This window comes from Lachnoclostridium sp. An118, assembly GCF_002160985.1.
Taxonomy (GTDB): domain Bacteria; phylum Bacillota; class Clostridia; order Lachnospirales; family Lachnospiraceae; genus Claveliimonas; species Claveliimonas stercoravium.
On the sequence record NZ_NFLQ01000001.1, the window covers coordinates 115,343 to 171,882 of the forward strand.

A 56,540-nucleotide genomic window follows, 5' to 3' on the forward strand; every position below is an offset into this window, starting at 1 on the left:
GGCAGGGTGACGGGATTTACTATCTTGAGGGAGACGCCCTTGCGATGCAGCTCCTGGTGACAAGGGAGCTGTCGGAGAGAGACAATTACTGGCTGCAGCACCTGAGGGGGAACCTGAAGGAGGGCCGCGAGCTGCAGGACCTGATGGAGAGATATGAGCGGCACAGACATTCAAAGTGGTACCAGGCGGCCATGGATCTGATCGTGCGAGCCAACTGGGACAGGATGAAGGAGGAGAAGGAAATGTGCGAGGCATTGAGAGAGCTGTTTGCAGACGAGCTGCAGGAGTCGAAGGAGCAGGGAGAGGAGACAAAGCTTATCTCCTGGATCTGTGCGAAACTAAAAAAGGATAAGCCCATTTCTGCTATCATAGAAGATTTCGGGGAACTGGGAGAGCCGGAGGAGAAGGTAAGCCTCATCTGCGAGACAGCCCGCCGGTTTGCCCCGGACTATGATGTGGACGAAATCTATGCTGCCCTCGCAGAGAGAGGGAGGAGAGGGACCGGGGAAAAGCAGGTAAACGAACCGTCGGGCTGTGTATCCGGAAAATAGATCATACACAGGCTGACAAAGCCATTCTCTTAGAATATACTCTCTTTAGAAGGAGGGGATGAAATGGACGTAAAAAGGACAGGAAGCTTTATCGCGGAAATGCGGAAGGGGAAAAATATGACCCAGGCGGAGCTGGCAGCAAAGCTCCAGGTGACGGACAAGGCTGTCAGCCGCTGGGAGCGGGGCGTGGGCTACCCGGACATCACGCTTCTTGAGCCGCTGGCCGGGCAGCTTGGGGTCACAGTCCTGGACATTCTGAGAGGAGAGAAGACCTTCCCGGACAAAATGACGGGAGAGGAGACAGAACAGACAGTGGCGGAGACAGTCAGGCTGGCGGCCGTGCAGAGACGCCAGGCAGTCCGGCGCGTTATCCTGCTGGCCATCGTGATGCTGATCGGCGCTGCCATGCTCATTTGGGGTATCCTCTGGTGGACTTCCCAGCAGAGCGCCCTGAAGATCATTGCAGGGGCGGACGGGCCCTCGGCAGTCTTTGTGGCCTGGAGGGTGGAGCCGATGCTGCCGGTTGCTGTCTCGGCGGCGGGGGCTGTGCTGATCCTTGCTTCCCTGCTTATTTACAGATGGAGGAAATAGAGCATGTCAATAGAACACACGGAACCTATCCGCCTTCGCACTGCCTGTGAGGAGGACGCGGAGGCACTGCTGGATATCTACGCGCCCTATGTGGAGCACACAGCTGTCAGTTTTGAGTATGAGGTGCCCTCTGTGGAAGAGTTCAGAGAGCGTATCCGCCGCATAAGGGAGCAGTATCCGTACCTGCTTGCAGAGTCAGAAGGAGAAATCCTGGGCTATGCCTACGCCTCTCCCTTTCACGAGAGGCGGGCCTACGACTGGGCGGCGGAGACGTCCATTTATCTGCGGAGGGACAGAAGGAGACAGGGGCTTGGGAGGAAGCTGTACGAGGCCCTGGAGGAAATCCTGCGGGTGCAGGGCATTACGGATCTCTACGCCTGCATCGCCTGCCCGGAGGGGGAAGACCCGTACCTGAACGGGGACAGTATCCTGTTCCATCAGCGCATGGGATTTCGGACTGTGGGGCGGTTCCCGAGCTGCGGTTACAAATTCCACAGGTGGTACCACATGGTGTGGATGGCAAAAAATATAGGAGAGCATCGGGAAGAGCAGCCTGAGGTAAAGCCTTTTTCATCCATACGGCAAGGAGAGTGATAAGATGGATCAGACACAAGAGAAAAGACACAGGATCAAGCTCCTGGCTGTGGACATGGACGGCACCTGCCTGGATGGAAGGAGCCGCATGTCCCGGGAGACAGTGGAAGCCTTGCGGGAAGCGGCCCGGGCGGGTATCACTGTGGTGCCCACGACAGGCAGGAACCTTCACTGCCTCCCTCACCGGCTGGCGGGGGAGAGAGACATTTACCGGTATGTCATCAGCTCCAACGGGGCCGTAGTGACAGACTGCCGGACCGGAAAGGACCTGTTCCGGTCTATGATTCCAAAGGAGACGTCCCTGGGACTTCTCCGGGACTGCCGGAGGACAGGAGCCGGCATCACGGCCCACCTCCACCATGAATACCTGATACAGGGGCGGCTTCTTGTCCTTCTGGGCAGGCTGATATACGGGAAGGACGCCAGGGGCGTGTACCGTGTAAAGAGCATGGAGAGGACCATTGCAAGATCCAGGTACGGGGTGGAGGAGATCCAGTTTTATTTTCTGCGTCCCGGTGTGCGGGAACGGCTTGAAAAGCTGCTTAAGAGGACCCGGGGCCTGACCTGGGCCAGCACGTCCATATACGTGGAGGTGTTCTCCGAGAAGACGTCCAAGGGGATGGCTTTGGCCGCCCTGGCGGAAAGGCTGGGGATAAAGAAAGAAGAGACGGCCTGCATAGGCGACGGGGAGAACGACCTGCCCATGTTCCGGGCGGCAGGCCTTAAGATGGCCATGGGGAACGCCGTGCCGGAGCTGAGGGAGAAGGCGGATATCATCCTTCCATCCAACAGACGCGGCGGAGCGGCGAAGGGGATACGGCTGTGTCTTCCCCGCTGAGTCAAGCCCGGACAAGGGCAGGAAAACAGATATATAAAAGGAAGAGGACAGATGAGGATCGTAAACCTGATAGAGAACACAGAAGGCCAGCCCGGCTGCCGCTGTGAGCACGGACTGAGCTTTTACATAGAGACGGAGAGACATAAGGTGCTCATGGACACAGGGGCAAGTGATGGATTTCTTGCAAATGCCGACCTTCTGGGAATTGACCTGGGAGGGGTGGACGCGGTGATCTTAAGTCACGGCCACTATGACCACGGCGGCGGGATCCCCGCTTTCGCAAAGAAATATCCGGGGACAAGGATTTATATGCAGCAAAGCGCGGGAGGGAGCTTTTACCACCTGAAGCCGGAGGGTGAAAAGTACATCGGGCTGGAGCCCTGCATCCTGGGGCTGCCCCAGTGCGTGCTCCTCCAGGGAGACCACCGGATCGACAGGGAGCTGTTCCTCTTTTCCGGCATAGAGGGACACAGGATGTGGCCGGAGGGCAACCGGGCGCTGAAGCGGAAGGCCGGGGCGGAGTATATCCAGGACGATTTTTGCCATGAACAGTGTCTTGTGGTAAGTGAGGGAGATTTTCACGTGCTGCTCTCGGGCTGCGCCCACAACGGGGTGCTGAACATACTGGACAGATACCGGGAGATTTTTGGAGACTGGCCGGATGTGCTGGTCAGCGGTTTCCACATGAAGAAGGACAGGTATGAGGAGGCGGACCTGGAACATATCAGGGAGACGGGCCGGCTTCTTAAGGAGACGGGTATTCTCTGCTTCACAGGCCACTGCACAGGACAGAGGGCCTTTGACATGATGAAGGATATCATGGGGGACCAGCTGCGGGCCATCCGCAGCGGGGAAACGGTCCTTGATACGGAGGGGGAAAAAGATGCGGATAGCAGTATGTGACGACGAGCCTCTTTTCCTGGAGATGCTCCGGGAAAAGCTGGAGAGATACTACCGCAGCCTGGACCTGCGGATCGACGCCTTTTCCTCCGGGGAGGCCCTTGTGCGGGCTGTGGAGAGAGAGCCCTTCTGCTGGTCCCTGGTCTTCCTGGATATCGAGATGCCGGGGATGGACGGGCTGGAGGCGGCCCGGGCGGTGAGAGACGTAAATGACGCCATCCCTGTCATCCTCCTCACCAGCCACACAGAGTACGCCATGAAAGGGTACGAGGTGGAGGCCTTCCGTTTTCTTGCCAAGCCAGTGGAGGAATCGTTCCTCTTTGGGGCGCTGCGGGCTGTGGAGGAGAGGGAAAGGCGGAACAGGAGGATACAGGTGAAGGCGGACGGGAGAGAGCTTTTTATCCCTCTTGTAGAAATCCTGTATTTCCGAAGTGAGAACGTGTATCTCACCCTGTACATGACAGGCGGGAGACACTGCCTGCTCCGGAAGAAGCTTAAGGAACAGGCGGAAGGACTGCCGCCCCTGGATTTTTTCCAGATCCACAGGAGCTACCTGGTGGGACTACGGCATGTGTCCGCCTTTGACGGGCGGGAGGTGACCCTGTCAGATGGGACCCGGCTGCCGGTGAGCCGGGGGAAGCGGGCTGCTTTTGTCCAGGCTCTCTCCCGGTATATATCTGAAAAGGAGTAGGAAGATGGCGGCAGAAACAGGAAAAATCTTATACAGCCTGGCGGGAGCGGCGGAGATCCTCATAGTTCTCATCCTGATTTCCCGCTATATTTATCTGGAGCCGGTCTTTGACACCAGGAGAAAATGGGCTCTCTTCTGGGGCATTTTCCTTTTCGGCCAGACAGCGCTCTTCCTGACAGTGGGGACAGACGGGGATCTGGCGGTCTTCTGGCCCCTCGCTGTCTTCGGGGGCTACACATCGGCGGTGAGGGACAGGCACAGGGCCAGGGGGTTCTTTCTATTCCTCCCGGTGACGGGATTTCTCATCGCGCCGGCCTCCCTTCTTTTCGGTATCCCCTACGTGCTGACCGGGGTCAGGGTGAGCGATATGGGAAATTCGGAGCTGCTTTTAGACCTTCTCATCTGGGGGCTCCTGCTTCTGGCTCTCTGGAAGAGCAGAGAAGCCCGGCGCCGCTTTCGGGCGGAGGCAGCCCACAGAAGGCTGGGAAGGTGGGAGCGGAACCTCCTCCACGGCACGGGCCTTTTTCTCCTGGCCATTGGAGTGATGATCGCGGGGGGAGAGGAGCTGCCAGTCTCAGAGGAGGCGGCCAGGGGCTTTACCCTCCTTGCCAGCGTGGCTGCCGTGCTCCTGGAGGTGTCTGTGACCGCGCTCGTACAGCAGGGAAACAGGCGGTCCTACTACCAGTACATGGCAGACCTGAACCGGTCCTACCTGAGGGCGGAGCTGAAGCATTTCCAGGCGCGCAGGGAGAGCGACACAAGGCTCCGCATGTTCCGCCACGATATCCGCAATCACCTGCTGTGCATCCGGGAGCTGGCCGACAGGGGGAACTACAGCGGTCTCTCCGGCTATATCGGGGAGCTGGAGGGGCGCCTGGAGATGGCGGACACCTCCCTCCACTGCGGAAACGATATCGGGGATGCCATCCTGAATGAAAAAAATATGCTGGCAGTCCAAAGAGGCATAGAGATACGGCTGGACGGCCGGCTGCCGTCCCCCTTGCCGGTAGACGCCGCGGACATCTGCGCCCTCTTTGCCAATGCCCTGGACAACGCCCTGGAGGCCCAGCCTCACGGCGGGTGGGTCCGGGTCCGCATCCGGCAGCAGGGGCAGATGCTCAGCCTTGTGTTTGAAAATCCGGCAGGAAATGCCAGGGCGGACATACCCCTGGGGCATACGGAAAAAGAAGACGGGGAGGAGCACGGCTTCGGCCTTCTCAATATGGAGTGGACGGCAAGGAAATACCAGGGCACTCTCCGGAGGGAAATCCTGGAGCCGCCGGATGGCGGGCAGGGGGAGCGGATCTACCGCCTGGAAATCCTCCTCTTCCTTCCGGCGGAAAACAGGGCGTAAAAGGTTGCTGCCTCCGAATGTCCCGGGTGCCTCTCTCATATATATGAAGAAAAGCCCCAGGGGGAGAGGAAAGATGAAGCTTCCAGGGAAGAGGGCCGTGTTCCTTCTGTATGCCTGCGCCCTGCTCCTGCCGGTCCTGGCCGGCTCCTTCAGAGAGCAGGCCGGGGCCGGCAAAGTGACAGCGAAGACAGAGGCGCCGGTCCGGGAGACCGGCACAGGCGGCGGGACAGTGGAGACCGGTGCAGGAGGCAGGACGGCGGAGACCGATGCGGGCAGCAAGGCTGAGGCGCAGGAGGACGAAAAGTCCCGGCAGGTGGCGCTCACCTTTGACGACGGCCCCAGCCCCGACTGGACGCCAAAGCTGCTGGACGGGTTGAAGGAGCGGAATGTGCGGGCCACCTTTTTCCTCATCGGCATGTACGCGGTGCAGTACCCGGAAATCGTGGAGCGGATGGACCGGGAGGGACATCTCATCGGGAACCACACCTATCACCACGTCCAGCTGGATCTGGAGGATGAGGAGCATCTGCGCCGGGAAATAGGGGATACAGACAAAGTCATCTACCTTATCACGGGAAAGCACACAGACTATGTGCGTCCGCCCTTTGGCGTCTGGGACGAGAGACTGGAGGAGGAGCTGCAGGTAATGCCGGTCCTGTGGACGGTGGATCCGCTGGACTGGACTACGGAAAATACGGACCAGATCGTAGAAAAGGTAGTGACGGAGGCGGAGGATGGTGATATCATTTTACTGCACGACTGCTACGAGTCCTCCGTGGAGGCGGCGCTGCGCATCGTGGATATCCTCCGGGACGAAGGATTTGCGTTCGTGACGGCAGATGAGCTGGTGCTGCCCTGAGGGGCGCGCCGCTGCAGGGCGTGAGGCATGGACCGCAGGAATGCGCGGCGATATGAAAATCGGCGTTTCAGTGAAGGCAGCGCTGAAAAGCAGGGAAAAAAGCAGAAAGAAAAGGCAAAGAGGATGACAGAATTGAGAGAACAGGAATATACAGCAGATGAATTTGCAAGGACAGCGCTCCTCATAGGGGAGGAGAAGCTGCAGAAAATACGAAGCTCCTCGGTCATGGTGCTGGGGGTGGGAGGCGTGGGCTCCCACTGCATCGAGGCTCTGGCAAGGGCCGGGGTGGGGCGCCTCATCCTGGTGGACAATGACAGGGTGTCCATGACCAACATCAACCGCCAGTCCATCGCCTGCCACAGCACGGTGGGCCGGTACAAGACGGAGGTGATGCGGGAGCGGATACAGGATATCTGCCCTGAGACGGAGGTACAGACCTTTGAGACCTTTGTCCTGGCGGACAATACAGACCCGCTTTTTGCGGAGAGGCCGGACTACATCGTGGACGCCATTGACACGGTGACGGCAAAGCTGGCGGTGATCGAGAGGGCGGACAGGGAGCGGATCCCCGTCATCAGCTGCATGGGGACAGGAAACAAGCTCCACCCGGAGCTCTTTGAGATTGAAGATATAAGCCGGACCTCCGTGTGCCCCCTCTGCAAGGTGATGCGAAGAGAGCTGAAAAAGCGGGGGATCGAGCATGTGAAGGTGCTCTACTCCAAAGAAAAGCCTGTGGACGTATCAGGACGGGACACGGGGGAGGACAAGGGACAAAGGAGGAGCCTGCCGGGAAGCATCTCCTTTACGCCCCCTGTGGCAGGCCTTCTCATCGCGGGGGAAGTGGTGCGGGATATAGCAGGACTTTAGGCTGGAAAGGTGGCAGAACAGATATGGATCTATTTGAGTACGCAAGAGAACAGAATATGGACAGGGAGTCTCCCCTGGCCTCCAGGCTGCGGCCGGAGACGCTGGAGGAGGTGGTGGGCCAGCAGCACATCATCGGGAAGGACAAGCTCCTCTACCGAGCCATCAAGGCGGACAAGCTGAGCTCCCTCATTTTCTACGGCCCGCCGGGAACCGGGAAGACTACCCTTGCCAAGGTCATCGCCCACACCACGAAGGCGGAGTTCACTCAGATCAACGCCACAGTGGCGGGAAAGAAAGACATGGAGGAGGTGGTCCGCCAGGCGAAGGAGCGCCGCGGAATGTACGGCCGCCGGACCATCCTCTTTGTGGATGAGATACACAGGTTCAACAAGGGGCAGCAGGACTATCTCCTTCCTTTTGTGGAGGACGGAACCATCACCCTCATCGGGGCCACCACGGAGAACCCCTATTTCGAGGTAAACGGGGCTCTCATCTCCAGGTCCAGCATCTTTGAACTCTATCCCCTGAGTAAGGAGGATGTGAAGACCCTCATCAACCGGGCGGTCTACGACAAAGAGAAGGGGATGGGCAGCTATGACGCGGTGATCGATGAGGACGCTCTGGAATTCCTGGCGGACGTGGCGGGCGGGGACGCAAGGAACGCCCTGAACGCGGTGGAGCTGGGCGTGCTGACCACAGAGCGGTCCGCTGACGGAAAGATCCACCTGACTTTGGAGGTGGCCTCCGAGTGCATCCAGAAGCGGGTGGTCCGCTACGACAAGACCGGGGACAATCACTACGACACCATCTCCGCCTTTATCAAGAGCATGAGAGGGTCGGACCCGGATGCGGCCGTGTACTATCTGGCCAAAATGCTCTACGCGGGGGAGGATATCAAGTTTATCGCCCGCAGGATCATGATATGCGCTTCGGAGGATGTGGGAAATGCGGACCCTATGGCTCTCACCGTGGCGGTCTCCGCCGCCCAGGCGGTGGAGCGGGTGGGGATGCCGGAGGCCCAGATCATCCTGTCCCAGGCAGCGCTCTACGTGGCCACGGCCCCCAAGAGCAACTCGGCGGTGAACGGCATTTTTGCCGCCATGGAGAATGTGGGGCGCTACAAGACCACCGTGCCTGCGCATCTTCAGGACGCCCACTACAGGGGTGCGAAGGACCTGGGCCGCGGCACAGGCTACAAGTACGCCCACGATTACCCGAACCACTATGTGGAGCAGCAGTACCTGCCTGACGAGATACAGGGCACCCGGTTCTATGAGCCCGGGGACATGGGATATGAGAGGCAGATCAAGGAGCATATGAGAAAGATAAAAGGACAGAAGGACTGACAGAGGGACTGACGGGCCCGCTGCTCCTTTACACCTTTCACAACAAAAAGAGCACCATTCGCAACAGAGGATGTGTGCTCTTTTTGTCTGGGGGCTATAGTAGGGGTACAAGGAGGTAACAAAGAGAGATGAAAAAACAGGTACGGAAAATGACAAACCGCACAGCGGGCTATATTTTTTTCTACAATCTGATCATGGTAGCCGTCATGTTCGGAGCTGTCGCTATCAGGACCATCGCCATCATGGCCGGAGCCGGGTCAGAGCAGGCGGCAGACCGGGCGGTGGGGGCCTTTGGGCAGAACATGGGCTCTTTCCTGGGGATACTGAGCATCGCGGGCGTGTGCGGAGGACTTCTCTTCCTGGCCATAGCCAGCCGCAGGACAGGTCTTGTGAGGGAGGCATTCCGGAGCAGCCGAAAGATGGAGGCAGGAAATTTTATCCGGATATTCTGCGTTTTTATGGCCTGCCAGACAATCTTTACTGTGGCAGCTCTCCTGGCAGAACTGGTCCTCAATCCCTTTGGACTGACTCTTAAGAACGCGGCTGAGAGTGCCTCGGCAGTGAGCGGCGACCTGCCCATGTTCCTCTACGCCTCCCTGATAGGGCCTGTGGCGGAGGAGCTTGTATTCAGGGGATTTGTATTGAGAAGGCTGCTGGGAGGGGGCAAAGGGTTTGCGATCGTCCTGTCCGCTGTCCTCTTTGGCGCCATGCACGGGAATTTCCTGCAGGGCACCTTCGCGGTGGGAGCGGGGCTGGTCTTCGGATATGTGGCGGTGGAGTACTCCATAGGGTGGTCCATCCTGATCCATGTTCTCAACAATCTGGTGTTCAGCGACCTTCTGGGGCGGCTGGCGGGGGCTCTCCCGAAGACGGCCGGGGCGGTGCTGGAGTACGGCGTGCCGGGATTTTTCTTCCTGGCGGCCTGCGTCATCCTTGTGAAGGAGAGAGAGAAGGTCGTCTCCTGGTGGCGGCGGAACCGCCCGCCCAGGAGGTACTGGCTGTGGGCTTTCACCACCTTCTGGATGCTCCTCTTCCTCATCATGGAGACAGTGGTGGCTCTGGAGGGAGTGAGCCGGCTTTAGGGAGACAGCCGCTGTGTGACAAAAATGTAAGGTACAGACCCGGAAATGTAATATGAAAAAATGGATAGCCTGCCTTTCCTTCGGTATAATGTCTACAGAACATACGAAGAGAAAGGCAGGTTATTTTCATGGCATTACTGGAAGTGAAAAATGTAAAGAAAATATATACGACCCGGTTTGGCGGCAGCCAGGTGGAGGCGTTGCGAAATGTGAGCTTCTCTGTTGAACCCGGCGAGTATGTGGCGATCATGGGTGAGTCCGGCTCAGGCAAGACTACCCTCCTCAACATCCTGGCGGCGCTGGACCAGCCGACCGCCGGGAGAGTCTATCTGAAGGGAAATGATATCGGAAAGGTGAAGGAAAAGGAGATGGCGGCCTTCCGCAGGCAGAACCTGGGTTTTGTCTTTCAGGACTTCAATCTGCTGGATACTTTTTCCCTGAGGGACAACATTTTCCTGCCCCTTGTCCTGTCGGGAAAGAAGTATGAGGAGATGGACCGCCGCCTCCAGCCCATAGCGCAAAAGCTGGGTATCCGGGAAATCCTTGGCAAATTTCCCTACGAGGTGTCGGGAGGACAGAAGCAGAGGGCCGCGGTGGCAAGAGCACTCATCACAAAGCCCCAGCTTATCCTGGCAGATGAGCCCACGGGCGCCCTGGACTCCCGGTCTGCAGACGAGCTGCTGGGAATGTTCATGCAGATCAACAGAGACGGCCAGACTATCCTCATGGTGACCCACAGTGTGAAGGCGGCCAGCACGGCGGGGCGGGTCCTGTTCATCAAGGACGGGGAAGTGTTCCACCAGCTCTACAGAGGCAGCCTGACAAACGAGCAGCTCTACCAGAAGATTTCGGACACACTGACCGTTCTGGCTACGGGAGGTGAGAAGAGGTGAGCAGCAGGATCTACGCAAAGCTGGCGGTTACCAATATAAAGAACAACGGGAAGACCTATGTTCCCTTCATGCTGACGGCCGTGCTCACGGTCATGATGTACTACATGATGGATACTCTGGCCAGGAATGACAGCATCGGAAACAGGAATGTGACCACAGTCCTCTTCCTCACCATACCGGTGATGACCCTTTTTTCCCTCATCTTCCTGTTTTACACAAACAGCTTTCTCATCAGGAGGAGGAAGAAGGAGATCGCGGTCTACAATATCCTGGGCATGGGGAAGGGACACATCGGCAGGATGCTTACCGTAGAGACGCTGATCATATGGGCTGTCAGCCTGGTGCTGGGGATACTGGGAGGCATGGTCTTCGGGAAGCTGATGCATCTTCTCCTCCTGCGCATCCTGCAGTATGATGTGGGCATACGCTTCCATATCTCCCTGCCCTCCATCCTCTACACGGCGGTCCTCTTTACCTTTATCTTTTTCCTGACATGGCTCTACAACCTTTTTCAGGTAAAGCTGGCCAATCCGGTGGAACTCCTGCGGGGCGGCAATGTGGGGGAGAGGGAGCCGAGGACAAAGTGGCTCCTTGCTCTTGTCGGCGTGCTGGCAATGGGAGTGGGATACTATCTGGCGATCACTACGGAGCGGCCCATTGACGCCATCGACACCTTTATCGTGGCAGTCGTCCTTGTTATCATAGGCACCTACTGTCTCTTCATCGCGGGCAGCATCGCTGTCCTGAAGGCGCTCAGGAAAAAGAAAAATTTCTACTACAAGGCAAATCATTTCACAGCGGTGTCGGGCATGATCTACCGGATGAAGCAGAACGCGGCGGGGCTTGCCAATATCTGCATCCTGAGCACCATCGTGCTGGTGCTCATCTCCAGCACGGTGAGCCTTTACGCGGGGATGGAGGACATACTGGACCAGCGGTTCCCCTACGATTACTGCATCACCACGGCGGACGCCTCCGATCCGGCGACCATTTCGTCCATAGACCGGATCGTGGAGGAGGAGCTCTCTGCCCGCCATGTGGAGAAGGAGGACGGCATGTCCTACAGGTACGGCGCCACCGCCGTGCTCCGGCAGAGCGACACAGCCTTTACCAACAGCCAGACTGTGGACTACACGGTGGAGGATATACAGGAGATGTATTTTATCCCTCTGGAGGACTACCAGAAGGTCCAGGGAGACCCCACGGAGCTCGCCCCGGACGAGGTCATCCTCTTCGTCACCGACGAGGGCAGCTACGGCCGGGACACCATCACAGTCAACGGAAAAGAGCTGAAGGTGGTGAAGGAGCTGAAGGATTTCCGGCTGGAGGACAAGAGCGTGGCCCGGGTGGTCACCGGCTGGTATCTGATCATGCCGGATGTGCAGTCCATACTGGATATGGGCGTGGTGAACGGCGCTCTCCAGTACTCCACCTACTTTGATATGGGAGGCAGCCGGGAGGACTGTCTGGCGGCGGTGCAGAGCATTGCGGACCGTGTGGGCCGGGAGGTGCCCGGGGCTGTGTGCGAGAACAGGGAACTGAGCCGGGAGAACTTCTTCTCCCTGTATGGAAGTCTCTTCTTCATCGGCCTCTACCTGGGTTCCATGTTCCTCATAGCTACCGTGCTCATCATCTACTACAAGCAGATTTCAGAGGGCTACGATGACAGGGAGCGGTACCAGATCATGCAGAAGGTGGGCATGGGAAAGCGGGAGGTCAGGCGGTCTATACGGAGCCAGGTGCTTCTGGTGTTCTTCCTGCCCCTTGTGGTGGCGGTGATCCACATTGCGGTAGCCTTCAATGTCATCGACAAGCTGCTGGCCATGCTGGGACTTGTCAACACGCCTTTGTTCCTGGCCTGCACGGCGGCCACGGTGCTGGTGTTCGCCGTCTTCTATGTGATGGTCTTTGCCGTCACGGCGAGAGAGTATTATAAGATTGTCAATGAGTGAGACAGTGTGATAAAATAGTGGCAGATCAGTTCAAAGGAGGAATGTCACTATGACAAAAGCATCAGAGAGAGAGACTGTCAAGGCAGAGCATGTCAACGGCGGCGCGGGATTTATCATGAAGGAGGCCCTCATCACAGGCGAGGAGCTGGGAGAGCACTGCAAGATGTTCAGCCGCGTGACCATAAAGCCGGGCTGTGAGCTGGGCCATCACGAGCACCACGGGGAGACAGAGACCTACTACGTGCTCAGCGGCAGCGGCATGTACGACGACAATGGGAAGGCAGTTCCCATCGAGGCGGGGGATGTGACCTTCTGCAAGGACGGGGACGGCCACGGGGTGAAGAACACAGGGACAGAGGACCTGGTCTTTGTGGCCCTCATCCTGAAAAAATAACAGGAAGGACAAGATGAAAGAGGGCGGACCTGCGCCCGGGAGCTTCTCCCGGATGCGGTCCGCCCTTTGCGGTGCACACGATCATTCTTCTGTGCTGTTTCCTATGCCAAGCAGGTTGTTCAGCACATCGCTGCTCACCAGGTAAACCAGGTCGGAGTCCTGCACCTGCACGTACCTGGTGCCGTCCCCCGAGTCGCTGCCCAGGTAGAGGGTGTAGGTCAGACTGCCGCTGTCCTCCTCTTCGCTGTCCCCGGAGTCAGAGTCGGAGCTGTCGGAGGATGATTCCTGGTAGGTCAGGGTGACCGTGGTCCGGGACGCTTCGTCCAGTCCGAAGGTCGTCAGCTCCTCCGCGGTGGCGTGATAGCTGGCCAGGTCAGTGAGGGTCATGGCCCCATATCCGCCGGCGATGGTGGCGATGGTCTCGCTCTGCTCCTCATCGTCGGAGGAGTAGGTGGTTGTCTGCCCGTTCTCTGTAAATTCCGCTGTCAGAAGATTACCGCTCCCAATGGCGGGCATGGCGTCCTTCTCTACCAGCGTGTCCAGATCGTACTGGAGGACAGATACAGCCGAGCTGGTGACTGTGTAGACAGGCGCCTGGGCGCTGTCCACAGTGAGATAGTAGTCCTCATCCGCCGCGTCCCCGACGGAGAAGGTGGTGGTGTTCCCATCGGCGTCTGTGGCCTGGACTGTGTAGGCCGGACTGTCAAGCCCGTAGTCGGACAGAGCGTCCGGCTCGTCGATCTGTCTGGTGGCAGTCAGGGAGGCGTAGGTGTTTTCCATGGCGTCAATGTAGGTCTGGTCCAGGGGGATTTCCCGGTCATCTGCCATATACCAGGTGCCGTCCTCCTTCACAAAACTCATGCCTGTGCCGGTGGACTGGTCCGTGAACTGGAAGGAGGAAAGCTCGCCCAGGTCCGTGACCTGTATCTGGGAGTCCTCCCCGGAGTCTGCCTCACCCGCATCCCACTGGTAAGAGGAGAGGGCCAGGTAGATGAGGACCAGCACGATGAAAATGCCCCCCAGCAGAAACAGTGTACGGTGTTTTCTTATATCCATATCCAGATTTCCTCCTTACGCTTTTCTACGCTTCATCCATCGGCGCAGGCCGTACAGCAGGAAGACGACGGGGATGCCGACGATGGCTGCCAGACCGATGAGACCGGTGTACTGCATGGTGTTGTACTCGATCTGCAGGCTCTTGGGCTCGATGGAAAGGTTCTCTATGTCGTCAAAATTGGCAGTCACAGCGTTCATGAACAGAGTCAGGTTCTCGATATTGGTAAACTGGCTCGTGATAGTCTCGTCGATCATGGACTCTGAGCTGATGACCGTGAGCCGGCTGTCGTTCTCCGTGGCCGTGGCTCCCAGCACATAGGTCCCTTGAGTTGACTGGCCGTCCTCTGTCACAGCGTAGCCGCTGGAGGAGGTGGTCATGAAGGGGGTCAGAGTGATGGTGTCCCGGGAGGGAGTTCCCTCCACCAGCCCGTTGGCATTGACCAGGAGGACCATATCTGACTGGAGCTCGTTTGCCATGTCGCCGGACACGGAGAGCTCGGGAAAGATGTAGTAGTAGTTTCCCTGGTAGCTCCTCTGCATATCTGCAATATAGCCGCCGGCAGAGGTCAGCCCGTATGTCTCCAGGAAGGAGGCCAGGTTGGGAGTCTGGCTGACATCGCTGCCCAGGATGACAAAGAGGTGGCCGCCTCCGTCCATATAGTCCGTGAGCATGGAAACCTCGTCCTCCGACAGGTCGTTGGCCGGGGCGTCCATGAGGAGCAGGTCACAGTCCTCCGGGATGGAGGAGGCCATCATCAGGTTCAGCTCGGTCAGTGTCAGGGAGGACTTGCCCAGCAGGTCCGTGACAGAGGAGGACAGAGAGCTCTCCCCGTGGCCGGAGGTGTAGTACACATTCCTGGTTACGTCTGTGGTCACATAGTTGACGGCGCTGGACAGCTGCCCCTCTCCGTCAAACTCCGATTCAGTGGCGCTCCCGGTGGTGTAGTAGGACATCTCGTCGTAGGTGATGATATCGCTGAAGGCGACCGTCGTGCTTCGATCCGTGTCATCGCAGGATACCACGATGGTGTCGGAGTCAGCGCTGTAGGTTGTGAGAGCCGAGGGGTGCAGCACCGGGTCGATCCACTCCACGTTGATGTGGCTGGAAAGAGCGCTGTACCTGTCTATAAAGTTGCTGATGCGCTCGTCCGTGCTGCTTTTGTCAGCCAGCACCGTAAAAGTCACATCCCTGTCCAGACCGTCCAGCAGCTCCCGGCTCGTGTCCGTGATCTCGTAGATGTTGTTGGTGCTGATGTCGATCTGCCGGATCTGGCTGGGAAGCTGCCCCACAATGAGGTTGATGAGCACCACAATGGCGATAACGAGGGCGGTCAGTCCCACGCTGTAGCTGCCCTGCTTTGATGCAATACTGTTAAATGAATGTTTGATCTTATCCATGATTTTGCGTTCCTCCTAACTCCAGCGTCTTTTCTGTATGGACTGCATTGTCAGGAAGATGAAGAGCCCGATGACAGAAAGGTACAAGATGATACTGCCTGTATCCAGCAGGCTGCCGGCCACTACGTCCGTCAGAGGCGCTGTCAGATCCAGCTTTCCCAACACATCTGGCAGCAGGTTCTCATAGAGGCTGGAATCTACTGCGTAGACGATAATACCTGCGGCCAGGAAGAAGAGTTCCAGGACGCCTGCGATAACCAGATTCCCTGTTATGTGCCAGACAAGGACACTGACCAGACTTAAAAGCACCAGGAGAATGATCAGGTTCAGAAGGGCGGAAGAGGGCAGGAAGCCTAAAATTCCGTCCCACAGATAGAGGACCAGAAGCACGCCGAAAGAAGAGATGGCCGCAATGATCTGACTCTCTGTCAGGGAGGAGAGAAACATGCCGATGGATATGAACACACACCCCATCAGGAAGAACATAAGGATGCCGCAGTAGTCAGTCAGCAGATAGGCATTTCCCTGCATCTTGATTACAAGTGGATAGAGACAGAATACCAGGCTGGGGATCAGGTAGACTGTCACCATGGCCAGATATTTTCCCATAACGATCTGTCCCAGGGAAACCGGGGCTGTCAGAAGAAGCTGGTCTGTCCTGCTTTTCCTGTCTTCCGAGAAGCTCTTCATGGTGAGTACAGGGATGGCGATCAGCAGAATGAACACAAGGGAACTGAGCACATAGGAAAATATGGGATATCCGTAATTCAGGTTGTACGCCATGAAATATACTCCTGTAAAAGCAAGGAAAAAGGCGATAAATACGTAACCGATCATAGAGTGGAAATAGGAGTCCAGCTCTCTTTTATAAATTGCTCTCATCTGTTGGATCCTCCTTTGTGCTGTCATTGTTCCGGGAGGACTCTGAAGAGGTGAGCTCCAGGAAAATATCCTCCAGAGTGGTCCGGGTGTTGGCCAGGCGGAGCAGAGGAAGCTCGTTTTTGCAGAATGTCCAGAAAATATCCTCGCGGATGTCGTTTTGTTCTTTCACAGTGAGAAGAGCCTTTGTGCAGCCTGCCTCACCGGAGTCTTCGATCTGTGAGGAGAGGATGGAGGGGAGCTGCCTGATGACAGAGCCCGTCTGTTCCGGGCTGCCTTTGACGAGCAGCTCTATCGTCTCGTTCCCCTGCATCTTCTGCTCCAGGTTTTCTGGCGTGTCGCTGGCCACCAGCTTTCCCTGGTAGATGATCATGATGTGGTCGCAGACCTCCCGCACCTCGGACAGGATGTGCGAGCTTAAGATGACCGTGTGGTCCTTTGCCAGGCCCCGGATGAGCTGTCTTATCTCGATGATCTGCTGGGGGTCCAGCCCCACGGTGGGCTCATCCAGGATGATGATCTCCGGAAAGCCGATGAGGGCGCCGGCCAGCCCCACCCTCTGCCGGTAGCCCTTGGAGAGGTTCTTGATGAGCCTGTTCTTGACAGGCCCCAGGCGCACCAGGCTGATGACCTGGTCAAGCTGGGCGCTCTTGATACTCTTGTCTATGAGCTTTAGGGCAGCGACAAACTTCAGATATTCCAGGACAGTCATATCCATATAGAGGGGCGGCTGCTCCGGCAGATAGCCGATATCCTTTTTAGCCTTGTAGGGCTCAGACAGGATATCGTGACCGTTGATGAATACCTGGCCCTGGGTCGCTCCGAGATAGCCTGTCATGATGTTCATCGTGGTGGATTTCCCGGCGCCGTTAGGCCCCAGAAACCCGTATATCTGTCCTTTTTTGATGGTGAAATTCAGGTGGTCCACGGCCATGTGCGTGCCGTAGTACTTCACCAGATTCCTGACTTCGATCAAAGCGATACCTCCTTTGGATTGCGATTTTGTCCCCATTGTAGAGAGAGAATGTGTAGGAAATGTGACCAAAGTCTGAAAAATGTTTGGGCTTGTCCCTTGACAGGATGGCGTTTTTTGGCGTATAATGCACCCATGCACGAAAGAGCGCAGGCAAAGAAGTCTAACATGTCTTTGTTTGTGCTCTTTTTTTGGTAAACAGCGTGTGTAAAAGCCGAAGAATATATATTATTCCTATAAGTGCAACAATTTATTCGTTACATTTATAACAGGTATTGCAATTATCAGAAAATTCTGATAGACTGTTATCAACGAACATGAGAACGACAGATGTTCTTTGTGTAATGTTATGCAACTGTTTACTAAAGGAAAATCGCAGAGAAAAGAAGAAAAGGGGGCATTTTATGTTTGAATCAATCAGTAATGCAATCTATGCGATTGACGATGTGATCTGGGGATGGTGGATCATCATCCTCCTCTTTGGAACCCATGTATTCATGACATTCCGCACCGGCTTCATCCAGTGGAAGTCTATCAGCAAGGGAATCAAGCTTTCCGTCACGAGAGATCCTGAAGCGGAAGGTGAAGTATCCAACTTTGGAGCCCTGACTACAGCCCTGGCGGCTACTATCGGAACCGGCAACATCGTCGGCGTGGGAACAGCCATTGCTCTTGGAGGCCCCGGAGCGGTGCTCTGGTGCTGGCTCTCCGGTGTGTTCGGGATCGCCACAAAGTATTCCGAGTCCCTGATCGCCGTGAAGTACCGCGTGAAGACTAAGGACGGGCGCATGCAGGGCGGCGCTATGTACGCTCTCTCCAGAGGACTGAAATGGCAGCCCTTCGGCAAGATACTGGGACTTATCTTCGCCATCTTCGCTGGCTTTGCATCCTTTGGTATCGGATGTGCCACGCAGGTGAACGCTATCGCCAACATCGTGGAGGAGAACGTGGGGATTCCCGGCTGGATCATCGGTATCGTGATCGCAGTGCTGACAGCCATCGTTATCTTCGGCGGTATCAAGTCCATCGCAAACGTGTGTGAGAAACTGGTGCCCTTCATGGCTATCTTCTATGTGCTGGGATGTCTCATCATCCTCGGCATCAACTACGATTATATCATCCCGGCCATCAAGACCATCTGCACCCTGGCCTTCACACCCGGCGCCGCGGCAGGAGGACTTGTGGGAACAGGTATCATGGCAGCCATGAGATTCGGTGTTGCCAGAGGTCTTTTCTCCAATGAGTCAGGTATGGGCTCCGCTCCCATCGCGGCTGCAGCAGCACAGACAAGGAACCCGGTGCGTCAGGCGCTTGTATCCTCCACAGGTACATTCTGGGATACAGTTGTTGTTTGTCTCATGTCCGGTCTTGTTATCGTGACATCTGTCATGAAGAACCCGAATATCAACGCGGATGAGATCGAGGACGGCGGTGTCCTGACAACACTCGCCTTCCAGCAGATCCCCTACCTTGGGCCTATCATCCTGACACTCGGCATCATCTGCTTCGCATACTCTACTGTCCTTGGATGGGCATATTACGGAGAGCGCGCGGTTGAGTACTTTGCCGGAAAGAAAGTTATTTACGTGTACCGTACTCTTTACATCGTTGTGGCAGCGATCGCACCTATCGTAGCCCTGGATGTTGTGTGGGCTCTGGCAGATATCCTGAACGCGCTGATGGCCGTGCCTAACCTGATAGCTGTGCTCCTTCTGTCCAATGTCATAGCAAAGGAGACAAAGAAGTACATAAACAATCTGGATGCATGGTCTGAAGAGCCGGTACCGGTCATCGATGACTGATAAAGAAAAAGAAAAAAGCTCTTGACAAATCTGCTTTGTCAGAGTAAAGTAATGAACATGAAATAAATATTTTATAAACCGATGAGAAAGAGGAGTAGATCATCAAGGCGATGTCAAAGAGAGTGACAGACGGTGGGATTGTCATACAGAGCGGATGGTTGAATGGACTTTCGAGGGCGGCTTGAAAACCGGAGACGGCGAGTATGGTTTGTCGGGAACCGAACCCGTTATCAATCAGGAGTGTATGTTAGTACATGAGAAAGTGGACATTTGTCAATTTGAGTGGTACCGCGATAATAAAGATTTTATTACCGTCTCAAGCCTTTGGGTTTGGGACGGTTTTTTATTTGATAGGAGTTCCGCTCTCTATCAGGTGAAAACGCTTTGCGGAATGGGCACTCCACAGATTTTCTCTCCTGTACGGCAGCAAACAGAACAAGAGTAAAGGAGAACAGAACAATGATGAAAAGAAAAGTGATGGCAGTATTATTGACAGCGGCAATGACGACAGCGATGGCGGCAGGGTGCTCCGGCCCCTCCGACTCCTCAGGGTCAGGCGAGGACAGCTACACCATCGGTATCTCCCAGTTTGCGGAGCACGGCTCCCTGGACAACTGCAGGGAAGGGTTCCTCCAGGGGCTGGAGAATGAAGGCATTGTGGAGGGGGAGAATCTGACGGTGGAGTACCAGAACGCGGCGGCTGATATGGGGACGGCAAGCCAGATCTCAGACGCCTTTGTCTCTGACAAGGTGGACCTGATCTGCGCCATCGCCACACCTACCGCCCAGAGCGCCTACAATGCGGCCATGGACTCGGATATCCCGGTGGTCTACACGGCGGTGACGGACCCGGTGGCGGCAGAGCTGGCGGACGAGGACGGCAATCCGGTGGGAAATGTGACCGGGACCTCTGACGAGCTTCCCATCAAGGAGCAGCTTGAGATGATACGTCAGATGCTCCCTGACGCGGAGAAGGTGGGCATCATGTACACTACCAGCGAGGCCAATTCCATCTCTGCCCTTGAGACATACAAGGAGCTGGCAGGCGATTACGGGTTCGAGATCGTGGAGAGCGGCATCAGCACCACGGCGGATATCTCCCTGGCGGCTGATGACCTCATCAGCCAGGTGGACTGCATCACCAATCTGACGGACAACACAGTAGTGGCCTCCCTGCCCACTATCCTGGAGAAGGCAAATGAGAAGGGCATCCCTGTGTTTGGAAGTGAGATCGAGCAGGTGCGCATCGGATGCCTGGCGGCGGAGGGACTGGACTATGTGGCCCTCGGAGAGCAGACAGGGGAGATGGCGGCAAAGATACTCAAGGGCGAGGCTGAGGCCTCCGAGATGCCCTATGAGACCATCACGGAACCCGGTTTCTATGTAAATATGAAGGTGGCGGAAAATCTCGGCATCACAGTGCCGGATGAGCTGTCACAGAGCGCGGTGGAGAGCTTCGATGAGATTTCGGAGTCATCCGCTGAATAGAGGATCAAATCAGAAGGCGAGGCAGTTTTCATGGACTTTATCGTAACAATACTGGAGCAGGGGCTCATCTACGGGATACTGGCCCTGGGCGTATATATCACATACAAAATCCTGGATTTCCCGGATCTGACAGTGGACGGCAGCTTCCCCCTGGGAGGGGCGGTGACAGCCCTCCTCATCACAAACGGCGTCAACCCCTACCTGAGCCTTGCAGCGTCCTTTGCGGCAGGGGCTCTGGCGGGGATCTGCACGGGACTGATCCACGTGAAGGGAAAGGTGAGGGATCTGCTGTCGGGCATCATCATGATGACCGCTCTGTGGACCATCAATCTCTATATTGCGGGCACATCCAACGTGCCCCTCTTTTCTCAGGAGAGCATCTTTAAAAATGACTGGCTCGAGCGGGTTGTGCCGGAGGCCCTCACAGGCTACACGACCCTCCTTATCATCCTCATCCTGACGGTCATTGCCAAGGTGCTGCTGGACCTTTACTTAAAGACAAAATCCGGCTATCTCCTGCGGGCGGTGGGGGACAATCCGGTGCTGGTCACCTCCCTTGCCAAGGACCAGGGCAATGTGAAGATCGTGGGCCTTGCTATCGCCAATGGACTTGTGTCCCTGGCGGGCAGCGCCTTCTGCCAGGAGGAGAGAGTGTTTGAGATATCCATGGGGACCGGCGCCATTGTCATCGGCCTTGCCAGCGTGATCATCGGCACAAGCCTTTTCAGGAAGGTCACCATCATGCAGGCCACCACAGCGGTGCTCATCGGCTCCGTCATCTATAAGGCCTGTGTGGCTGTGGCCATCCGCAATTTCCAGCCCCAGGCCATGAAACTGATCACGGCGGTGCTGTTCCTGGTCATCCTGATCATCAGCATGGAGAGAAGAAAGAAGGTGAAGACAGATGCTGGAACTGAAAGGAATTCATAAGTATTACAACCCCGGCACTGTCAATGAGATGTGCCTGTTTCAGAATTTTGATCTGAAAGTGGAGGACGGGGAGTTTGTGTCCGTGGTGGGCAGCAACGGCTCTGGAAAGACGTCCATGCTGAACATCATCTGCGGCAGTATCCCGGTGGAGGCCGGGAGGATATATATCAACGGCACGGACATTACAAAGGAGAAAGAGTTCCGGCGTAACCGCCGGATCGGCCGGGTCTATCAGAACCCGGCCATGGGGACCTGCCCCTCCATGACCATCCTGGAAAACATGTCACTGGCGGACAACAAGGGCAGGGTGTACGGCTTCGGAAGGGGGACCAGCAAAGCCCGGATATCCTACTACCGGGAGCTCCTCTCTCAGCTGGGGCTGGGGCTTGAGGATAAGCTGGACATCAAGGTGGGGTCCCTCTCAGGAGGGCAGCGTCAGGCCATGGCTCTTCTCATGTCCACCATGACACCTATAGAATTCCTGATCCTGGACGAGCACACGGCGGCTCTGGACCCTAAGACGGCGGAGCTTATCATGGAGCTGACAGATAAGGTGGTGAAGGAGAAAAAGCTGACCACCATCATGGTCACCCATAATCTGCGGTATGCAACGGAGTACGGCGACAGGCTCCTCATGATGCACCAGGGCGGGATCGTCCTGGATATGAAGGGGGAGGAGAAGAGGAGGGTATCTGTGGACGAGATACTGAAGCTCTTCAATGAGATCAGCATTGAGTGCGGAAACTGAAAAACAGTCTCATATAAGTGTACAAAAATGAGAGCCCGTCAGGGCTCTTTTTTTGTGAAATATTTTCGGCGGGTGCTGATTGACGCGGGCAGATGGGGGATGGTAATATAGATAATGCATTTTGCACAGGATATAGTGAGTGGAATAAAAACAGAACACTAAATATAGACGTACAAGGAGAGGCATACTATGAGAAGACACAACGTGAAGGTAGTGAAAAAGGACGGTACAAAGGAGTCCTTCAATGTACAGAAGGTGGTCGTGGCTGTCAACAAGTCCGCGTACCGTGCGCTGATCAGATTTACGGACGAGGAGCTGCGGTTCATCTGCCGCTTTGTGGAGGAGAAGGTGGACGACCTGGACGTGGCCGAGGTGCCCATCGCCCAGATGCACAATGTGGTGGAGGGGGCCCTCGAGAAGGTGAACCCGGTGGTGGCAAAGAGCTACCGGGACTACCGGAACTACAAGCAGGATTTTGTCCAGATGCTGGACGACGTGTACAAGAAGAGCCAGTCCATCATGTACATCGGGGACAAGGAGAACAGCAACACGGACAGCGCCCTTGTGTCCACCAAGAGAAGCCTTATCTTCAACGAGCTGAACAAGGAGCTGTACAAGAAGTTCTTCCTCACCGTGGAGGAGATACAGGCCATACGGGACGGCTACATCTACATCCACGACATGTCTGCCAGAAGGGACACCATGAACTGCTGCCTTTTTGACGTGAAGTCCGTGCTCACAGGGGGATTTGAGATGGGGAACCTGTGGTACAATGAGCCGAAGACGCTGGACACAGCCTTTGATGTCATCGGGGACATTGTCTTAAGCGCGGCCAGCCAGCAGTATGGCGGATTCACTGTCCCCAGCGTGGACGACATACTGGAGCCCTTTGCCAGGAAATCCCACGAGAGACTTATCAAGAAATACAGAGAGCTGGGACTGGACGAGGAGACCGTGCAGAAGGTGGCCTGGGCGGACCTGGAAAAAGAGATGGAGCAGGGCTTCCAGGGATGGGAGTACAAGTTCAACTCTGTCTCCTCCAGCCGTGGCGACTATCCTTTTATCACCGTGACAGCGGGGACAGTCCCCAGTAAATACGGAAAGCTTGTGACTATGAAGATGCTGGAGGTGCGGAAAAAGGGACAGGGAAAGGAAGGACACAGAAAGCCTGTGCTCTTCCCCAAGATCGTGTTCCTCTACGACGAAAAACTCCACGGTCCCGGCGGGGAGATGGAGGATGTGTTCGAGGCAGGCATCGACTGTTCCGCAAAGACCATGTACCCGGACTGGCTTAGCCTTACCGGGGAGGGCTACGTGGCCAGCATGTACAAAAAGTATGGAAAAATTATCAGCCCCATGGGATGCCGGGCCTTTCTGTCACCCTGGTATGAGCGGGGCGGCATGGAGCCGGCGGACGAGAAGGACGAACCGGTCTTTGTGGGAAGGTTCAACATCGGTGCCATCAGCCTTCATCTGCCGATGATCTACGCAAAGGCGAAGCAGGAGAGCCGGGATTTCCATGAGGTGCTGGACTACTATCTGAACCTGATCCGCCAGCTCCACCTGCGGACCTACGATTACCTGGGAGAGATGAAGGCCTCCACCAACCCCCTGGCCTACTGTGAGGGCGGTTTCTACGGCGGCCACCTGGGACTGTACGACAAGATTAAGCCGCTCCTTAAGTCGGCCACAGCCTCTTTTGGCATCACGGCACTGAATGAGCTGCAGCAGCTCCACAACAAGAAATCTCTTGTGGAGGACGGGCAGTTTGCCCTGGAGACACTCCGGTATATCAATGACAGGGTGAATGAGTTCAAGAAAGAGGACGGACGTCTCTACGCCATTTACGGGACACCGGCGGAGAACCTTTGCGGCGTACAGGTGCAGCAGTTCCGGAAAAAATATGGTATCATAGAGAATGTATCGGACCGGGAGTACGTGAGCAACAGCTTCCACTGTCATGTCACCGAGGACATCACGCCTATCCAGAAGCAGGACCTGGAAGGAAGGTTCTGGGATTTAAGCAACGGCGGAAAGATCCAGTATGTGAAATACCCGGTCAATTATAATAAGGAGGCCATCCGGTCCCTGGTGCGCCGGGCCATGGCCAAGGGCTACTACGAGGGCGTCAACCTTTCCCTGGCCTACTGCGATGACTGCGGACACGAGGAGCTGTCCATGGATGTGTGCCCGGTGTGCGGAAGTACAAATCTGACAAAGATCGACCGCATGAACGGGTATCTGTCCTACTCCAGAGTCAAAGGGGATACAAGGCTCAATGAAGCCAAGATGGCGGAGATCGCGGAAAGGAAGAGCATGTAGGACAATGAGATACCACAATATTACGAAAGACGATATGCTCAACGGGGACGGACTGCGGGTGGTCCTGTGGGTGGCCGGGTGCGCCCACGCCTGCCCCGGGTGCCACAACCCGGTGACCTGGGACCCGGAAGGGGGGCTCCCCTTTGACGAGGCGGCCCGCCGGGAAATCTATGAGGAGCTGGAGAAGGACTATGTGAGCGGCATCACCTTCTCCGGGGGCGATCCGCTCCACCCCGCCAACATCCGGGGTGTTACGGAGCTGGCCCGCCAGATAAGGAGCGATTTCCCGGATAAGACCATCTGGCTCTACACAGGGAGCACATGGAACGGGGTGCGGGACCTGGAGGTGGCCCGGTATGTGGACGTGCTGGTGGACGGCACCTTCCAGGAGGCAAAGAAGGATAACACGCTGCGCTGGAAGGGAAGCTCCAACCAGCAGGTGATCGATGTACAGAAGACATTAAAGACAGGAGAGGTTGTATTACATGGCTAAGAGGATCGCAAAATTTGAGAAGGTAAGCTTTACACAGTTTAAGGAGGGGTGGACGGACACCTTCGGGGAGGCGTCAGAGGAGAAGCTCCGGGAAATCTACGGGGGCATCCGCCTGCCCCGCAGGGCCACAAAGGGCTCTGCCGGGTATGATTTCTTCGCCCCCGCTGACTTTACGCTCCGGCCGGGGGAGACGGTGAAGATCCCCACCGGCATCCGGGCGAAGATGGAGGAGGAGTGGGTGCTCAAGTGCTATCCGAGGAGCGGACTTGGCTTCAAGTATCGACTCCAGCTCAACAACACGGTGGGCATCATTGACAGTGACTATTACTACTCTGACAATGAGGGACACATTTTCGCCAAGCTCACCAACGATACCAACGAGGGAAAGACGGTGGAGATCTCCACGGGGACAGGCTTTATGCAGGGTATCTTTGTGGAGTACGGCATCACGGTGGACGACGAGGCGGAGGGTATCCGCAACGGCGGCTTTGGAAGCACCAGCTAGTTTAGCCTGATGTTCAGATAGCTCCGCCCGGAGAGGGTCCTGTTGAAGCAGATGCTGCAGATGACGATGACGCAGCCTGCCGCAAAGCCTGCCCAGTTGAAGAGCGCGGTCAGCATCAGGAGGAGGAGGCGCATGAATTTCAGCGCGTAGCCCAGCTCAAAATTGGGCTGGGTGTAATTGGCCACAGCCACAAAGGCCATGTACAGCATGACCTCCGAGTTAAACCACCCTGACTGGACGGAGAACTCACCCATGACGATGCCGGCGATGACACTTAAGGGCGTGCTCAGCATGCTGGGCGTGTTCAGGGCTGCCAGACGGAGCCCGTCAATGGCCAGCTCCAGCATGAGGAGCTGGAACACAAGAGGGATGTTTACTGTGTCCCGGATAGCCACAAAACGAAAGACCTCCGGCAGCCAGTCCAGGTTCTGCATGAACAGGAGAAAGACCGGTGTAAGGAAGACCGTCAGGAAGGTGATGAGCCCTCTGGAGAATTTCAGGTAGACCTGAGTCAGGGTGGGGAAGTAGTAGTCGTTGGCCTCCTCGATGATATCCAGGATGGAGGTGGGCAGTATCATGGCGGAGGGGGAGTTGTCCACCAGGATCACCACTTTCCCCTCCAGAAGGCAGGCGGCCGCTGTGTCCGGCCGCTCTGTGAACTTGAATTTTGGGAATGGATTGAACCATTTCCGCCGGAAGAGCTCCTCCGCCAGGCTCTGCTGGTTCATGCGCAGGTCATCCGTGTGGATGGCCTGCAGCTTTTTTGTGATGTTTTTTAAGAGAGCCTCATCCGCGCGGTCAGACATATAGCAGAGCGCCACGTCTGTCCGCGAGCTGGTGCCGATCTCCAGCATCTGCATGACGAGATGAGGGTCGCGGATCCTGCGGCGTATGAGGGCTGTGTTGAAGACGATGGTCTCCACAAAGCCGTCCCGGGAGCCCCGCAGGGATTTGTCCTTTTCCGGTTCTCCCACATTTCTGGCGGGGTAGGTCCTGCAGTCGATGACGATGCAGGACTCGTAGCCGTCTATGAAAAGGCAGGTGGTGCCGGAGAGGAGGTTCCGGAGGACCTGGTCAAAGTCACTGACAGTGTCCACCTCCACGTAGGGGAGGCACTGCCTGGCAAAGCCTGTGGCACTCCCCGGCATGTCCCCTTTTGTGACGCTGAGAAAGGAATCCATGATCTTCAGCATGACCTCATCCTTCATAAAGCCGTCGATAAAGAAAAAGGATGCCTCCCGCTCCCCGATGACCAGGTCTCGCTGTACCAGGTCAAAGCTGTCCTTCACGGGCAGTATCTGGTTCATGTATGCCACATTTTCTTTTACAGATGCGGTCACGATTCTTGTATCCGGCATAAGCTTATCCCTCCATATCCGTACGGATGCACTTTTTTGATAGGATTAATCTGCCCAGAACAGAGGGAAATATGCATGAGCCGTCAAAAGGCTTTGCCTTACCGTATAAAAAATGGTATGATTAGTGCAACAGGACCAATGGATAGGAGGTATAGAAGAATGAGGGACTATGTGATCACTGTGAACAGTACGGTGGATCTGCCGAAGGAATGGCTGGAGGAGAGAAATGTTCCGGTCGTTCCTCTGAGATATACAATGGACGGACAGACCTATGAGGATATGAACGGTCTGACTGCAAAGGAATTTTTTGATAAGCTCAGGGAGGGGAAAATGTCCGTTACCTCCCAGGTTAACCCGGAGGAGGCGAAGGAGGCTCTGGAGCCTTTCCTGAAGGAGGGGAAGGACATCCTGCATCTGGCTTTCTCATCCGGCCTTTCCGGGACATGCAACAGCATGAAGATCGCGGGAGAGGAGCTGAAGGAGGAGTATCCGGAGGCAAAGGTCATTGTCATTGATACGCTGTGCGCCTGCCTGGGGGAGGGACTTCTCCTCTACAAGGCGCTCCAGCAGAAGGCGGCAGGAAAGACGATCCAGGAGACGGCGGACTGGGTGGAGGAGAACAAGCTCCACATCTGTCACGATGTGACGGTGGATGACCTGAACCATCTCCACAGAGGCGGGCGTATCTCAAAGGCCACAGCTGTGGTGGGCACCATGGTGAAGATCAAGCCTATCATCCACATGGATGACAACGGCAAACTGCAGGTCATTGGTAAGGAAAGGGGAAGAAAGAAATCCCTGAACAAGATCGTGGACATGGCGGTGGAGCAGTCTAAGGGCTGGGACAATGACATCATCATGATCACCCACGGGGACTGCATAGAGGACGCCGAGTACGTGGCCGGCCTTGTGCGGGAGAAGATGGGCATTGACAACATCCTGATCAACAATATCGGCACAGTCATCGGAAGCCATACCGGCCCCGGCGTTGTGGCCGTGTTCTGTATGGGAAACAAGCGCTAGGCATATGACAGGCCTTGCGGACAGAGGCCGGGGACCCAGGAGAAGGCGGACCCCGGCCTCTTGTCTGTACGGCGGGCCCGAACAGGGAAAGGAGACAAAGCGATATGAGAAAGCATCTGGCGATCGATGAGGAGATGAAGGCCAAGTGGCCGGACACGAGAGTGGGCTGCCTGCAGTACAGGGTGAAGGTGGGCGAGAAAAGCGAGGAGCTGTGGTCCTATCTCAAAAAAGATATTTTTAAAAAGACAAAGGACGATATCTTTGACTATGGGGTGACGGATATCCCCAATATCAAGGAGTCCCGGGCCGCCTACCGTGCCTTCGGGAAGGACCCCAGCCGCTACCGGGTGTCCTCCGAGGCTCTGATACGGAGGATCGGGCAGGGGAAAGGGCTCTACCAGGTCAACACGGTGGTGGATGTGAATAACCTGATATCCATCCGGTCCGGGTTTTCCGTGGGCTCCTACGATGCCGCCCGCATCGGAGAGGAGCTGACCTTCCGCATCGGGCGGGAGGGGGAGACCTACAAGGGCATCGGGAAGGACCAGGTCAATATCGAACATCTGCCGGTGCTGGCAGATGAGGCCGGAGCTGTCGGAAGCTCCACAAGTGACTCGGAGCGCGCCATGATAACGGAGGAGGCGCAGGAGGTGCTGACCCTGATCTACTCCTTCTCCCCAGGGGATGAGCTGGAGAGGGCGCTGGAATACGGGAAGGAATACCTGGAGAAATACGCGGGCGCTTCGGACGTGGAGAGCTGGATAGCCGGATAGGAGAGTCAGACAGAAAAGACAGATAGGAAGGACAGACAGGGAAACCGGACAGAGCAAAGAGAAGAGAAAGATACTTATGTACAGAAGAGCACAGATCGCGGCAGTGGTGGCGGCGTCCTGCATGCTGACCGCCGGGGCGGGCCGGACCTCACAGAGCTATACGGAGAGCGGCGCCATGACGGACCCTCTGCAGGAGGCCGGGGCATGGATGGAGGAGCTGTCTGCCGCAGACTATCATACAGCCTATATGGAAGATAAAATGGACGGACTCCGGGAGGAAATCCTGGAAATGACCAGCGCGGCAGCGGGGAGCTGGAGCGTCTACGTGAAGGACCTGGGCACGGACCTGTCCTTTGTCATCAACGACCAGCCCATGTACGCGGCCAGCCTCATCAAGCTCTTCGTCATGGAGAGCTGCTACGGGCACATGGACCTTCTGGTGGAGAATGACTGCATTTACTCCGGGTCCGAGGAGGAGAGCCGGAGTAAGACAGAACAGCTTCTGCATGATATGATCACCGTGTCTGACAATAATTCCTGCAATGAGCTGGTCCGCATGCACAGCGCAGACAGAAGCTTTGCGGAGGGGTGTGAGGTGATAGGGACCTGGCTGTCCGGGACCGCCTGCGAGGACACAGGTATCTTTCACTCCCTGAGTCCTTCGGACACAGAGCGGGAGTCCATATCGGATGAAAGGAACCGTACAAGCGCGGCGGACTGCGGCAGGCTCCTGGAGGAGATCTACGAGGGGACCTGCGTGTCGGAGGGCGCGTCGGAGGAAATGCTGGGACTGCTCCTGGACCAGCAGAGGACGGGAAAGATACCATCCGGCGTCCCGGAGGGCGTGGTGACTGCCAACAAGACCGGGGAGACGGATGAGGTGCAGCACGACGCGGCCATCGTGTTCGGGCCTCAGACCGACTATATCCTCTGCGTCATGTCGGCGGATATTGCCAGCTCCGAAGCTGCGGTCAGCACGATACAGGAGATATCGGCAATGGTGTATGACTGCCTGAATCCCCTTGGGTAAGGGGATGCGCGCTCTCATCTTCCGGGAGTGGAGTGGCGGTATTTCTGCTGGAATTCTATGGGCGTTAAGCCGGTATGCTTTTTGAGTATCCGGTTGCCTCCCTGAATCTTTTGGACAGGGAGCCGGGAGTACTGAAAAATTTCTTCGCAATGTCCTCCAGAGAGAGGCGCTTTCTGTAGTTCTCATTTATATAGCTGACAACCTTTTCTATGTTCTCGGGATATAGCCTGCTGCCGCAGGCTTCTTCCTGCTCTGAGATAAGAAGAGAGACGAGGGAGAGGAGAGCGCACAGCATGTTCCGGGCTGTCTCTTTTCGCAGATATTCCGTTTCCCTGTAATGCTCCAGCAGGAACAGGACCTGCTCTTTGAGGAGTGGAAATGTCCTGCCGGTCCGGATGACAGGGGAGGCTCCGCGGGAGAGCAGATGATTGAGGGGACGCCCCTCTGCCTGTACGCCGGACAGAGAAAAACACACCTGCTCGAGGGGGTCTGCGCAGTCTGAATATTCGGCGTGGAGTACGCCGGCATTTTTTACGATCAGATACCCCTGTCTTATCATGAGGATCTGACCGGAGCAGTAGAGTGTTCCGCTGCCCGCCAGGACCAGGGAAAGCTCCAACTGGTCATTGTGGGAGTGGAGAGGAAATTTCCAGCAGGGCTCATCCCCGGCAGCTATATGTATCATCTTTTCAATCTTTGGAGAAAAACATTCGTCCTGGCCGACTCTGCTCTGCCGAACAAGGCAAAGGAGAGAAGGTTCTGCGATATCCGCAGATGCATCGGGTGCAATGACGGATGTGTGGGCGTCCTGTTCACGGACCATCCCATCACCTGTGTCCTGAACCCCATGCTCGGACATGAGTATGAGGGAGAAATAGAGACCGCTCCGGTCAAAAAGAAGGTCGCGGTGGTAGGCGCCGGACCGGCCGGTCTGTATGCCGCCATCGCCGCGGCAAAGCGGGGACATGAGGTCACCGTCTATGAGAAGGGGAAACACGCGGGCGGCAATTTCTACACAGCCTCCATTCCGCCCTGTAAAGGCGAGATCACGGACTTTATCGTATGGCAGACGACCCAGTGCAGACAGCTCGGCGTGGAGATAAAGTATGAGACGGAGGCGACGGCAAAGCTCCTGAAGGAGGAAAAGGCGGACACAGTCATACTGGCCACCGGCTCCAACCCGGTCGTGCCGCCAATCCCGGGGCTTGCAGAAAGCTCCAGGGTGTGTCTTGCCAAGGATCTGCTGGAGGGACGCGTGAAGCCGGGGGCGGAATGCGTGGTCATCGGAGGCGGACAGGTGGGAGCGGAAACCGCTCACTTCCTCGCCCAGATGCTCCGGAAGGTGACTGTCCTGGAGATGGCCGGCGCCATTGCGGCAGACGCGGCCCTTGCGGTCAACTGGCATCTTATCAGCTCTCTGGAAAAGAGGAAGGTGCAGCTGCTGACGCATGCCACCGTCTCAGAGGTCACTGAGGAGGGGGTTGTGTATAAGGACCAGAGCGGAGAATTACATACCATTGCGGCAGACACAGTTGTGGTCGCGGCCGGGTACAGGGCCAACAATCCGCTGGAGGAGGAGCTGAAGGACTCCGGCATGGATGTGAAGGTGGTTGGAGACGGTGTGCGGGCCAGAAAGGTCATGCATGCCACGAGAGAAGGCTTTGACGCCGGAAGGTCCATCTGATTTGGGAAAAGGAGGGAAAGAAAATGAAAGGTTTTGCAATGCTCAGACCGGGAGAAGTGGGATGGGTGGAAAAGGAAGAAGCGCAGATCGGACCAATAGACGCGCTGTATCTTATGCGCGACAAGCCGGAGGAGCTGATCAAACCTGTTGTGAACATTCGGTGGGATTAAATTAAAGATACAACGGACAAAAAGCAGCCCCGCCACGAGTTCTCGCGGCAGGGCTGCTCCCTTTGCTCCGGTATCTTTATTCTGCTGTTTTTATTCCGGTATCTTGCACACGTCCACCCACTCCTCAAAGCGGGAGTATATCTCCAGCTCCGGAATGGTCAGCTCGATGGCGCTGTTGGCGCTCCCGCAGGCCGGGAAGACGCTGGGGAACCGCCTGAGCGACTGGTCCAGATAGACCCTCACGCCCTCTTTGATCCCGAAGGGGCAAACACCGCCCACGGGATGTCCGATCAGTTCTGTCAGCTCATCCACCTTCAGCATGGTAGCCTTTTTGTGGAAGGTGGCTTTGAACTTCTTGTTGTCGATCTTGGCGTCCCCGGCTGCCACAACCAGGATGGGACCGTCATCCAGCATAAAGGACAGTGTCTTGGCGATCCGCCTCTCCTCGGTCCCCACCGCTTTGGCAGCCTCAGCCACAGTGGCGCTGGAGACGGGAAATTCCAGGATCTTTTCCTCCATGCCGGGCCACTGGCGGAAGTAGGATCTGACTTTTTCGATAGACATGTTTATCTTCGACCTTTCTTAATTTACATTTACAGTTTGAACCAGCCCATGGAGTTGGCCACGGAACTTCCAAGGATCAGCAGGAGAAATACCGGTGTGATCCATTTGATCATAACAGTGAAAAGCTTTTCTCCCACAAACTTTCCATTGGTCACTTTCACTTCGTCTGAGATCGCCTTTGGTCCGATGAAGAATCCTACGAAGATACAGGTGAAGAAAGCGACGATTGGCATCAGTACGCTGTTGCTTACAAAGTCCATGATATCCAGGATGGTCATGTTTGCCCAGGTGATGAAGCCTAACGGGCCGAATCCAAGGGAGGACGGAATGCCAAGTACCAGTGACAGGACTGTCACGAAGATACATGCATTCTTCCTGCTCCAGTGGAATTTATCCCGGAAGATGGATACAATGGTTTCCATCAGCGAGATGGAAGAGGTCAGGGCCGCGAAGATAACCAGCAGGAAGAAGGCAGCTCCGATGGCGCCGCCCATGGGCATGCTGCTGAACACCTTCGGGAGGATGACGAACATAAGGCTCGGGCCGCTCTGAAGGATCTTCGGATCACCGCCGGAGAATACAAACACGGCGGGGATGATCATAAGACCTGCCAGGAAAGCGATGACTGTGTCAAATATCTCGATCTGGCGCACAGAGCTCTCCAGGTTCGTGTCTTTTCGCATGTAGGAACCATATGTGACCATGATGCCCATAGCCAGGGACATGGAGTAGAAGAGCTGCCCCATGGCGGAAAGCACGGTCTTCACGGAGAAGTCTTCCATATGGGGCTGCACGTAATAGGCCAGTCCGTCCATGGCGCCGTCCAGCGTCAGACAGTAGATGGAGATGACAATGGCCAGCAGGACAAGGATAGGCATGGCGAATTTACTCACCTTCTCAATTCCTTTTTCCACGCCTAAAAGAACAATGATGGCTGTTGCACCGAGGAAGAGAAGGAACCAGCCCAGAGGCTCGAAGGTACTTCCCACGAAACCGGTAAAATAATCGTCAGCGGCTGCCGCAGAGCCACCGCCTGTCAGGAAGACGGTAAAATATTTGATGACCCATCCTCCGATGACGGAATAATATGGAAGAATGATAATGGGTACGGCGGACGCCAGGATTCCCAGGAACCCGAAGCGGGAGTCCAGAGCCTTGAACGCACCGATGGCCGACAGGCCTGTCTTTCTTCCGATGGCAATCTCTGCAACCATAAGGGAAAATCCGAATGTCACTGCAATGATCAGATAGATAAGAAGGAACGTGCCTCCTCCGTACTGTGCTGCAAGATAGGGGAAACGCCAGATGTTTCCAAGACCTACCGCAGAACCGGCAGCGGCCAGCACAAAGCCCAGTTTGCCGGAAAAACTGCTTCGCTTATTCATTTGTAAAAACCTCCTCAAATTTTATCTCAGTATTCCACATACCTGTCTCAGACATATGTAAGGACTATTATAATGAAAGAAAGCAGTTTTAGCAAGGAAAACATGAAGCGGAAAAAAGAAAAGTGTTGACAGGGGACGGAATGTGTGATAGATTAGTTGATGCGTAAGGTGTAAAACAAAGCAGAGTATCCGCTCTCACCATAGCACGATCGGGTGACTATTGGTTGATATTGAAACATTGTATACCATGTCAGGTGTATTGTGCAATAGGTTAAGTGGGTAGTCTGGACTATTCACTTATTTTTTTATGATGGAGGTGCACTACAATTAGCGATTTAATGATTAACGAACAGATCAGAGACAGGGAAGTACGTGTGATCAGCGAGGCTGGAGAACAGCTCGGCATTATGTCTGCCCGGGAAGCTATGAAGCTGGCGGAAGAGGCGCAGCTGGATCTGGTCAAAATTGCTCCCAAAGCTCAGCCGCCGGTATGCAAGATCATTGACTACGGCAAGTACAAATATGAGCTGGCAAGAAAAGAAAAGGAAGCCAGAAAAAAACAGAAAACGGTTGAAGTGAAGGAAGTGCGTCTTTCACCAAATATTGACACCAACGACCTGAACACCAAGGTGAACAATGCCAAGAAGTTCCTCACCAAGGGAAATAAAGTGAAGGTTACGCTCCGTTTCCGCGGAAGAGAGATGGCCCACGTGCAGCAGAGCAAGCACATCCTGGACGATGTGGCTCAGATGCTTGCTGACGTTGCGGTTGTGGAAAAGCCGGCCAAACTCGAAGGAAGAAATATGAGCATGGTTTTAACTGAAAAACGTTAAAAATACTATTTATCTTTAAGGAGGAAAACATCATGCCAAAAATTAAAACAAATAGAGCTGCTGCAAAGCGCTTCAAAAAGACAGGTACAGGAAAGCTGAAGAGAAACAAAGCTTACAAGAGCCATATCTTAACCAAGAAGTCTACAAAGAGAAAAAGAAATCTCAGACAGGCTACCATCACAGATGCAACCAATGTAAAGAATATGAAGAAAGTATTACCATATCTGTAAGATTGGGAAAAGATTGAAGGAGGAATTAGGACATGGCAAGAATTAAAGGCGGATTAAACGCTAAGAAGAAACATAACAGAACATTAAAGCTGGCGAAGGGATACAGAGGAGCCCGCTCCAAGCAGTACAGAGTTGCAAAGCAGTCTGTCATGAGAGCCCTCACATCTGCATACGCAGGAAGAAAGCAGCGCAAGCGCCAGATGCGTCAGCTCTGGATCGCGCGTATCAACGCTGCTGCAAGAATGAACGGACTTTCCTACAGCAGGTTCATGTACGGCCTGAAGGCTGCCAACATTGACATTAACAGAAAGATGCTCGCCGAGATGGCAGTAAACGACAAGGAAGGCTTCGCTTCCCTGGCAGAGACTGCAAAGCAGAGCATTGCGTAACAGCACTCAGTGAGTGTATATGTGAAATCCGAAGATTTCCGCCCCGCAGAAAGGGCGGGAATTTTCAAAGGATTTCTGAAAATATATATATTACAAAAAATACAAAAAATTTAAAAATAACTGTTGACATTCAGGCTGGCCTGTAGTATTATACTTTTCGGACAGCGAAATAAAGCAGTCATGCGGAAGTGTCGGAACTGGCAGACGAGCAAGACTAAGGATCTTGTGGCATTCGTGCCGTGTGGGTTCAAGTCCCATCTTCCGCATTCAGTGAGAAGCCTTGAGTTTTCAAGGCTTTTTTCATTTCCAGAGAGGAGTTCCCGATATGGGCGGGAGCTCCTTTTTTCATTTTTGACATCAACGCTGACATCAACGGGGGTGATTTCCAAAAAATGAGAGAATGCTTTATCTGATCCAGCGCCACCACTATATGGCAGTCTGCGGAGCGGATGCCTGGTATATCGCAGCCCTCATACTTGGCCGGGGATTTACCGTGAAAGCGGCATAAGTGCTGTAAATTAACATGTGAATTTGCATTGTTATTTTGAAAAGAAGGTGATATGCTATAGAAAAAATAACAGACAGAAAGGATGTACTTGCTATGCCCAATATAAAACCAATCTCTGATCTGAGAAACTATACAGAAGTTTTGAAGGAGGCGGAGGAAGGCTCTCCGATATTCCTGACCAAAAATGGCCGTGGAGAATATGTCATTCTGGACATGAAGGAATACGACAAAATGCGGGCCACGATCGCACTGTTATCCAAACTGGAGGAAGGGGAACAGTCTGCCAGAAAGGGAGGCAGGATTTCTGCTGATGAAGTGGAAAAAGCCCTTGGTATTTAGATATGGAGCTCTACTATTCGCCGGAAGCGGAAAGAGACCTGCAGAATATCCGTAATTCTATTATAGAGAATTTTGACAGAGAAGATATCGCAAAGAAGGTGCTGAAAAAGATTACGGGGGCAGCGAGAGGTCTTCTTGCGTTTCCCTGTATGGGAGAGGAACTGGCCCGTATGACAGGCATATCTACAGAATACAGATATCTTTGCTGTGAAAGGAATTACGTATTTTATCGATTGGAGAAAGACAGGGTTTATATCGTCCGTATTTTACATGAATGGCAGGACTTTATGAGGATATTATTTGGTATCACGGAAGAGTCAGATACAGAGGACACAGCGTAGAAGGGACAGGGACACTCCTGTCTCTTCTTGTATATGGAAACAAGATAAAATTCAGGCGACGGCTGAGGCCTGCTTCTTAGCACAACCTGGCATTGAAAATTGGAGCCGCCTGAATAAGAGAAAAGTGCTGTCAAAAGAGGGATTATAGGGTATAATAAATATAATCCTACCAACGGCAGCATGAATGAAGGAGGAATTTTATGCCAGCGGCAATGAGAGAACGGCTGAAGAAATACACAGAAGCTTTGCAGAAAATATATGGTCCGCATCTGAAATCTGTAATTTTATATGGTTCCTATGCCCGGGGAGATTTCAAAAAGGACTCGGATATTGACATTATGATACTTCTGGATCTGTCAGACATGGATATAAAAGCATATAGACACAATTTGTCTGGCATGACATTTGACTTTAACATGGATCATGATATGGATATTAAACCAATAGCTAAAAGTGAAGAGCAGTTTGAAAAATGGTCAGATGCTTATCCCTTCTATGCGAATGTAAAGCGGGAGGGGGTGAAGTTGTTTGGGGCGGAATAATGAAAAGGGCACAAAAGAAGATCTGTGCCGGTATAGGCTGGAAATATCTAAAGCGGATCTGCGATCTGCCATGCTCCTTTTGGAAGCAGGAGAGCTTAGAGGAGCAAACAACAGGGCTTATTACAGTATTTATCATGCCATATCTTCTGTACATGCATTGGATGGGAACGCATACAAAAGACATAAGGATGCTCTTGCAAATTTTAATAAGGCATATGTGAAAACAGAAATTTTTTCAAGAGAACTAGGAAGAAAAATTTCTGAGGCAGTGGAAATACGGCATGCAAGTGATTATGATGATTTTTATATCGCAACGAGAGAAGAAGCAGAAGAGCAGATTGAGACAGCTAAGGAGTTGCTGCGTCAAATAGAAACATATGTACAGGGACGGCTTTAAAGCCGTCTTTTTTAATGTAAAGAGAAGCAAATGGTGACGGGAAAGTCTAAAAAGGGCTGTACAAAGCACACGTTTCCGCTATAATGAAAGCTGGTCTATCAATATCGGTTTTATTTATATAATATAAGGAAGGAAAGTGAGAGCATGTTTTTTATCATAGGCCTTACCACCGGGCGGAAGGATCTCAAATTCAACCAGATGGTCATCTGCAGCAGGTGCGGCAGATACGGGAGATACATGGTGTATATGACATACACGGCCCTGTCCCTCTTCTTTATCCCCTGCTTTAAGTGGAATAAACAGTACTTTGTACAGACAAGCTGTTGCGGCATGATGTACAGGCTGGACCCGGAAGTGGGCAAGCGGGTCGCCAGGGGTGAAGAGCTGGAGATCCGGCAGGAGGATCTGGAGCCGGTTTCCGGAGGATGGCCGGGCGGACAGATGAAACGGTGTCCGAACTGCGGCTATACGACAGATGAAGATTTTACATTCTGCCCGAAATGCGGTGGAAGATTTTAAGGTTTACCGGGAAGGCTAACCATGATATAATAGTGTCTAATTTTGAAAATGTTTGTTGAAATCCAACAATATAACGGATAGAGGGCTTATGAAGATCAATACAAAGAGATTGTGGGATCACATTATGGAGTTGGGAAAGATCGGAAGCGGGGCGGACGGCAGCGTCACCCGCTTCCCGTTCACCCCTGAGGACAAAAGCGCAGAGAAGCTGATCTGCCGCTATATGGAAGAGGCGGGGCTGGACGTGGAAAGAGACGGAGCGGGCAATCTGATCGGAAAGTGGACGCCTGCCGGAGGTGGGGCAGCGGGACAGCCACCGGTGATGACCGGCTCCCACTATGATACGGTCCTGCAGGGAGGGAAATTTGACGGATGCCTGGGGGTTCTGGGAGCCATTGAGGCAGTGCAGACTCTGCGTGAGGAAGGCTATGAACCGAAAGTGCCTGTGTGGGTGATCGGCTTTAAGGATGAGGAGGGCAACCGGTTTGGATACGGAATGATCGGGAGCAAAGCCATCTGTGGGAGAGCCCTGCCGGAGGGATTGATATCTGCGGACGCGGACGGCATTTCCCTTGGCGACGCCATGAGAGCATACGGGCTTTCTCCCGACAGTCTGGACACCTGCAGGGTGGACAGGATAAAGGCTATGCTGGAGCTTCACATTGAACAGGGACAGGTCCTGGAAAAGAACGGCAGCCAGATTGGGATCGTGGAAGGCATTGCAGGACTGGAACGGTACACAGTGACCATCACAGGGAGCAGCGCCCACGCCGGAGCCACTCCCATGAGCGAACGGTCTGACCCGGTTCCTGCCATGAGCAGATGGATACTGAAGGCGACAGAACTTGCAAAGGAGCGGAAAGACTGTGTGGCTACGGTGGGACGCATCAAAGTGCTGCCCGGAACCTGCAATATCATCTGCGGGGAGACGGAGTTTTCACTAGATATCCGCAGCGTCCGAGATGAAGATATACGGGATATCATGGAAGAGATGAGCCGATATGAAAAGCTGCTGGAAGAGCAGGAGCGGGTCAGCATAAAAAGAGCACTGGATCAGTCTCTTCCCGGCGTGCCTTGTGACAGCGGGCTGAAGGAGAGAATGGAGCAGATCTGCGACCAGTATGGATACGCCCACAGACGCTTGATGAGCGGTGCAGGGCATGACAGCATGAATTTCGGTGGGCTGTGTCCTGTCAGTATGATCTTTGTGCCGTCCCAGGGAGGATATTCTCACCGGAAAGAAGAGTTCACTTCTATGGAAGACTGTGAGGCCGGAACCCAGGTGCTCATGGAGATGATCCGGGAGATCACGTCCCGGTAAAAAAGGAATGGTTTTAACTTCCGGACAGGGCCTGTATGGACGGCCCTGCCGGGGGATAAAATAAAACTACAGAAAAGAAGAGTAAGAGGAGGTAACAAATGAAACAAAAAATCAGCCGTTTCTTCTGCTTTCAGGAGAGAGCAACCAGTTTTAAAGTGGAAACAATAGCTGGTATCACTACGTTTATGACTATGGCGTACATTCTGGTCGTACAGCCCAGCCTTATGGTGGGGGACGCCGACTATGTCATTGACACCAACGGAGTCATGATCACAAAGGAGGCGATCCTTGTCACCTGTGCCCTTGTCAGCGCTGTCATCACACTGTTCATGGCGCTGTACGCCAACATGCCATTTGCCCTTTCCACAGGAATGGGAAACAATGCCATGTTTGGCGCCATGCTGATAGCGGGGGCTATTTCCTTTGGCGGTATCATGTCCCTTATCCTTATCTCAGGAGCGATCTTTGTACTGCTCACTGTGTTCGGCGTGCGGGACCTCATTGTAAAAACAATCCCCAAGAACCTGAAGATCGCCATCAGCACGGCCATAGGCTTCTACATCGCCTACCTTGGGTTTGACAACAGCGGCATCGGTACCTTTACCGACGGTATCAGCCAGGGTGATTTCACTCAGCCGTCTGTCTACCTGGCCATCTTCGGCCTTGTACTGATCGCGGTACTGACAGCCCGCAAGGTAACAGGAGCTATCCTCATCGGTATCGTGGCTGTCACCCTCCTGGGGATCCCTCTCGGTGTGACGACTGTGCCTGAGACGCTGGCCAAGGTGCCGGATTTCAACGGCCTGGGCAATCTGATGTTTGCCTTTGATTTTAAGGAAGTGCTTTCCTTCTCGGCTGTCCCGCTGATCTTTGTCTCCTTCTGCGGAGATTTCTTCTCCACGCTCGGAACAGTCCTCGGCGTGGGAGCCAAGGCGGGCATGCTGGATGAGAACGGGAATCTGCCCGATATCCAGAAGCCTTTCCTCGTAGACGCCATCGGTACCTGCGTGGGAGCCTGTACAGGTAACACGGTGGTGACCACCTTTGTAGAGTCAAGCGCCGGCGTGGAGGCTGGCGGACGCACCGGCTTTGCCAGCGTGATCACAGCAGTTATCTTCGGACTGATGGTGTTCCTGTCGCCCCTTGTGCTGATGATCCCCAACGCTGCCACAGGACCGGCGCTCATCTTTGTTGGTTTCCTCATGATCCAGGGGATCCAGAATATTGACTTTTCTGACTTTACAGAGGCCTTTGGTCCTTTTGTCATGATCATGTTCACGATCTTTACAGGGTCCATCGCAGGCGGTATTTCCGCAGGCATCATTGCCCACGGAGCGATCAAGTTGCTGACAGGCAGATGGAAGGACGTGCATCCCTTCCTCTATGTCCTTTGCATCCCTCTGATCCTGTATTTCCTCTCATAAAGCGGAGAGCGGCAGACCTGTTTGTCTGCAGAAAGGCGGTATACGATGAAAATACAACCGAAAAATAAAAAGGAGCTGCTCAGGGCAGCTCTCGGCGAGATCGACAGCGATCTGGCCATCACAAATGTGCGGCTTGTCAATGTGATCACCGGAGAGATCTACCCGGCGGACGTGTTTGTCTATGACGGGATGATCGCCCATGTGGAATACAAGGATCCCGGCTCAGAGCTGGACAAGGCAAAAGAGGTAGTAGACGGGGGAGGCAGGTATCTGATCCCCGGCTTTATCGATGCCCATGAACACATTGAGAGCTCTATGATGACCCCGAGAAATTTTGCCAAGGGAGTCATCCCCCACGGCACGACGACCGTTGTCACAGACCCCCACGAGATTGCCAATGTGTGCGGTATGGAGGGGGTGCGCTATATGCACGAGGCCGGGGACGGCCTGCCCATGAGACAGCTCATCGATATACCCAGCTGTGTGCCGGCAGTGCCGGGGCTGGAAAACGCGGGAGCAGAATTTTTCGCAAAGGAAGTGGAAGAGCTCTCCTCCATGGAAAGGGTCATTGGTCTGGCCGAGGTGATGGATTTCCTGGCAGTGATACACGGTGAGGACCGGATGATGGACATCATTGACGTGATGGACAAAAAGGGCCTGTACCTGCAGGGGCATGCTCCCTCCGTGTCGGGGCGGATGCTGTCTGCTTATCTGTGCGGCGGCCCCAATACGTGCCATGAGTCCAGGGAGAGAAACGAGGCGCTGGAGAAGCTCCGCAGCGGCATGTATGTGGATGCAAGAGAGTCCTCCATCACGAAAAATGTGGAGGAGATCTGCGAGGGAGTGAAGGGCGTCCGGTTCTTTGACCATTTCTGCCTCTGCACAGACGACAGGGAGGCGGATGACATCCTTCATGCAGGACATATGAACGACGTGGTCCGGACAGCTATCCGAAGCGGGATGGACCCGGTGACAGCCATCAAGAGCGCTACTCTTAACACGGCAAAGGAGATCCATATAGAAAATCTGGGGGCCATTGCCCCGGGATATGTGGCGGACATGCTCCTTGTAAGCGACCTGGAGGAGCTGAAACCGGACCTGGTATTCTTCGGCGGCAGGCTGGTGGCAGAAAAAGGCCATATGACTGTACCCATAGAAGCAAGAGAGTATCCGCTGGAAAAGGTCAATACCATGTACGTTAAGGACCTGAAGACAGAGGATTTCCGGATCAAGGCACCGGTGGAAAACGGCACGGTCACGGTCCATGTGATGGAGTACCCGGACCTTCTCCTCTCCTCGACAGAGCTGACAACCGCCCGGGTCCCGGTGAAGGACGGGTATGTATGCCTGGAGGGAGAGGACCTGAAATTCGTGGCAGTCGTGAACAGGCACAAGGGACATGACACCATCGGACTTGGCATTGTAAAGGGCTTTGGAACGACATGTGGAGCCCTGGCGTCAACCGTGTCCCACGACAGCCACAACCTGACTGTTGTCTACGACAGCGCCGAGAATGCGCTTATGGCTGCGAACGCCCTGATACAGTGCGGCGGCGGCATGAGCGCGGTCAAGGACGGACGTCTGCTCCATGTGCTGGAGCTTCCCCTGGCAGGACTCATTTCCCTGAAGAACGCCACGGAGCTGGCAAAGGACAGTCAGGTCATGAAGGATGCCAACAGGGAGCTGGGGCTTACCGGACTTGAAAATCCGCTCCTTCGCATTGTGACGCTGGCGCTCCCCGTCATTCCCAAGGTGAAGATGTCAGATCTCGGGATGGTGGATGTGCTTAGGAAAGAGCTGATTCCCCTGTTTGTGTGATGGATCCTCACATAGTTTAGGAAATTCTGGTTATTGGAGGAATGAAAGATTATGAAACAGAACAAATCCGGAAACGGAGAATTTAAAAAGGAGATCGGCCTGTTCGGCGGCATGAGCGTCATCTGTGGCATCATGATAGGATCCGGTATCTTCTACCTGGGCTCCTACGTGCTCCAGAGGTCTGGCTACAGCCTGGGACTGGCGCTGATCTGCTGGCTCCTGGGAGGGCTCGTGTCCCTCCTGGGCGGCCTGTGCTTTGCAGAGCTGGGTGCCTCTGACCCGAAGGCGGGCGGACAGCTCGTGTATCTGAGCAAGGCCTACCATCCCGTTCTGGGCTTTATGTACGGGTTTACACAGTGGATACTGGCCAGCTCCGGCTCTATCGCGGCCATCGCGGTCGCCATCCCTACGGCCCTTGTGGACTTTATCCCGGGACTTACACAGTTCCATATAAAGGCGATCGCCATTGCACTGATCGTGCTCCTGACCCTCTTTAACCTGCGAGGTGTAAAGGGAGCGTCCAATCTGCAGACCTTCTTTATGGTGGCCAAGCTGCTCCCCATTTTCATCATCATGATAGGGGCGCTTGTGCTGGGCAGCCAGACACCGGACTTAAATCCGGTCCCGGCCTCTGCCCCTGACGGATCGCCTCTGACGGCAGGCTCGGTCTTCGGCATGATCGCCTTTGCCACAGTGGCCTCTCTCTGGGCCTATGAGGGCTGGACCAACCTGAATGCGGTGGCGGAGGAGATCAAGAACGTAAAGAGGAACCTGCCCCTTGCCATCATCCTGGGAATCGGCGGCGTCGCCATCTTCTATGCCCTGTTCAACTATTCCCTGCTGCGGGTGATCCCTCTGGACGAGGCGAAGAGCATGATCGAGAGCGGAAGCCTGTATCTGGGGACCACAGTGGCGGAGAGACTCTTCGGCGTGGCCGGTAAGGTCATCGTGCTGGCCGGCATGCTGCTGGCCATGTTTAACTGTCTGAACGGTATGGTACTGGCATTTTCCAGGATATACTACGCCATGTCCGCTGAGAAGATCTTCTTCAAAAAGCTGGGAACACTGAACAAGAATGGAGTTCCGGCGGCCAGCCTCATCTCCCAGATGATCATTTCCATCATCCTTGTATGCCTGCGTAATCTGGACCAGCTCACATCCCTCGTGGTGTTCTGCGGCATGCTGTTCAACTGCCTGGCTGTGACGGCGGTATTTGTCTACAGGCGGAAGTATCCGGACCTGGAGAGACCGTACAAGGTGTGGCTCTATCCAGTGTCCGTTGTCATCACGGTCATCCTCTTTGTGGGGCTGATGGTGAACAATCTGATGGAGGACCCGGTGACCGCTCTTACAGGACTGATCGTCCCGGTAGTCGGCATCTTCTTCTATCTCTACTTTAAAAAGAAATACGGCGGGGAGGAGAAGGAACATGCGTAGACCGGTGATCGGAATATCGGGGAACCTGACTCCCATCGAAAATGACGGAGTCTTTACAGGAAATCTGCGGCAGTACATCCACACGGACTACACCTCCAGCGTGGAGCGGGCGGGAGGGATCCCGCTGCTCCTGCCGGTGAGCAGTGACCCGGAGGTGATCCGCTCACACGCGCGGCTCTGTGACGGGATCATCCTGTCAGGAGGGGCGGACGTAGATCCCTTCCTGTACGGGGAGGAGGGGATACTGGGCCAGGGTTACTCCATGCGGGAGATCGATGTCTATGACATGGAGCTCTTTAAGGCCGCCCTGGAGGAGAAAAAGCCAGTCCTTGGCATCTGCAAGGGACTGCAGATCATCAATATCTGCTTTGGCGGTACACTCTACCAGGACATTCCCTCCCAGAGAGAGCGCTGCATCAAGCATACACAGAACACAGAGCGCTACCAGGGCACGCACAGGATCCGGATCAAGGAGGACAGCGTCCTTGCCGGCATCCTGCCGGATGGGACGTTTGTCAACTCCTGGCACCACCAGGCCGTAAAGGATGTCTCGCCACGGCTGACAGTGACAGCCGTGGCCTCCGACGGGATCGTGGAGGCTGCGGAGTACATGGAGGAGGACCAGTATGTCATGGGCGTGCAGTGGCACCCCGAGATGATGGCCTCCTGCGGAAGCGAGGAGCAGCTGGGCATTTTTAAGAAGCTGATCGAACAATGTGTCTCTTTGGAAGGGAAGCGGTAAAGGATGACAGAGATATTTACGAACGCGACTGTAACGACCATGGACGAGGAGAGGCCAGAGGCGGAGGCCTTTGCTGTCAGTGAGGGCGTGTTCACCTTTGTGGGAACAGGGGAGGAAGCCCGGGAATATGCCCGGAGGCTGGAGTCGGAGGGGAAGAGCGTGATCCTCACAGACCTTGCAGGGAAGAGCGTGCTCCCCGCCTTCCAGGACTCCCACATGCACTTTGTGGGATTTGCCAAGCATTTTATCAATGTGGACCTGAACGGCTGTGCCAGTATACAGGAGGTACAGCAGCGGCTGCGGGACAGACTTGAACGGTCTGGGACAGACGGCCCCGAGGAGGACGCCTGGATGGAGGCTACGGGCTGGAATCAGGACTACTTCACGGAGGGGGAGAGACGTTTCCCCACGGCGAAGGACCTGGATGAGGCTGTGGGTGACCGGCCGGTCATCGCCCTGCGGGTGTGTGAGCATGTGGGGGTCGTGAGCTCTGCCGGCATGCGCCTCCTCGGACTGACAAGGGAGAAGGTGCGGGAGCTGGGAGAGTTTGCCCTCACAGACGAGGCAGGCGAGCCGCTGGGTATTTTCCGGGAGAAGGTGCTGGACCAGATCAGGAGCCGGGTCCACATCCTGAACCGGGAAATCCTGGAGGACATCATCCTGAAGGCCCAGGAGGAGGCCCTGTCCTACGGGCTTGCCACCATACACACGGACGATATCGGTTTTATGCCTGATGAGGATTACCATCTGCTGTTTTCTGTCTACCGGGACCTGCTGGAGAGGGGAGAGCTGAAGATACGCATCTGTCAGCAGAGTCTGCGCCAGAGGCCGGAGCTGATACGGAAATACTATGAGGACGGATTCCGGTATGGTGGGAATGACCACCATCTCCGCGTGACCGGGATCAAGCTGCTTGGGGATGGCTCCCTTGGAGCAAGGTCGGCAGGGCTCCGCCGCCCCTATGCGGATGACCCGTCCACCTGTGGGCTTACTATCTTTACAGAGGACCAGCTGGATGAGCTGGTGGAGACAGCCCATGACCTGGGTTACCCGGTGCTTGTCCACGCCATTGGTGACCGGACTATCGAGATGGTGCTGGATGCCCTGGAGCGGGATAAGAGGAACAGGAAGCCGGAAGAGTCGTTCCGGGACGGGGTCGTGCATGTGCAGATCACGGATGAGGCGCTCCTGGAGCGGTTCAGGGAGCAGGACGTCATGGCACTTGTGCAGCCTATTTTCATAGATTACGACATGCACATCGTGCGGGAGAGGACAGGGGATATGGCAGACACCTCCTACGCCTGGAAGACACTGGCGGACAAGGGGGTCCATGTCTCCTTCGGCACGGACTGCCCTGTGGAGTCCTGTGAGCCCCTTCCCAATATCTACACGGCCGTGACCCGCCATTGCCTGACAGGGGATGAACAGCTGACCTACCGTCCGGAGGAGGGGATGTCTGTCTACGAGGCTGTGCGTGCCTGCACCGTGGAGGGAGCTTACGCTTCCGGGGAGGAGGATGTCAAGGGCATGATACGGGAAGGCATGCTGGCGGATTTCATCATCCCGGACCGGGACCTTTTCTCCCTTGCGGACCCGGAGGAGCTGCGTAAGATCAGGATACTGGCCACCTACATTGACGGCGAGAAGGTGTATGAGCGGGCCTGAGATGAGTGAAGATCCACTCGATTTGAATTATATATCTGAAACTAAGTTTTTGCCCATGCAGATGAGAGTCTGGATGGGCTTTTTTATTTGTATTTTGCAATCTTTTTGCGTTTTATCTGTAAAATACAAGAGAATGATGTATAATAAAAGAAAATATTCTGAAAAAAGGAGGGAGGCACATTATGTTAGAAAAACTGGATCTCACAAAGAAGATGGGAAAGGAAGAGTATAAAGAGAAAATGGAGCATCTGGAGAGGAGCCTCGGAAAGCTGCAGCGCAGATGCCAGGAGCTGGACATCCCGGTGATGATCGCCTTTGAGGGCTTCGGAGCCGCCGGCAAGGGACTGCAGATCGGGAAGCTGATACAGGCTCTGGACCCCCGGGGCTTCCGGGTGTATGCGGTGAAGAGCGAGACGGAGGAGGAGAAGATGCATCCCTTCCTCTGGCGGTTCTGGACCAAGCTGCCGGAAAAAGGCCGCATCGCCATCTACGATACGAGCTGGTACAGGCGCGTGCTGACAGACCGTTTTGACAAAAAGGTAAAGAAGTCCGAGCTGGCAGATGCCTATGAGTCTATCCTCTCCTTTGAAGACCAGCTCGCCGATGACGGGATGGTGATCATAAAGATTTTCCTTGCCATTGACAAAAAAGAGCAGAAAAAGAGATTTGAAAAGCTTCTCTCCTCAAAGGACACGGCCTGGCGTGTGACCAGGGGGGACTTGAAAAGGAATGTAAAATTTGAAAAGTACCAGGAGATGAACGAGGAGATGCTGGCCCGCACGGACACAGAGAAGGCTCCCTGGCATATCGTGGAGGCAGTGGACCGGCGCTTTGCCACTGTGAAGATCTATTCTATCGTGGAGGAAATGCTCAGAAGGCAGGTCGATAAAGCAGAGAGCGCGCCGGTGGAGGAGAGGACGGACACACCGGGGGCGGATGCGGCGGAGACAAAGGAGCTGATGGAGTCCATCCTTGGCAAGGTGGACCTTGGCCTGTCCTGCGGCCGGGAGGAGTACGAGAGGGAGCTGAAGATGCTCCAGGAGCGCATCCGGGAGCTCCACGGAGAGCTGTACCGGAGGAGGATCCCGGTCGCCCTGGGCTTTGAGGGCTGGGACGCAGGAGGCAAGGGGGGAGCTATCAAGCGCCTCACGGCCAAGATGGATCCCAGGGGGTATGTGGTGCATCCCACAGCTTCCCCCAACCCGGTGGAGAGGCAGTACCACTATCTCTGGAGATTCTGGAGGGATATGCCGAAGGCCGGCCACATCACTATCTTTGACCGGACCTGGTACGGCAGGGTCATGGTGGAGAGGATAGAGGGCTTCTGCACAAAGAGCGAGTGGCGCAGAGCCTACCGGGAGATCAACGACATGGAGCGTACCCTGACGAGGGAGGGGGTGCTGGTGCTGAAATTCTGGATGCAGATCGACAAGGACGAGCAGGAGAGACGCTTCAGGGAGAGGCAGGAGAACCCGGAGAAGCAGTGGAAGATCACGGAGGAGGACTGGAGGAACCGGGAAAAGTGGGACCAGTACGAGACCGCTGTCAATGAGATGCTGATCCGCACCTCCACGGCCAATGCTCCCTGGATCGTGGTGGAGGGGAACGACAAATACTATGCCAGACTGAAGGTCCTGCGGACCGTGGTGGAGGCTATTGAGGAGAGGATCAAGACAGGAGGGAGGAGAGCATGATGAACATCCGGGAGGAGATGGAGGCCAGGGAGGAGGCAAATTTAAGTCCCTACGCCACCCTTAGCAGCAGGTCCAGAGGGAGAAGGAGGCCGGAGCCCCAGTGCGATATCCGGCCCGTGTTCCAGAGGGACAGGGACCGCATCCTCCACTGCAAGTCCTTCCGCAGGCTGAAGCAGAAGACCCAGGTCTTTCTCCTCCCCAAAGGCGACCACTATCGGACCAGGATGACCCACACCCTGGAGGTGTCCCAGAACGCCCGGACCATCGCCAAGGCCCTGCGCCTCAATGAGGACCTGGTGGAGGCCATTGCCCTGGGACACGACCTGGGGCATACACCCTTTGGACACGCCGGAGAGAGGGCGCTCGACCAGGTGTGCCCGGAGGGGTTCCGGCACAATGAGCAGAGTGTCCGGGTGGTGGAGATACTGGAAAAGCAGGGCAGAGGGCTCAATCTCACATGGGAGGTGGTGGACGGCATCCGAAACCACAAGTCCAGCGGCACGCCCCACACCCTGGAGGGCCAGATCGTCCGGCTCTCAGACAAGATCGCCTACATCAACCACGATATCGATGATGCTATACGGGGCGGCATCCTGACAGAGGAGGACCTGCCGGCAGAATTTACAGACGTGCTGGGACACACCACCCGGATGCGGCTGAACACCATGATACACGATGTGGTGACCCACAGCATGGACAGGCCGGAGATCATCATGTCGGACCGCATCCGGACAGCCACCATGGGGCTGCGCAGGTTCCTGTTTGAGAACGTGTACCAGAACCCGGTGGCAAAGGGGGAGGAGACAAAGGCCATCGGCATGATCCAGAATCTGTACAGATGGTATCTGGACCACATGGAGCTTATCCCCCGGCAGTATCTGGATCTGATAGGTGAGGGAGGAGACACAAAGGAGAGGGTGGTGTGCGATTATATAGCGGGCATGACGGATTCCTACGCTGTGAAAAAATTCCAGGAATTTTTTATCCCTGAATCATGGAAAAATTAAAGGAAATCAAGAAGTTTTGTCGAATATTATAAATGTAGGCATTTTTAAAGCCGCAGAAATTTGAGAAGAGGATGATGACAGCTGATGTATTATCCGGACGAAGTGATCGAGGAAGTCAGATCGAGAAATGACATTGTGGATGTGATATCAGGCTACATAAAACTGCAGAAAAAGGGCAGCTCCTATTTTGGTCTCTGCCCTTTCCATAACGAAAAATCCCCCTCTTTTTCGGTGAGCAGGGACAAGCAGATGTACTACTGCTTTGGCTGCGGGGCCGGAGGCAACGTGTTTACCTTCCTGATGGAGTACGAGAACTATTCTTTTGTGGAGGCCCTGAAGTTCCTCGCAGAGCGGGCAGGGGTCCAGCTTCCGGAGGAGGAGTACTCCAAAGCGGCAAGGCAGAAGGCGGACCTGCGTGCCAGGATCCTGGAGATCAACAAGCTGGCGGCCAAATATTTTTACGCCCAGCTCAAGGCTCCCCAGGGAAAGACGGCCTACGACTATCTGAAAAAGAGAGAGCTGAGCGACGAGACCATCCTGGCCTTCGGCCTGGGCTACGCCAACAAGTACAGCGATGACCTGTACCGGTACCTGAAGACAAAGGGGTACAGCGACGATATCCTGTCCCAGGCGGGGCTCATCTCCATCGATGAGAAGCACGGCCCCTACGACAAGTTCTGGAACAGGGTCATGTTCCCCATCATGGACGCCAACAGCCGCGTTATCGGCTTCGGAGGCAGGGTGATGGGCGACGCCAAGCCCAAGTACCTGAATTCGCCGGAGACAGTTGTCTTTGACAAGAGCCGCAATCTGTACGGCCTGCACAGGGCCCGGACCTCGAGAAAGCCCTATTTTCTCCTGTGCGAGGGATACATGGATGTGATATCCCTGCACCAGGCAGGCTTTACCAACGCGGTGGCCTCCCTGGGGACGGCCCTGACGCCGGGGCACGCCTCCCTCATCAAGAGGTATGTGAAGGAGGTCTACCTCACCTACGACAGCGACGAGGCGGGGACCAAGGCGGCCCTGCGGGCTGCGCCGATCCTGCGGGCAGCGGGTATCACGGCCAGGGTCATCCGGATGGACCCCTACAAGGACCCGGATGAATTTATCAAGAACCTGGGGGCGGAGGCCTTTGAGGAGCGGATACAGGGCGCCAGGAACAGCTTCATGTTTGACCTGGAAATGCTGGAGAAAGATTACGACATGGCCAGTCCGGAGGGAAAGACCGGCTTCCTGAAGGAGGCGGCCCGGCGGCTGAACACCTTTGACGAGGAGATCGAGAGGGGCAACTACATAGACGCTGTGGCAAAGGCCTACTCGGTCAGCAGTCAGGACCTCCGGAAGCTGGTGACACGCATGGCTGTGGAGGGAGGACTGGCAAAGCCTGCCACCCGGCCCAGGACGAGCGGTGACCGGGAAAAGGAGAAGGAGGACAGGCACCTGAAATCCCAGAAGATACTCCTCACCTGGATGCTGGAGGGGGAGGACATCTTCCGCCAGATACAGAAGTATATCTCCCCGTCTGACTTTACGGAGGACCTGCTGCGCACAGTGGCGGAGAAGCTGTACCAGCAGTACGAGGAGGGAGAGGTGAATCCGGCCCGGATCATCAGCTGCTTCACGGACGAGGAGGAGCACCGGCGGGTGGCGGAGCTGTTCAACACAAGGATCCGTGAGCTCCCCACCGTAAAGGAGCAGGAGAAGGCTCTGAGGGAGACGATCCTGCGGGTGAAGGAGAACAGCATAGAGGAGGCGGCCCGGCGGCTGGCCCCTACTGATATCGCCGGACTCCAGAGGCTGATGGAGGAGAAGCGGGCGCTGCAGGCCCCGGACAAACTGCATATTTCTATTAATTAGGGATAAAATATAAACAAGCAATGAGAGGATGGACACTGCATGGACGAGAACATGGTAAAATTTACGGAGAAGCTGAATGAACTGAAGGCTCTTGCCAGGAAGAAGAAAAATGTGCTGGAGATCACGGAGATCAATGATTTCTTTGCGGACATGGAACTGAATTCCGACCAGATGGACAAGGTCTTTGAGTATCTGGAGGCGAACAACATCGATGTGCTCCGGATGGATGACGACGATGAGGGACCGGACGATGCGGATCTGATGCTGACCGATGAGGACGAGGTTGATATGGAGAAGATAGACCTGTCTGTCCCCGACGGCATCAGCATCGAGGACCCGGTGCGCATGTACCTGAAGGAGATCGGAAAGGTGCCCCTCCTGTCGGCGGAGGAGGAAGTGGACCTCGCCAAGAGGATGGCAGAGGGAGATGAGGATGCCAAGAAACGTCTGGCAGAGGCCAACCTGCGCCTTGTGGTGAGTATCGCCAAGCGCTATGTGGGAAGAGGCATGCTCTTCCTGGATCTGATCCAGGAGGGAAACCTGGGGCTTATCAAGGCGGTGGAAAAATTTGACTATGAGAAGGGATTCAAGTTCAGTACCTACGCCACATGGTGGATACGGCAGGCCATTACCAGAGCTATCGCGGACCAGGCAAGGACCATCCGTATCCCTGTCCATATGGTGGAGACCATCAACAAGCTGATCCGCGTCTCCAGACAGCTGCTCCAGGAGCTGGGCCGTGAACCCACCCCGGAGGAGATCGCGGAGGAGCTGGACATGCCTGTGGACAGAGTCCGTGAGATATTGAAGATTTCCCAGGAGCCGGTGTCCCTGGAGACGCCCATCGGAGAGGAGGAGGACAGCCATCTGGGAGATTTCATCCAGGACGACAATGTGCCGGTTCCGGCGGAGGCGGCAGCTGCCACACTTCTCAAGGAGCAGCTGGACGAGGTGCTGGATACCCTGACAGACAGGGAGCAGAAGGTGCTCCGGCTTCGTTTTGGCATGAACGACGGACGGGCCCGCACCCTGGAGGAAGTGGGAAAAGAGTTCGATGTCACGAGAGAGCGTATCCGTCAGATCGAGGCGAAGGCGCTCCGCAAGCTCCGGCATCCGAGCCGCAGCAGAAAACTGAGAGATTATCTGGATTAAGAAAGAGGCGCCTATGGAACTATCAAAGAGACTATCTGCCGTGGCAGGTCTTGTGACAGAGGGCGCCTCTGTCGCGGATATAGGAACGGACCACGGATACATTCCCATCTGGCTGGCAAAAAGGGACCCCTCCGTAAGGCTGATCGCCATGGATGTCAATGCGGGCCCCCTTGAGAGAGCCAGGGAACACGTCCTGTCGGAGGGGCTGGCAGACAGGATCGAGCTGCGCCTGTCGGACGGATTTTCCGCATTAAAGCCCGGGGAGGTGCATACGATCATAGCAGCAGGCATGGGCGGCGGCCTGGTGATACATATCCTTGAGGCACATCCGGCCGTCACTGCCTCTGTAAAGGAGTTTGTGCTCCAGCCCCAGTCGGAGATCGAGAGGGTCCGGGCATATCTGGAGAGAGAAGGCTGCACCATTGTGCGGGAGGAGATGGTGGAGGAGGACGGAAAGTACTATCCCATGATGAAGGCGGTCCACGCAGGGGAGATACGGCCCTGGTCCAGGGTGGAGCTGCTGTACGGCAGGGATCTGCTGGAACGCCGTCATCCGGTGCTGCGGGAGTACCTCCTGCGGGAACGCCGCATACGTGAGGACATACGCAAGCGGCTGTTGGCCGCGGGGACGCCGGGGGCCCTTCTGCGGGAAAAGGATGTAGAAAAAGAGCTGGAAGAAATCCGGGAGGCGCTGGCTGTCTATGCAGATGTGCCGGCAGAGGCCTCCGGGGAATAGAAGGAAGGAGCGGGTGAGAGGATGCTTTGTAAAGAAGTGATGGATGTGATCGAGGAGGCCTACCCGGCCGACTATGCCATGGACTGGGACAACGTGGGACTCCTTGTGGGGAGAGACGACAAGGAAGTGAGCCGCGTCTATGTGGCCCTGGACGCGGATGACGCGGCCATTGAGGCAGCAGTGCGGTGGAAGGCTGACATGCTGGTGACCCACCACCCCATGATCTTCTCCGGCCTGAAGAGGATCAACAATCTGGACTTTATCGGAGCACGTATCCTGAAGCTGATACAGAACGATATTTCCTGCTATGCCATGCACACCAACTACGATGTGCTGGGGATGGCGGAGCTGTCGGGGAAGAAGATGGCCCTCAGGGACCCGGAGGTGCTGGAGGTGACAAGAGAGGGAGAGCGGCCGGAGGGGATCGGCAGGGTGGCGGACCTGGCCAGCCCGGTGCCCCTTAAGGAGGTCTGCTGGTCTGTGAAGGACCGGTTCCACCTGGGGGCGGTGAAGGTGTTCGGGGACATGGACCGGATGGTGTCCAGGATCGCCATCTCCCCGGGGTCCGGGAAGAGCATGGTGAAGGCGGCCCTTGACAAGAGGGCGGATGTGCTCATCACAGGGGATATCGACCACCACACCGGCATTGACGCGGTGGCTCAGGGCCTGGCTATCATCGACGCCGGGCATTACGGGATCGAGCACATTTTTATCGAAGATGTAAAGGCGTATCTGGAAGAAAGGCTGGAGGGCGTGGAGGTGAAGGCGGCGCCGGTGTGCCATCCATTCCAGATCGTGTGACAGGCAGGATGCTGCCGCAAAACAGGAGCATACAGGAGGTTTGTCATGGAGCGGAAGATGTATCGTATCGAGGCGGACGGTGAGAAAAGGGAGTATCCGGAGGGCACGCCCTACAGGGTGATCGCCGGGGATTTCCAGAAGAACCATGAAAATGATATCGTGCTCGTCTTTGTGGACGGGAAGCTGCAGGAGCTCCACAAGACTCTGCAGGGGGACTGCAGCCTTGTCTTCGAGACGACCGGGGATGAGATCGGGCACAGCACCTACAAGAGGAGCATGTGCCTCATGCTCGTCAAGGCCATCTACGATGCCGCCCACCATGAGGGGATACGGAAGGTGCGGGTCCACTACTCCATGGGGGACGGGTATTACTGTACCATGGATGCGGATTTCTCCCTGACCCGCTCCTTCCTGGACCAGGTGGAAGAGAGGATGCGCACCATGGTGGAGGAAGATATGCCGGTGCGCAAAAGGACCATACATACAGACGACGCAGTGGCCCTGTTCCGCAGGCACGGCATGCACGACAAGGAGCGGCTTTTTGAGTACCGCCGCGTCTCCAAGGTCAACATTTACAGCATGAATGAGTTTGAGGACTACTATTACGGCTACATGGTGCCGTCGGCCGGCTATCTGCGGTATTTTGCCCTCTACCTCTACGATGAGGGCTTTGTCATCCAGATGCCTTCCCGGAAGGAGCCCCGCAGTCTGGCCCCATTTACACCAAAAAGCAAGCTTTTCCAGGTCATGAAGGAGTCCACCAAATGGGGGGATATGCAGGGCATCGAGACGGTGGGGGCCCTCAACGACCGCATCACAAAGGGCGGAGACATGCGGGATATGGTACTGGTGCAGGAGGCCCTCCAGGAGAAGAAGATCGCCCAGATCGCGGAGGAGATCGCCGGCAGGAAGGAGGCCAAATTCGTCCTCATTGCCGGGCCCTCCTCCTCCGGGAAGACCACCTTTTCCCATCGGCTCTCCATCCAGCTGCGGGCGGCGGGCATGGTGCCCCACCCGATTTCCGTGGACAATTATTTTGTGGAGCGGGAGGATAACCCCAGGGACGAGAACGGGGAGTTTGACTTTGAGTGCCTGGAGGCGGTGGACACGGATCTCTTCAACGACCAGATGAGCCGGCTGCTGGGAGGAGAGGAGGTTGTCCTGCCCACCTTTAATTTCAAGACGGGGCATAAGGAATTCGGGGGAAAGCCGAAAAAACTGGGGCCTGAGGATGTGCTTGTGATCGAGGGCATCCACTGCCTCAACCCAAAGCTGACCCTGTCCCTGCCTGATGAGAATAAATTCCGGATCTACATCAGTGCCCTGACCCAGCTCAACATAGACGAGCACAACCGGATCCCCACCACAGACGGCCGCCTGATCCGGCGGCTTGTCAGGGACGCACGGACCAGAGGCTCCTCGGCCAGGAGGACCATCGCCATGTGGCCCTCTGTGAGGCGGGGGGAGGAGAAGAACATCTTCCCCTACCAGGAGGAGGCGGACATCATGTTCAACTCTGCCCTGATCTATGAGCTGGCGGTGCTGAAGCAGTACGTAGAGCCGCTCCTCTTCGGGATCGAGAGGGACTGCCCGGAATATCTGGAGGCGAAGAGGCTGCTGAAATTCCTGGATTATTTCGTGGGAATTGAAAGCACCCTCGTGCCGGCCAATTCCCTGCTGCGGGAGTTCATCGGAGGAGGATGCTTCCAGGTGTAGCAGAATGGTTGTCGGGCGGCCGGCTGCCCATCTACAGACGGCTGTAGAAATCCTTAATATCAGAGAGGCGGGAGCTCATGCGCATCAAGAGGAGGTCAGCCACCGTGAGGGCGGCCATGGACTCCACCACCACAACGGCCCGGGGGACGATGACCGGGTCGTGCCGGCCCCGGATGGAGAGCTTCAGGTTGTTCCCCTCCCTGTCCACCGTGTCCTGCTCCCGGGAGATGGAGGGGGTGGGCTTGACGGCGGCCCGCAGGATGACGGTGCTGCCATCGCTGATCCCGCCCAGAGTGCCTCCCGCATGGTTTGTCCGCTTGTGCACGCCGCTGTCGTCCGCGTAGAAGGGGTCGTTGTTCCTGCTCCCTAAGGAGCGGGCAGCCGCAAAGCCGTCGCCTATCTCCACGCCCTTGACAGCGCCGATGGACATGGCGGCCCCTGCCAGGGCGGCGTCCAGCTTGTGGAAGACAGGCTCGCCGATGCCTGCGGGAAGGCCGTCGATCCTGCATTCGATGACTCCCCCGGCGGAGTCCTGCCTTCTGATACAGTCCTCCAGGAAGGCGGACGCTTCCTCTGCGTGGGAGCGGGAGGGCATGTACAGAGGATTTTCCTTGATCTGACTGAAATCATACGCGCCATCGGGGATGCTGATATCTCCGATGGCTTTTGTGTAGGCGGTAAGCCGGATGTCCAGCTCGGCCAGCAGCTTTGCGGCCACCGCGCCTGCGGCCACCCGCCCGGCTGTCTCCCGCCCGGAGGAGCGCCCGCCGCCCCTGTAGTCCCTGATGCCATACTTTTGGTCAAAGGTGTAATCCGCGTGTCCGGGCCTGCAGCAGTCTTTGATCGCGCTGTAGTCCCGTGACCTCTGGTCCTCATTTTCGATCAGGATGGAAATGGGGGTCCCGGTGGTCTTTCCCTCAAACACGCCGGAGAGGATTTTAGCCCTGTCCCCCTCTCTCCGGGCTGTGGTAAATTTTCCCTGCCCCGGCTTCCTGCGGTCCAGGTAGCGCTGTATGTCCTCCTCACAGAGGGACAGCCCTGCCGGACAGCCGTCCACGACGGCGCCCAGAGCAGCTCCGTGTGACTCTCCCCAGGTGGTGGCGGTGAATAGTGTTCCGAGTGTAGAACCTGCCATGATGTGTCGCTCCTTTATTTTGTGAATTGTTTGTTAAATCCTGTTAAGATATATTAAGATTTATTATAAACAAGAGGCGCATTGTTGACAAGAGAAAGCAAGGACACTATAATTACTACGTATTGTGTAAAAGTGTATTTATAAGTAGAAATAAGTATAAATAATAGAAACAGGGAGCAGATTTTTATGAGCAGTAGAGAGAACAGCAGGGAGGATATCGAGCGCTCTTCGGAAGAGATCCTTGAAGAGACTATGAAAGAAATCTATGATGGCCTGCAGGGCTCCTCCCGGGAGGATACGCAGGAAGAGGAGGAGCCGGATATGGCTTCTCTGCAGGAGCTTGCGGAGGAGCTCGGAGAAGAGGGGCAGGAGGAAGAGGACGGCAGCGGAGCAGAGCCCTTTGATGAGGATGACAGCGTGATCCGTCTGGATGATAATGAA

The 56,540-nt window shown here is 55.5% G+C and carries 58 protein-coding genes, 1 tRNA gene and 1 other annotated feature (2 of these 60 running past the window's edge); of the genes, 50 read left to right on the forward strand and 9 right to left on the reverse strand.

Annotation, left to right across the window (positions count from 1 at the left end):
* From B5E62_RS00530 to B5E62_RS00595, 14 genes are all read left to right on the forward strand, one after another.
* Positions 1–551, forward strand: partial view of a hypothetical protein gene (locus B5E62_RS00530; RefSeq protein WP_052083981.1) — the 3' portion only. It extends 148 nt beyond the left edge of the window; 551 of the gene's 699 nt are visible here — the last part of the coding sequence; its start codon lies off the left edge, out of view; it ends in the stop codon at positions 549–551.
* Between the two features lie 63 nt (positions 552–614).
* A complete protein-coding gene (locus B5E62_RS00535) occupies positions 615–1,142 on the forward strand; it encodes a helix-turn-helix domain-containing protein (protein WP_076777938.1) in 528 nt (175 codons plus the stop codon).
* A 3-nt stretch (positions 1,143–1,145) separates the two neighbouring features.
* The gene (locus tag B5E62_RS00540; RefSeq protein ID WP_087172828.1) at positions 1,146–1,736 is read left to right on the forward strand and encodes a GNAT family N-acetyltransferase; all 591 of its coding nucleotides are present in this window, start codon (positions 1,146–1,148) and stop codon (positions 1,734–1,736) included.
* 4 nt (positions 1,737–1,740) lie between these two features.
* On the forward strand, positions 1,741–2,574 hold the full coding sequence (locus B5E62_RS00545; protein WP_087172829.1) for an HAD family hydrolase: 834 nt from the start codon (positions 1,741–1,743) through the stop codon (positions 2,572–2,574).
* Between the two features lie 51 nt (positions 2,575–2,625).
* Positions 2,626–3,477: an MBL fold metallo-hydrolase gene (locus tag B5E62_RS00550; protein WP_087172830.1), complete on the forward strand. Its 852-nt coding sequence runs from the start codon at positions 2,626–2,628 to the stop codon at positions 3,475–3,477.
* A complete protein-coding gene (locus tag B5E62_RS00555) occupies positions 3,458–4,165 on the forward strand; it encodes a LytR/AlgR family response regulator transcription factor (protein ID WP_087172831.1) in 708 nt (235 codons plus the stop codon). Before B5E62_RS00550 ends, B5E62_RS00555 begins: the two co-directional genes overlap by 20 nt.
* Before the next feature lie 4 nt (positions 4,166–4,169).
* A complete protein-coding gene (locus B5E62_RS00560; RefSeq protein WP_087172832.1) occupies positions 4,170–5,519 on the forward strand; it encodes a sensor histidine kinase in 1,350 nt (449 codons plus the stop codon).
* Positions 5,520–5,592: 73 nt separating this feature from the next.
* The gene (locus B5E62_RS00565; RefSeq protein WP_087173019.1) at positions 5,593–6,378 is read left to right on the forward strand and encodes a polysaccharide deacetylase family protein; all 786 of its coding nucleotides are present in this window, start codon (positions 5,593–5,595) and stop codon (positions 6,376–6,378) included.
* A 123-nt stretch (positions 6,379–6,501) separates the two neighbouring features.
* Positions 6,502–7,245, forward strand: a complete 744-nt coding sequence (locus B5E62_RS00570) for a tRNA threonylcarbamoyladenosine dehydratase (protein WP_087173020.1) — start codon at positions 6,502–6,504, stop codon at positions 7,243–7,245.
* A gap of 23 nt (positions 7,246–7,268) precedes the next feature.
* Positions 7,269–8,591, forward strand: a complete 1,323-nt coding sequence (locus B5E62_RS00575) for a replication-associated recombination protein A (protein ID WP_087172833.1) — start codon at positions 7,269–7,271, stop codon at positions 8,589–8,591.
* Positions 8,592–8,719: 128 nt separating this feature from the next.
* Positions 8,720–9,673: a CPBP family intramembrane glutamic endopeptidase gene (locus tag B5E62_RS00580; RefSeq protein ID WP_087172834.1), complete on the forward strand. Its 954-nt coding sequence runs from the start codon at positions 8,720–8,722 to the stop codon at positions 9,671–9,673.
* A 128-nt stretch (positions 9,674–9,801) separates the two neighbouring features.
* Complete coding sequence (locus tag B5E62_RS00585; protein WP_033125358.1) at positions 9,802–10,566, forward strand: ABC transporter ATP-binding protein; 765 nt, start codon at positions 9,802–9,804, stop codon at positions 10,564–10,566.
* Positions 10,563–12,518 carry an ABC transporter permease gene (locus tag B5E62_RS00590; RefSeq protein WP_087172835.1) on the forward strand — a complete coding sequence of 652 codons (1,956 nt, stop codon included), beginning with the start codon at positions 10,563–10,565 and terminating at the stop codon, positions 12,516–12,518. The genes B5E62_RS00585 and B5E62_RS00590 overlap by 4 nt, the downstream gene beginning before the upstream one ends.
* 49 nt (positions 12,519–12,567) lie before the next feature.
* Entirely contained in the window at positions 12,568–12,912 is a 345-nt protein-coding gene (locus B5E62_RS00595; RefSeq protein ID WP_076777928.1) for a cupin domain-containing protein, read from the forward strand.
* 81 nt (positions 12,913–12,993) lie between these two features.
* Here B5E62_RS00595 and B5E62_RS00600 read toward each other — a convergent pair whose 3' ends face one another.
* Genes B5E62_RS00600 through B5E62_RS00615 form a run of 4 tightly spaced genes read right to left on the reverse strand, consistent with a single transcriptional unit; the run spans position 12,994 to position 17,221 of the window.
* Positions 12,994–13,968 (reverse strand): DUF4340 domain-containing protein, encoded by a 975-nt coding sequence (locus B5E62_RS00600; RefSeq protein ID WP_087172836.1) that lies wholly within the window; start codon positions 13,966–13,968, stop codon positions 12,994–12,996.
* Positions 13,969–13,983: 15 nt separating this feature from the next.
* Positions 13,984–15,366 (reverse strand): GldG family protein, encoded by a 1,383-nt coding sequence (locus tag B5E62_RS00605; protein WP_087172837.1) that lies wholly within the window; start codon positions 15,364–15,366, stop codon positions 13,984–13,986.
* Positions 15,367–15,381: 15 nt separating this feature from the next.
* The gene (locus B5E62_RS00610; protein WP_087172838.1) at positions 15,382–16,248 is read right to left on the reverse strand and encodes an ABC transporter permease; all 867 of its coding nucleotides are present in this window, start codon (positions 16,246–16,248) and stop codon (positions 15,382–15,384) included.
* Positions 16,232–17,221, reverse strand: coding sequence for an ABC transporter ATP-binding protein (locus B5E62_RS00615; protein ID WP_087172839.1), 990 nt, complete (start codon positions 17,219–17,221; stop codon positions 16,232–16,234). Before B5E62_RS00615 ends, B5E62_RS00610 begins: the two co-directional genes overlap by 17 nt.
* A 401-nt stretch (positions 17,222–17,622) precedes the next feature.
* Here B5E62_RS00615 and B5E62_RS00620 point away from each other — a divergent pair, with 401 nt between their 5' ends.
* The 7 genes from B5E62_RS00620 (at position 17,623) to B5E62_RS00650 (ending at position 25,506) form a co-directional block, all read left to right on the forward strand.
* On the forward strand, positions 17,623–19,020 hold the full coding sequence (locus tag B5E62_RS00620; protein ID WP_087172840.1) for an alanine/glycine:cation symporter family protein: 1,398 nt from the start codon (positions 17,623–17,625) through the stop codon (positions 19,018–19,020).
* Between the two features lie 72 nt (positions 19,021–19,092).
* Positions 19,093–19,342 (forward strand) — a binding site (T-box leader).
* 140 nt (positions 19,343–19,482) lie between these two features.
* Positions 19,483–20,508, forward strand: coding sequence for an ABC transporter substrate-binding protein (locus B5E62_RS00625; RefSeq protein WP_087173021.1), 1,026 nt, complete (start codon positions 19,483–19,485; stop codon positions 20,506–20,508).
* A 30-nt stretch (positions 20,509–20,538) separates the two neighbouring features.
* On the forward strand, positions 20,539–21,438 hold the full coding sequence (locus B5E62_RS00630) for an ABC transporter permease (RefSeq protein ID WP_087172841.1): 900 nt from the start codon (positions 20,539–20,541) through the stop codon (positions 21,436–21,438).
* Positions 21,413–22,186 (forward strand): ABC transporter ATP-binding protein, encoded by a 774-nt coding sequence (locus B5E62_RS00635; protein ID WP_087172842.1) that lies wholly within the window; start codon positions 21,413–21,415, stop codon positions 22,184–22,186. The genes B5E62_RS00630 and B5E62_RS00635 overlap by 26 nt, the downstream gene beginning before the upstream one ends.
* A gap of 189 nt (positions 22,187–22,375) precedes the next feature.
* Positions 22,376–24,508: an anaerobic ribonucleoside-triphosphate reductase gene (gene nrdD, locus B5E62_RS00640; RefSeq protein WP_087172843.1), complete on the forward strand. Its 2,133-nt coding sequence runs from the start codon at positions 22,376–22,378 to the stop codon at positions 24,506–24,508.
* A 4-nt stretch (positions 24,509–24,512) separates the two neighbouring features.
* Positions 24,513–25,001: an anaerobic ribonucleoside-triphosphate reductase activating protein gene (gene nrdG / locus B5E62_RS00645; protein ID WP_087172844.1), complete on the forward strand. Its 489-nt coding sequence runs from the start codon at positions 24,513–24,515 to the stop codon at positions 24,999–25,001.
* Positions 24,994–25,506: a deoxyuridine 5'-triphosphate nucleotidohydrolase gene (locus tag B5E62_RS00650; protein ID WP_087172845.1), complete on the forward strand. Its 513-nt coding sequence runs from the start codon at positions 24,994–24,996 to the stop codon at positions 25,504–25,506. Before nrdG ends, B5E62_RS00650 begins: the two co-directional genes overlap by 8 nt.
* Here B5E62_RS00650 and B5E62_RS00655 read toward each other — a convergent pair.
* Entirely contained in the window at positions 25,503–26,864 is a 1,362-nt protein-coding gene (locus tag B5E62_RS00655; RefSeq protein WP_087172846.1) for a spore germination protein, read from the reverse strand. The two genes, B5E62_RS00650 and B5E62_RS00655, sit on opposite strands and share 4 nt — an antisense overlap.
* 159 nt (positions 26,865–27,023) lie before the next feature.
* On the opposite strand from B5E62_RS00655, the gene B5E62_RS00660 reads away from it, so the two are divergent.
* The 3 genes from B5E62_RS00660 (at position 27,024) to B5E62_RS00670 (ending at position 29,690) form a co-directional block, all read left to right on the forward strand.
* A complete protein-coding gene (locus B5E62_RS00660; protein ID WP_087172847.1) occupies positions 27,024–27,887 on the forward strand; it encodes a DegV family protein in 864 nt (287 codons plus the stop codon).
* A 104-nt stretch (positions 27,888–27,991) separates the two neighbouring features.
* A complete protein-coding gene (locus tag B5E62_RS00665) occupies positions 27,992–28,660 on the forward strand; it encodes a B3/B4 domain-containing protein (protein WP_242957678.1) in 669 nt (222 codons plus the stop codon).
* Between the two features lie 76 nt (positions 28,661–28,736).
* Positions 28,737–29,690, forward strand: a complete 954-nt coding sequence (locus B5E62_RS00670) for a serine hydrolase (RefSeq protein ID WP_087172848.1) — start codon at positions 28,737–28,739, stop codon at positions 29,688–29,690.
* Between the two features lie 64 nt (positions 29,691–29,754).
* Here the strand turns inward: B5E62_RS00670 and B5E62_RS00675 are convergent, their stop codons facing one another.
* Positions 29,755–30,375: a cupin domain-containing protein gene (locus B5E62_RS00675; protein WP_162610235.1), complete on the reverse strand. Its 621-nt coding sequence runs from the start codon at positions 30,373–30,375 to the stop codon at positions 29,755–29,757.
* Here B5E62_RS00675 and B5E62_RS00680 point away from each other — a divergent pair.
* Both B5E62_RS00680 and B5E62_RS16860 read left to right on the forward strand, forming a co-directional pair.
* Positions 30,367–31,374: an NAD(P)/FAD-dependent oxidoreductase gene (locus tag B5E62_RS00680; RefSeq protein ID WP_143468781.1), complete on the forward strand. Its 1,008-nt coding sequence runs from the start codon at positions 30,367–30,369 to the stop codon at positions 31,372–31,374. The genes B5E62_RS00675 and B5E62_RS00680 overlap by 9 nt on opposite strands.
* A gap of 23 nt (positions 31,375–31,397) precedes the next feature.
* Complete coding sequence (locus B5E62_RS16860; protein WP_162610232.1) at positions 31,398–31,544, forward strand: hypothetical protein; 147 nt, start codon at positions 31,398–31,400, stop codon at positions 31,542–31,544.
* Positions 31,545–31,634: 90 nt separating this feature from the next.
* Here B5E62_RS16860 and B5E62_RS00685 read toward each other — a convergent pair whose 3' ends face one another.
* Together B5E62_RS00685 and B5E62_RS00690 are read right to left on the reverse strand one after the other, a co-directional pair.
* A complete protein-coding gene (locus B5E62_RS00685) occupies positions 31,635–32,108 on the reverse strand; it encodes a YbaK/EbsC family protein (protein WP_087172850.1) in 474 nt (157 codons plus the stop codon).
* 29 nt (positions 32,109–32,137) lie between these two features.
* Positions 32,138–33,493 (reverse strand): sodium-dependent transporter, encoded by a 1,356-nt coding sequence (locus B5E62_RS00690; RefSeq protein WP_076777911.1) that lies wholly within the window; start codon positions 33,491–33,493, stop codon positions 32,138–32,140.
* Positions 33,494–33,831: 338 nt separating this feature from the next.
* Between B5E62_RS00690 and infC the strand changes: the two genes are divergently transcribed.
* From infC to B5E62_RS00800, 23 genes are all read left to right on the forward strand, one after another.
* On the forward strand, positions 33,832–34,326 hold the full coding sequence (gene infC, locus B5E62_RS00695) for a translation initiation factor IF-3 (RefSeq protein WP_033125376.1): 495 nt from the start codon (positions 33,832–33,834) through the stop codon (positions 34,324–34,326).
* Positions 34,327–34,358: 32 nt separating this feature from the next.
* The gene (gene rpmI / locus B5E62_RS00700; RefSeq protein WP_004840820.1) at positions 34,359–34,556 is read left to right on the forward strand and encodes a 50S ribosomal protein L35; all 198 of its coding nucleotides are present in this window, start codon (positions 34,359–34,361) and stop codon (positions 34,554–34,556) included.
* A gap of 32 nt (positions 34,557–34,588) precedes the next feature.
* Positions 34,589–34,945 (forward strand): 50S ribosomal protein L20, encoded by a 357-nt coding sequence (rplT, locus tag B5E62_RS00705; RefSeq protein WP_087172851.1) that lies wholly within the window; start codon positions 34,589–34,591, stop codon positions 34,943–34,945.
* 182 nt (positions 34,946–35,127) lie between these two features.
* Positions 35,128–35,211, forward strand: a tRNA-Leu gene (locus B5E62_RS00710).
* 335 nt (positions 35,212–35,546) lie between these two features.
* Positions 35,547–35,792: a type II toxin-antitoxin system prevent-host-death family antitoxin gene (locus B5E62_RS00715; protein WP_087172852.1), complete on the forward strand. Its 246-nt coding sequence runs from the start codon at positions 35,547–35,549 to the stop codon at positions 35,790–35,792.
* Between the two features lie 2 nt (positions 35,793–35,794).
* The gene (locus B5E62_RS00720) at positions 35,795–36,133 is read left to right on the forward strand and encodes a type II toxin-antitoxin system RelE/ParE family toxin (RefSeq protein ID WP_087172853.1); all 339 of its coding nucleotides are present in this window, start codon (positions 35,795–35,797) and stop codon (positions 36,131–36,133) included.
* Between the two features lie 200 nt (positions 36,134–36,333).
* Positions 36,334–36,675 (forward strand): nucleotidyltransferase domain-containing protein, encoded by a 342-nt coding sequence (locus B5E62_RS00725; RefSeq protein ID WP_087172854.1) that lies wholly within the window; start codon positions 36,334–36,336, stop codon positions 36,673–36,675.
* Positions 36,662–37,072, forward strand: a complete 411-nt coding sequence (locus tag B5E62_RS00730) for a HEPN domain-containing protein (protein WP_087172855.1) — start codon at positions 36,662–36,664, stop codon at positions 37,070–37,072. Before B5E62_RS00725 ends, B5E62_RS00730 begins: the two co-directional genes overlap by 14 nt.
* Before the next feature lie 144 nt (positions 37,073–37,216).
* Positions 37,217–37,591, forward strand: a complete 375-nt coding sequence (locus B5E62_RS00735; RefSeq protein ID WP_087172856.1) for a zinc ribbon domain-containing protein — start codon at positions 37,217–37,219, stop codon at positions 37,589–37,591.
* Between the two features lie 88 nt (positions 37,592–37,679).
* Entirely contained in the window at positions 37,680–38,912 is a 1,233-nt protein-coding gene (locus B5E62_RS00740) for a Zn-dependent hydrolase (protein ID WP_087172857.1), read from the forward strand.
* 98 nt (positions 38,913–39,010) lie between these two features.
* Positions 39,011–40,336, forward strand: coding sequence for an NCS2 family permease (locus B5E62_RS00745; RefSeq protein WP_087172858.1), 1,326 nt, complete (start codon positions 39,011–39,013; stop codon positions 40,334–40,336).
* A 45-nt stretch (positions 40,337–40,381) separates the two neighbouring features.
* Positions 40,382–42,154: an adenine deaminase gene (gene ade / locus B5E62_RS00750; protein WP_087172859.1), complete on the forward strand. Its 1,773-nt coding sequence runs from the start codon at positions 40,382–40,384 to the stop codon at positions 42,152–42,154.
* 51 nt (positions 42,155–42,205) lie between these two features.
* Positions 42,206–43,591 (forward strand): APC family permease, encoded by a 1,386-nt coding sequence (locus tag B5E62_RS00755; RefSeq protein WP_087172860.1) that lies wholly within the window; start codon positions 42,206–42,208, stop codon positions 43,589–43,591.
* On the forward strand, positions 43,584–44,333 hold the full coding sequence (locus B5E62_RS00760) for a gamma-glutamyl-gamma-aminobutyrate hydrolase family protein (RefSeq protein ID WP_087172861.1): 750 nt from the start codon (positions 43,584–43,586) through the stop codon (positions 44,331–44,333). Before B5E62_RS00755 ends, B5E62_RS00760 begins: the two co-directional genes overlap by 8 nt.
* 3 nt (positions 44,334–44,336) lie before the next feature.
* Positions 44,337–45,998, forward strand: a complete 1,662-nt coding sequence (locus B5E62_RS00765) for an amidohydrolase (protein ID WP_087172862.1) — start codon at positions 44,337–44,339, stop codon at positions 45,996–45,998.
* Positions 45,985–46,230: a hypothetical protein gene (locus B5E62_RS16695; protein WP_162610236.1), complete on the forward strand. Its 246-nt coding sequence runs from the start codon at positions 45,985–45,987 to the stop codon at positions 46,228–46,230. The genes B5E62_RS00765 and B5E62_RS16695 overlap by 14 nt, the downstream gene beginning before the upstream one ends.
* Positions 46,181–47,692 (forward strand): polyphosphate:AMP phosphotransferase, encoded by a 1,512-nt coding sequence (pap, locus tag B5E62_RS00770; RefSeq protein WP_087172863.1) that lies wholly within the window; start codon positions 46,181–46,183, stop codon positions 47,690–47,692. Before B5E62_RS16695 ends, pap begins: the two co-directional genes overlap by 50 nt.
* Positions 47,692–48,699, forward strand: coding sequence for a deoxyguanosinetriphosphate triphosphohydrolase (locus B5E62_RS00775; protein ID WP_087173024.1), 1,008 nt, complete (start codon positions 47,692–47,694; stop codon positions 48,697–48,699). The genes pap and B5E62_RS00775 overlap by 1 nt, the downstream gene beginning before the upstream one ends.
* Positions 48,700–48,783: 84 nt before the next feature.
* Entirely contained in the window at positions 48,784–50,559 is a 1,776-nt protein-coding gene (dnaG, locus tag B5E62_RS00780; protein WP_087172864.1) for a DNA primase, read from the forward strand.
* A gap of 39 nt (positions 50,560–50,598) precedes the next feature.
* On the forward strand, positions 50,599–51,711 hold the full coding sequence (rpoD, locus tag B5E62_RS00785) for an RNA polymerase sigma factor RpoD (protein ID WP_087172865.1): 1,113 nt from the start codon (positions 50,599–50,601) through the stop codon (positions 51,709–51,711).
* 13 nt (positions 51,712–51,724) lie between these two features.
* Positions 51,725–52,447: a tRNA (adenine(22)-N(1))-methyltransferase gene (locus tag B5E62_RS00790; RefSeq protein ID WP_087172866.1), complete on the forward strand. Its 723-nt coding sequence runs from the start codon at positions 51,725–51,727 to the stop codon at positions 52,445–52,447.
* A gap of 21 nt (positions 52,448–52,468) precedes the next feature.
* Complete coding sequence (locus B5E62_RS00795; protein ID WP_087172867.1) at positions 52,469–53,248, forward strand: Nif3-like dinuclear metal center hexameric protein; 780 nt, start codon at positions 52,469–52,471, stop codon at positions 53,246–53,248.
* A 45-nt stretch (positions 53,249–53,293) separates the two neighbouring features.
* A complete protein-coding gene (locus B5E62_RS00800) occupies positions 53,294–54,964 on the forward strand; it encodes a nucleoside kinase (RefSeq protein ID WP_087172868.1) in 1,671 nt (556 codons plus the stop codon).
* Between the two features lie 31 nt (positions 54,965–54,995).
* Here B5E62_RS00800 and aroC read toward each other — a convergent pair whose 3' ends face one another.
* Positions 54,996–56,099, reverse strand: coding sequence for a chorismate synthase (aroC, locus tag B5E62_RS00805; protein WP_087172869.1), 1,104 nt, complete (start codon positions 56,097–56,099; stop codon positions 54,996–54,998).
* A 186-nt stretch (positions 56,100–56,285) separates the two neighbouring features.
* Here aroC and B5E62_RS00810 point away from each other — a divergent pair, with 186 nt between their 5' ends.
* Positions 56,286–56,540, forward strand: the 5' end (the start) of a protein-coding gene (locus B5E62_RS00810; RefSeq protein WP_087172870.1) for a L,D-transpeptidase family protein. 1,482 nt of this gene lie beyond the right edge of the window; only the first 255 of its 1,737 coding nucleotides appear in the window; the start codon lies at positions 56,286–56,288; the stop codon falls past the right edge of the window.

Bases quoted from the DNA above. Each gene is read 5' to 3' on its own strand.
- B5E62_RS00535 (WP_076777938.1), top strand. From the start codon at position 615: ATGGACGTAAAAAGGACAGGAAGCTTTATCGCGGAAATGCGGAAGGGG.
- B5E62_RS00540 (WP_087172828.1), top strand. From the start codon at position 1,146: ATGTCAATAGAACACACGGAACCTATCCGCCTTCGCACTGCCTGTGAG.
- B5E62_RS00545 (WP_087172829.1), top strand. From the start codon at position 1,741: ATGGATCAGACACAAGAGAAAAGACACAGGATCAAGCTCCTGGCTGTG.
- B5E62_RS00550 (WP_087172830.1), top strand. From the start codon at position 2,626: ATGAGGATCGTAAACCTGATAGAGAACACAGAAGGCCAGCCCGGCTGC.
- B5E62_RS00555 (WP_087172831.1), top strand. From the start codon at position 3,458: ATGCGGATAGCAGTATGTGACGACGAGCCTCTTTTCCTGGAGATGCTC.
- B5E62_RS00560 (WP_087172832.1), top strand. From the start codon at position 4,170: ATGGCGGCAGAAACAGGAAAAATCTTATACAGCCTGGCGGGAGCGGCG.
- B5E62_RS00565 (WP_087173019.1), top strand. From the start codon at position 5,593: ATGAAGCTTCCAGGGAAGAGGGCCGTGTTCCTTCTGTATGCCTGCGCC.
- B5E62_RS00570 (WP_087173020.1), top strand. From the start codon at position 6,502: ATGACAGAATTGAGAGAACAGGAATATACAGCAGATGAATTTGCAAGG.
- B5E62_RS00575 (WP_087172833.1), top strand. From the start codon at position 7,269: ATGGATCTATTTGAGTACGCAAGAGAACAGAATATGGACAGGGAGTCT.
- B5E62_RS00580 (WP_087172834.1), top strand. From the start codon at position 8,720: ATGAAAAAACAGGTACGGAAAATGACAAACCGCACAGCGGGCTATATT.
- B5E62_RS00585 (WP_033125358.1), top strand. From the start codon at position 9,802: ATGGCATTACTGGAAGTGAAAAATGTAAAGAAAATATATACGACCCGG.
- B5E62_RS00595 (WP_076777928.1), top strand. From the start codon at position 12,568: ATGACAAAAGCATCAGAGAGAGAGACTGTCAAGGCAGAGCATGTCAAC.
- B5E62_RS00600 (WP_087172836.1), bottom strand. From the start codon at position 13,968: ATGGATATAAGAAAACACCGTACACTGTTTCTGCTGGGGGGCATTTTC.
- B5E62_RS00605 (WP_087172837.1), bottom strand. From the start codon at position 15,366: ATGGATAAGATCAAACATTCATTTAACAGTATTGCATCAAAGCAGGGC.
- B5E62_RS00610 (WP_087172838.1), bottom strand. From the start codon at position 16,248: ATGAGAGCAATTTATAAAAGAGAGCTGGACTCCTATTTCCACTCTATG.
- B5E62_RS00620 (WP_087172840.1), top strand. From the start codon at position 17,623: ATGTTTGAATCAATCAGTAATGCAATCTATGCGATTGACGATGTGATC.
- B5E62_RS00625 (WP_087173021.1), top strand. From the start codon at position 19,483: ATGAAAAGAAAAGTGATGGCAGTATTATTGACAGCGGCAATGACGACA.
- B5E62_RS00630 (WP_087172841.1), top strand. From the start codon at position 20,539: ATGGACTTTATCGTAACAATACTGGAGCAGGGGCTCATCTACGGGATA.
- B5E62_RS00635 (WP_087172842.1), top strand. From the start codon at position 21,413: ATGCTGGAACTGAAAGGAATTCATAAGTATTACAACCCCGGCACTGTC.
- nrdD (WP_087172843.1), top strand. From the start codon at position 22,376: ATGAGAAGACACAACGTGAAGGTAGTGAAAAAGGACGGTACAAAGGAG.
- nrdG (WP_087172844.1), top strand. From the start codon at position 24,513: ATGAGATACCACAATATTACGAAAGACGATATGCTCAACGGGGACGGA.
- B5E62_RS00650 (WP_087172845.1), top strand. From the start codon at position 24,994: ATGGCTAAGAGGATCGCAAAATTTGAGAAGGTAAGCTTTACACAGTTT.
- B5E62_RS00655 (WP_087172846.1), bottom strand. From the start codon at position 26,864: ATGCCGGATACAAGAATCGTGACCGCATCTGTAAAAGAAAATGTGGCA.
- B5E62_RS00660 (WP_087172847.1), top strand. From the start codon at position 27,024: ATGAGGGACTATGTGATCACTGTGAACAGTACGGTGGATCTGCCGAAG.
- B5E62_RS00665 (WP_242957678.1), top strand. From the start codon at position 27,992: ATGAGAAAGCATCTGGCGATCGATGAGGAGATGAAGGCCAAGTGGCCG.
- B5E62_RS00670 (WP_087172848.1), top strand. From the start codon at position 28,737: ATGTACAGAAGAGCACAGATCGCGGCAGTGGTGGCGGCGTCCTGCATG.
- B5E62_RS00680 (WP_143468781.1), top strand. From the start codon at position 30,367: ATGTATCATCTTTTCAATCTTTGGAGAAAAACATTCGTCCTGGCCGAC.
- B5E62_RS00675 (WP_162610235.1), bottom strand. From the start codon at position 30,375: ATGATACATATAGCTGCCGGGGATGAGCCCTGCTGGAAATTTCCTCTC.
- B5E62_RS16860 (WP_162610232.1), top strand. From the start codon at position 31,398: ATGAAAGGTTTTGCAATGCTCAGACCGGGAGAAGTGGGATGGGTGGAA.
- B5E62_RS00685 (WP_087172850.1), bottom strand. From the start codon at position 32,108: ATGTCTATCGAAAAAGTCAGATCCTACTTCCGCCAGTGGCCCGGCATG.
- B5E62_RS00690 (WP_076777911.1), bottom strand. From the start codon at position 33,493: ATGAATAAGCGAAGCAGTTTTTCCGGCAAACTGGGCTTTGTGCTGGCC.
- infC (WP_033125376.1), top strand. From the start codon at position 33,832: ATGATTAACGAACAGATCAGAGACAGGGAAGTACGTGTGATCAGCGAG.
- rpmI (WP_004840820.1), top strand. From the start codon at position 34,359: ATGCCAAAAATTAAAACAAATAGAGCTGCTGCAAAGCGCTTCAAAAAG.
- rplT (WP_087172851.1), top strand. From the start codon at position 34,589: ATGGCAAGAATTAAAGGCGGATTAAACGCTAAGAAGAAACATAACAGA.
- B5E62_RS00715 (WP_087172852.1), top strand. From the start codon at position 35,547: ATGCCCAATATAAAACCAATCTCTGATCTGAGAAACTATACAGAAGTT.
- B5E62_RS00720 (WP_087172853.1), top strand. From the start codon at position 35,795: ATGGAGCTCTACTATTCGCCGGAAGCGGAAAGAGACCTGCAGAATATC.
- B5E62_RS00725 (WP_087172854.1), top strand. From the start codon at position 36,334: ATGCCAGCGGCAATGAGAGAACGGCTGAAGAAATACACAGAAGCTTTG.
- B5E62_RS00735 (WP_087172856.1), top strand. From the start codon at position 37,217: ATGTTTTTTATCATAGGCCTTACCACCGGGCGGAAGGATCTCAAATTC.
- B5E62_RS00740 (WP_087172857.1), top strand. From the start codon at position 37,680: ATGAAGATCAATACAAAGAGATTGTGGGATCACATTATGGAGTTGGGA.
- B5E62_RS00745 (WP_087172858.1), top strand. From the start codon at position 39,011: ATGAAACAAAAAATCAGCCGTTTCTTCTGCTTTCAGGAGAGAGCAACC.
- ade (WP_087172859.1), top strand. From the start codon at position 40,382: ATGAAAATACAACCGAAAAATAAAAAGGAGCTGCTCAGGGCAGCTCTC.
- B5E62_RS00755 (WP_087172860.1), top strand. From the start codon at position 42,206: ATGAAACAGAACAAATCCGGAAACGGAGAATTTAAAAAGGAGATCGGC.
- B5E62_RS00760 (WP_087172861.1), top strand. From the start codon at position 43,584: ATGCGTAGACCGGTGATCGGAATATCGGGGAACCTGACTCCCATCGAA.
- B5E62_RS00765 (WP_087172862.1), top strand. From the start codon at position 44,337: ATGACAGAGATATTTACGAACGCGACTGTAACGACCATGGACGAGGAG.
- B5E62_RS16695 (WP_162610236.1), top strand. From the start codon at position 45,985: ATGAGCGGGCCTGAGATGAGTGAAGATCCACTCGATTTGAATTATATA.
- pap (WP_087172863.1), top strand. From the start codon at position 46,181: ATGTTAGAAAAACTGGATCTCACAAAGAAGATGGGAAAGGAAGAGTAT.
- B5E62_RS00775 (WP_087173024.1), top strand. From the start codon at position 47,692: ATGAACATCCGGGAGGAGATGGAGGCCAGGGAGGAGGCAAATTTAAGT.
- dnaG (WP_087172864.1), top strand. From the start codon at position 48,784: ATGTATTATCCGGACGAAGTGATCGAGGAAGTCAGATCGAGAAATGAC.
- rpoD (WP_087172865.1), top strand. From the start codon at position 50,599: ATGGACGAGAACATGGTAAAATTTACGGAGAAGCTGAATGAACTGAAG.
- B5E62_RS00790 (WP_087172866.1), top strand. From the start codon at position 51,725: ATGGAACTATCAAAGAGACTATCTGCCGTGGCAGGTCTTGTGACAGAG.
- B5E62_RS00795 (WP_087172867.1), top strand. From the start codon at position 52,469: ATGCTTTGTAAAGAAGTGATGGATGTGATCGAGGAGGCCTACCCGGCC.
- B5E62_RS00800 (WP_087172868.1), top strand. From the start codon at position 53,294: ATGGAGCGGAAGATGTATCGTATCGAGGCGGACGGTGAGAAAAGGGAG.
- aroC (WP_087172869.1), bottom strand. From the start codon at position 56,099: ATGGCAGGTTCTACACTCGGAACACTATTCACCGCCACCACCTGGGGA.